The 48,893-nt window shown below is 60.0% G+C and carries 53 protein-coding genes and 1 tRNA gene; 34 read left to right on the top strand and 20 right to left on the bottom strand.

All coding sequences use genetic code 11. The features are described 5' to 3' along the window. Positions 1-83: 83 nt before the first annotated feature. Positions 84-557 carry a peroxiredoxin gene (locus tag ACF8EF_RS01490; protein WP_392460379.1) on the bottom strand — a complete coding sequence of 158 codons (474 nt, stop codon included), beginning with the start codon at positions 555-557 and terminating at the stop codon, positions 84-86. 11 nt (positions 558-568) lie between these two features. Further along, positions 569-1,129 (bottom strand): glycine cleavage system protein R, encoded by a 561-nt coding sequence (locus ACF8EF_RS01485; protein WP_003254741.1) that lies wholly within the window; start codon positions 1,127-1,129, stop codon positions 569-571. 259 nt (positions 1,130-1,388) lie between these two features. On the opposite strand from ACF8EF_RS01485, the gene dapA reads away from it, so the two are divergent. The 20 genes from dapA (at position 1,389) to ACF8EF_RS01385 (ending at position 14,702) form a co-directional block, all read left to right on the top strand. After that, positions 1,389-2,276, top strand: coding sequence for a 4-hydroxy-tetrahydrodipicolinate synthase (gene dapA, locus ACF8EF_RS01480; protein WP_176685091.1), 888 nt, complete (start codon positions 1,389-1,391; stop codon positions 2,274-2,276). A 15-nt stretch (positions 2,277-2,291) separates the two neighbouring features. Beyond that, on the top strand, positions 2,292-3,413 hold the full coding sequence (bamC, locus tag ACF8EF_RS01475; RefSeq protein ID WP_392460378.1) for an outer membrane protein assembly factor BamC: 1,122 nt from the start codon (positions 2,292-2,294) through the stop codon (positions 3,411-3,413). Further along, positions 3,414-4,172, top strand: coding sequence for an MBL fold metallo-hydrolase (locus tag ACF8EF_RS01470; protein ID WP_176685089.1), 759 nt, complete (start codon positions 3,414-3,416; stop codon positions 4,170-4,172). Between the two features lie 30 nt (positions 4,173-4,202). After that, positions 4,203-4,913, top strand: a complete 711-nt coding sequence (gene purC, locus ACF8EF_RS01465; protein ID WP_003254733.1) for a phosphoribosylaminoimidazolesuccinocarboxamide synthase — start codon at positions 4,203-4,205, stop codon at positions 4,911-4,913. A 91-nt stretch (positions 4,914-5,004) separates the two neighbouring features. Continuing rightward, a tRNA-Ser gene (locus ACF8EF_RS01460) sits at positions 5,005-5,094 on the top strand. A 163-nt stretch (positions 5,095-5,257) separates the two neighbouring features. Continuing rightward, positions 5,258-6,262: a tyrosine-type recombinase/integrase gene (locus ACF8EF_RS01455; protein ID WP_392528987.1), complete on the top strand. Its 1,005-nt coding sequence runs from the start codon at positions 5,258-5,260 to the stop codon at positions 6,260-6,262. Continuing rightward, positions 6,259-6,804: a hypothetical protein gene (locus ACF8EF_RS01450; protein WP_392528985.1), complete on the top strand. Its 546-nt coding sequence runs from the start codon at positions 6,259-6,261 to the stop codon at positions 6,802-6,804. The genes ACF8EF_RS01455 and ACF8EF_RS01450 overlap by 4 nt, the downstream gene beginning before the upstream one ends. A gap of 72 nt (positions 6,805-6,876) precedes the next feature. Beyond that, positions 6,877-7,074, top strand: coding sequence for a hypothetical protein (locus ACF8EF_RS01445; protein ID WP_392528983.1), 198 nt, complete (start codon positions 6,877-6,879; stop codon positions 7,072-7,074). A gap of 64 nt (positions 7,075-7,138) precedes the next feature. Beyond that, positions 7,139-7,318 carry a hypothetical protein gene (locus tag ACF8EF_RS01440; protein ID WP_392528981.1) on the top strand — a complete coding sequence of 60 codons (180 nt, stop codon included), beginning with the start codon at positions 7,139-7,141 and terminating at the stop codon, positions 7,316-7,318. Between the two features lie 116 nt (positions 7,319-7,434). Then, positions 7,435-9,711: a hypothetical protein gene (locus tag ACF8EF_RS01435; protein WP_392528979.1), complete on the top strand. Its 2,277-nt coding sequence runs from the start codon at positions 7,435-7,437 to the stop codon at positions 9,709-9,711. 265 nt (positions 9,712-9,976) lie between these two features. After that, positions 9,977-10,267 (top strand): hypothetical protein, encoded by a 291-nt coding sequence (locus ACF8EF_RS01430; protein WP_392528977.1) that lies wholly within the window; start codon positions 9,977-9,979, stop codon positions 10,265-10,267. 309 nt (positions 10,268-10,576) lie between these two features. Further along, the gene (locus ACF8EF_RS01425) at positions 10,577-11,092 is read left to right on the top strand and encodes a hypothetical protein (protein ID WP_392528975.1); all 516 of its coding nucleotides are present in this window, start codon (positions 10,577-10,579) and stop codon (positions 11,090-11,092) included. Positions 11,093-11,171: 79 nt separating this feature from the next. Then, positions 11,172-11,651, top strand: coding sequence for a hypothetical protein (locus ACF8EF_RS01420; protein WP_392528973.1), 480 nt, complete (start codon positions 11,172-11,174; stop codon positions 11,649-11,651). Position 11,652: 1 nt separating this feature from the next. After that, positions 11,653-12,102, top strand: a complete 450-nt coding sequence (locus ACF8EF_RS01415; protein ID WP_392528971.1) for a hypothetical protein — start codon at positions 11,653-11,655, stop codon at positions 12,100-12,102. 1 nt (position 12,103) lies between these two features. Continuing rightward, positions 12,104-12,343 carry a hypothetical protein gene (locus ACF8EF_RS01410; RefSeq protein ID WP_392528970.1) on the top strand — a complete coding sequence of 80 codons (240 nt, stop codon included), beginning with the start codon at positions 12,104-12,106 and terminating at the stop codon, positions 12,341-12,343. Further along, on the top strand, positions 12,336-13,268 hold the full coding sequence (locus tag ACF8EF_RS01405) for a hypothetical protein (protein ID WP_392528968.1): 933 nt from the start codon (positions 12,336-12,338) through the stop codon (positions 13,266-13,268). Before ACF8EF_RS01410 ends, ACF8EF_RS01405 begins: the two co-directional genes overlap by 8 nt. Positions 13,269-13,365: 97 nt before the next feature. Continuing rightward, positions 13,366-13,677, top strand: coding sequence for a hypothetical protein (locus tag ACF8EF_RS01400; protein WP_392528966.1), 312 nt, complete (start codon positions 13,366-13,368; stop codon positions 13,675-13,677). A gap of 14 nt (positions 13,678-13,691) precedes the next feature. Continuing rightward, positions 13,692-14,120 carry a hypothetical protein gene (locus ACF8EF_RS01395; protein WP_392528964.1) on the top strand — a complete coding sequence of 143 codons (429 nt, stop codon included), beginning with the start codon at positions 13,692-13,694 and terminating at the stop codon, positions 14,118-14,120. Further along, the gene (locus ACF8EF_RS01390; protein WP_392528962.1) at positions 14,117-14,311 is read left to right on the top strand and encodes a hypothetical protein; all 195 of its coding nucleotides are present in this window, start codon (positions 14,117-14,119) and stop codon (positions 14,309-14,311) included. The genes ACF8EF_RS01395 and ACF8EF_RS01390 overlap by 4 nt, the downstream gene beginning before the upstream one ends. Position 14,312: 1 nt before the next feature. Next, entirely contained in the window at positions 14,313-14,702 is a 390-nt protein-coding gene (locus ACF8EF_RS01385; RefSeq protein ID WP_392528960.1) for a hypothetical protein, read from the top strand. A gap of 342 nt (positions 14,703-15,044) precedes the next feature. Here ACF8EF_RS01385 and ACF8EF_RS01380 read toward each other — a convergent pair whose 3' ends face one another. Together ACF8EF_RS01380 and ACF8EF_RS01375 are read right to left on the bottom strand one after the other, a co-directional pair. Beyond that, complete coding sequence (locus ACF8EF_RS01380; RefSeq protein WP_392528958.1) at positions 15,045-15,638, bottom strand: hypothetical protein; 594 nt, start codon at positions 15,636-15,638, stop codon at positions 15,045-15,047. Positions 15,639-15,723: 85 nt separating this feature from the next. Further along, positions 15,724-16,065: a hypothetical protein gene (locus tag ACF8EF_RS01375; RefSeq protein ID WP_392528957.1), complete on the bottom strand. Its 342-nt coding sequence runs from the start codon at positions 16,063-16,065 to the stop codon at positions 15,724-15,726. Between the two features lie 372 nt (positions 16,066-16,437). On the opposite strand from ACF8EF_RS01375, the gene ACF8EF_RS01370 reads away from it, so the two are divergent. Next, complete coding sequence (locus ACF8EF_RS01370) at positions 16,438-17,271, top strand: DUF2971 domain-containing protein (protein ID WP_392528955.1); 834 nt, start codon at positions 16,438-16,440, stop codon at positions 17,269-17,271. Positions 17,272-17,589: 318 nt separating this feature from the next. On the opposite strand, the gene ACF8EF_RS01365 is transcribed toward ACF8EF_RS01370, so the two are convergent. From ACF8EF_RS01365 to ACF8EF_RS01350, 4 genes are all read right to left on the bottom strand, one after another. Further along, positions 17,590-17,940, bottom strand: a complete 351-nt coding sequence (locus tag ACF8EF_RS01365; protein ID WP_176685088.1) for an addiction module antidote protein — start codon at positions 17,938-17,940, stop codon at positions 17,590-17,592. Further along, a complete protein-coding gene (locus tag ACF8EF_RS01360) occupies positions 17,937-18,242 on the bottom strand; it encodes a type II toxin-antitoxin system RelE/ParE family toxin (protein ID WP_041168334.1) in 306 nt (101 codons plus the stop codon). The genes ACF8EF_RS01365 and ACF8EF_RS01360 overlap by 4 nt, the downstream gene beginning before the upstream one ends. 351 nt (positions 18,243-18,593) lie before the next feature. Then, positions 18,594-18,866: a DUF3077 domain-containing protein gene (locus ACF8EF_RS01355; RefSeq protein ID WP_021783348.1), complete on the bottom strand. Its 273-nt coding sequence runs from the start codon at positions 18,864-18,866 to the stop codon at positions 18,594-18,596. A 136-nt stretch (positions 18,867-19,002) separates the two neighbouring features. Beyond that, the gene (locus ACF8EF_RS01350; RefSeq protein ID WP_392460377.1) at positions 19,003-19,260 is read right to left on the bottom strand and encodes a hypothetical protein; all 258 of its coding nucleotides are present in this window, start codon (positions 19,258-19,260) and stop codon (positions 19,003-19,005) included. A gap of 646 nt (positions 19,261-19,906) precedes the next feature. Between ACF8EF_RS01350 and ACF8EF_RS01345 the strand changes: the two genes are divergently transcribed. Genes ACF8EF_RS01345 through ACF8EF_RS01335 form a run of 3 tightly spaced genes read left to right on the top strand, consistent with a single transcriptional unit; the run spans position 19,907 to position 23,875 of the window. Continuing rightward, a complete protein-coding gene (locus tag ACF8EF_RS01345) occupies positions 19,907-20,767 on the top strand; it encodes an SH3 domain-containing protein (RefSeq protein WP_176685087.1) in 861 nt (286 codons plus the stop codon). 8 nt (positions 20,768-20,775) lie between these two features. Next, positions 20,776-22,656 (top strand): hypothetical protein, encoded by a 1,881-nt coding sequence (locus tag ACF8EF_RS01340; protein ID WP_392528953.1) that lies wholly within the window; start codon positions 20,776-20,778, stop codon positions 22,654-22,656. Positions 22,657-22,666: 10 nt separating this feature from the next. Continuing rightward, positions 22,667-23,875 carry a hypothetical protein gene (locus ACF8EF_RS01335; RefSeq protein WP_392460375.1) on the top strand — a complete coding sequence of 403 codons (1,209 nt, stop codon included), beginning with the start codon at positions 22,667-22,669 and terminating at the stop codon, positions 23,873-23,875. A gap of 99 nt (positions 23,876-23,974) precedes the next feature. Here ACF8EF_RS01335 and tal read toward each other — a convergent pair whose 3' ends face one another. Both tal and ACF8EF_RS01325 read right to left on the bottom strand, forming a co-directional pair. Continuing rightward, positions 23,975-24,934 carry a transaldolase gene (tal, locus tag ACF8EF_RS01330; RefSeq protein ID WP_176685084.1) on the bottom strand — a complete coding sequence of 320 codons (960 nt, stop codon included), beginning with the start codon at positions 24,932-24,934 and terminating at the stop codon, positions 23,975-23,977. A gap of 25 nt (positions 24,935-24,959) precedes the next feature. Then, a complete protein-coding gene (locus ACF8EF_RS01325) occupies positions 24,960-26,558 on the bottom strand; it encodes an FGGY-family carbohydrate kinase (RefSeq protein WP_392460374.1) in 1,599 nt (532 codons plus the stop codon). 243 nt (positions 26,559-26,801) lie between these two features. On the opposite strand from ACF8EF_RS01325, the gene ACF8EF_RS01320 reads away from it, so the two are divergent. From ACF8EF_RS01320 to mqo, 5 genes are all read left to right on the top strand, one after another. Then, positions 26,802-27,800, top strand: coding sequence for a LacI family DNA-binding transcriptional regulator (locus ACF8EF_RS01320; RefSeq protein WP_176685082.1), 999 nt, complete (start codon positions 26,802-26,804; stop codon positions 27,798-27,800). A 160-nt stretch (positions 27,801-27,960) separates the two neighbouring features. Next, positions 27,961-28,689: an SDR family oxidoreductase gene (locus ACF8EF_RS01315; RefSeq protein ID WP_392460373.1), complete on the top strand. Its 729-nt coding sequence runs from the start codon at positions 27,961-27,963 to the stop codon at positions 28,687-28,689. A 334-nt stretch (positions 28,690-29,023) separates the two neighbouring features. Then, positions 29,024-29,212, top strand: a complete 189-nt coding sequence (locus tag ACF8EF_RS01310) for a hypothetical protein (RefSeq protein ID WP_176685080.1) — start codon at positions 29,024-29,026, stop codon at positions 29,210-29,212. Between the two features lie 178 nt (positions 29,213-29,390). Then, positions 29,391-29,582 carry a YhfL family protein gene (locus ACF8EF_RS01305; protein ID WP_003254720.1) on the top strand — a complete coding sequence of 64 codons (192 nt, stop codon included), beginning with the start codon at positions 29,391-29,393 and terminating at the stop codon, positions 29,580-29,582. 327 nt (positions 29,583-29,909) lie between these two features. After that, positions 29,910-31,547 (top strand): malate dehydrogenase (quinone), encoded by a 1,638-nt coding sequence (gene mqo / locus ACF8EF_RS01300; protein WP_176685079.1) that lies wholly within the window; start codon positions 29,910-29,912, stop codon positions 31,545-31,547. 129 nt (positions 31,548-31,676) lie between these two features. On the opposite strand, the gene ACF8EF_RS01295 is transcribed toward mqo, so the two are convergent. Then, positions 31,677-32,012, bottom strand: coding sequence for an ArsR/SmtB family transcription factor (locus ACF8EF_RS01295; RefSeq protein WP_392460371.1), 336 nt, complete (start codon positions 32,010-32,012; stop codon positions 31,677-31,679). 49 nt (positions 32,013-32,061) lie between these two features. Between ACF8EF_RS01295 and xenA the strand changes: the two genes are divergently transcribed. Continuing rightward, positions 32,062-33,153, top strand: a complete 1,092-nt coding sequence (gene xenA / locus ACF8EF_RS01290) for a xenobiotic reductase XenA (protein WP_392460370.1) — start codon at positions 32,062-32,064, stop codon at positions 33,151-33,153. A gap of 123 nt (positions 33,154-33,276) precedes the next feature. Here xenA and ACF8EF_RS01285 read toward each other — a convergent pair whose 3' ends face one another. The 5 genes from ACF8EF_RS01285 to ACF8EF_RS01265 all read right to left on the bottom strand — a co-directional run bounded on the left by ACF8EF_RS01285 (position 33,277) and on the right by ACF8EF_RS01265 (position 39,810). Further along, complete coding sequence (locus tag ACF8EF_RS01285; protein ID WP_392460369.1) at positions 33,277-34,524, bottom strand: NAD(P)/FAD-dependent oxidoreductase; 1,248 nt, start codon at positions 34,522-34,524, stop codon at positions 33,277-33,279. 2 nt (positions 34,525-34,526) lie between these two features. After that, positions 34,527-36,104, bottom strand: a complete 1,578-nt coding sequence (locus ACF8EF_RS01280) for an aldehyde dehydrogenase (NADP(+)) (protein WP_392460368.1) — start codon at positions 36,102-36,104, stop codon at positions 34,527-34,529. Positions 36,105-36,256: 152 nt separating this feature from the next. Beyond that, positions 36,257-37,204, bottom strand: a complete 948-nt coding sequence (locus tag ACF8EF_RS01275) for a dihydrodipicolinate synthase family protein (protein WP_176685076.1) — start codon at positions 37,202-37,204, stop codon at positions 36,257-36,259. Between the two features lie 42 nt (positions 37,205-37,246). After that, positions 37,247-38,173 (bottom strand): 4-hydroxyproline epimerase, encoded by a 927-nt coding sequence (locus ACF8EF_RS01270; protein WP_209967556.1) that lies wholly within the window; start codon positions 38,171-38,173, stop codon positions 37,247-37,249. Positions 38,174-38,196: 23 nt separating this feature from the next. Continuing rightward, positions 38,197-39,810: an APC family permease gene (locus ACF8EF_RS01265; protein WP_176685074.1), complete on the bottom strand. Its 1,614-nt coding sequence runs from the start codon at positions 39,808-39,810 to the stop codon at positions 38,197-38,199. A gap of 377 nt (positions 39,811-40,187) precedes the next feature. Between ACF8EF_RS01265 and ACF8EF_RS01260 the strand changes: the two genes are divergently transcribed. Beyond that, positions 40,188-40,964 (top strand): helix-turn-helix domain-containing protein, encoded by a 777-nt coding sequence (locus ACF8EF_RS01260; RefSeq protein ID WP_392460367.1) that lies wholly within the window; start codon positions 40,188-40,190, stop codon positions 40,962-40,964. Here ACF8EF_RS01260 and ACF8EF_RS01255 read toward each other — a convergent pair. Continuing rightward, positions 40,952-41,839, bottom strand: coding sequence for a LysR family transcriptional regulator (locus ACF8EF_RS01255; RefSeq protein ID WP_176685826.1), 888 nt, complete (start codon positions 41,837-41,839; stop codon positions 40,952-40,954). The two genes, ACF8EF_RS01260 and ACF8EF_RS01255, sit on opposite strands and share 13 nt — an antisense overlap. A gap of 141 nt (positions 41,840-41,980) precedes the next feature. Between ACF8EF_RS01255 and moaB the strand changes: the two genes are divergently transcribed. Beyond that, on the top strand, positions 41,981-42,499 hold the full coding sequence (gene moaB, locus ACF8EF_RS01250; protein WP_102885781.1) for a molybdenum cofactor biosynthesis protein B: 519 nt from the start codon (positions 41,981-41,983) through the stop codon (positions 42,497-42,499). A 46-nt stretch (positions 42,500-42,545) separates the two neighbouring features. Here moaB and ACF8EF_RS01245 read toward each other — a convergent pair whose 3' ends face one another. Continuing rightward, positions 42,546-43,445, bottom strand: coding sequence for a bestrophin family protein (locus tag ACF8EF_RS01245; protein WP_176685822.1), 900 nt, complete (start codon positions 43,443-43,445; stop codon positions 42,546-42,548). Positions 43,446-43,465: 20 nt separating this feature from the next. Further along, a complete protein-coding gene (gene moaA, locus ACF8EF_RS01240) occupies positions 43,466-44,470 on the bottom strand; it encodes a GTP 3',8-cyclase MoaA (RefSeq protein ID WP_392460366.1) in 1,005 nt (334 codons plus the stop codon). A 224-nt stretch (positions 44,471-44,694) separates the two neighbouring features. Here moaA and ACF8EF_RS01235 point away from each other — a divergent pair, with 224 nt between their 5' ends. Then, on the top strand, positions 44,695-47,025 hold the full coding sequence (locus ACF8EF_RS01235) for an FdhF/YdeP family oxidoreductase (protein WP_176685824.1): 2,331 nt from the start codon (positions 44,695-44,697) through the stop codon (positions 47,023-47,025). Positions 47,026-47,134: 109 nt separating this feature from the next. Here the strand turns inward: ACF8EF_RS01235 and ACF8EF_RS01230 are convergent, their stop codons facing one another. Continuing rightward, the gene (locus ACF8EF_RS01230) at positions 47,135-47,596 is read right to left on the bottom strand and encodes an Lrp/AsnC family transcriptional regulator (protein WP_003254691.1); all 462 of its coding nucleotides are present in this window, start codon (positions 47,594-47,596) and stop codon (positions 47,135-47,137) included. A gap of 92 nt (positions 47,597-47,688) precedes the next feature. Between ACF8EF_RS01230 and ACF8EF_RS01225 the strand changes: the two genes are divergently transcribed. Beyond that, the gene (locus tag ACF8EF_RS01225; protein WP_392460365.1) at positions 47,689-48,870 is read left to right on the top strand and encodes a trans-sulfuration enzyme family protein; all 1,182 of its coding nucleotides are present in this window, start codon (positions 47,689-47,691) and stop codon (positions 48,868-48,870) included. The last annotated feature ends 23 nt before the right edge of the window (positions 48,871-48,893 follow it).

Raw genomic sequence — 48,893 nt, 5'->3', positions numbered from 1 at the left:
AGTGCTTAGAAAACAGTGGGTTGCATTTTGTTTGATGAGAGCGGGCGTGCCCGCGAAGGGCTGCAAGGCAGCCCCATTCAATTTCAAGCCTTGTTCAAGGCTTGGGCGGCCGCCAATACGGCATCCACATGCCCGGGCACTTTCACGCCACGCCATTCCTGGCGCAGCACCCCGTCCTTGTCGATCAGGAAAGTGCTGCGGTCAACGCCCATGTATTCCTTGCCATACAGCTTCTTCAGCTTGATCACGTCGAACAGCTGGCACAGGGCCTCGTCCTTGTCGCTGATCAGTTCGAACGGGAAGCCTTGCTTGGCCTTGAAGTTCTCGTGGGACTTGATGCCATCGCGCGATACACCGAATACCACGGTGTTGGCTGCGGTGAAGGCATCGTGCTGGTCGCGGAAGCCTTGGCCCTCGGTGGTGCAGCCTGGTGTGCTGTCCTTGGGGTAGAAGTACACCACCACCTGCTGGCCCTTGAGTTCGGCAAGGCTGACGGTTTGCCCGCTGGTGGCCTGGGCCTGGAAGTCGGCAACAGGTTGGTCGAGTGCTACAGCCATGATCGGTTTCCTTACATTGGGTTCTGTGGACGCCATGGCTCGATCAGTGCGTCGAGGTTCAGGGCATCGGCAAAGTCCAGGAACTGGTCGCGTAGCCAGCTGATCTGCGTGCCGGCCGGCAGAATCACGGTGAACTGGGCGTTGAGCATGCTGCTACCGGTTTGCGGCGCCAGGTAGGTGTCGCAGGTCATGGCTTCCAGCTCGACGCGGTGGTCGAGGAAGAACTGGCACAGCTCGTTGATGATGTCGGGGCGGTAGGCAGCGCTGACGTAGGCCACATACGGAAGGGCCTGCGGGCGCACTTCCTGGTCGGCGCTGCGGACCACGTCGAGGGTCAGGCCGTGCTTCTTGCCCAGGCCTGGCAGGGTGGATTCGAGACGTGCCAGGGCGTCCCAGCTGCCGCCCACCTGCAGCACCAGGGCGCTGGTCTCGCCGTGGCGGCTCAGGCGCGAGGTGACCACCGCGCAGCGGTTTTCAAAGGCAGCGCGGCTGAGGACGTTGGCCAGCTCCATGGGGTTCGGGCCCAGGGCACTGATGACAAGGAATTGTTCGCGGACGGTGGGGGTGGACATGCAGCATTCCTAAAGCGATGAGCGGTCGGCACAGGACGGGCAAAAGCCTCCTGTCGGCAGGGCCCGGGGCTCGCATGCGAGGTCTTGGACGCTGGCGGGGAGCAAGGTCGACGGCCCGGCGGGCCGCGCTGCACCGATCAAAGGGCCAAGGGTAGCGAAATAAGCCGCCGAGGGGAATGCTCCACCCGCCTGCTTCGCTTGTGCAAGGTCGATGCCCCCAGTACCATTACCGCTCTCTTTTTCCGGCAGGAGCAGTTACATGATTGCGGGCAGTATGGTGGCATTGGTCACACCCATGGATGCACAAGGGCGTCTTGATTGGGCTAGCCTCGACAAACTTGTAGACTTCCACCTGGAAAACGGCACCCATGCGATCGTCGCTGTCGGCACCACCGGTGAGTCCGCCACGCTGGATGTCGAAGAACACATCCTTGTCATCAAGCATGTGGTCGAGCGCGTCAAGCACAGCAAGAAGCCGATTCCGGTCATCGCCGGCACCGGTGCCAACTCCACCGCCGAAGCCGTGCACCTGACCCAGAACGCCAAGAACGCTGGCGCCGACGCCTGCCTGCTGGTAGTGCCGTACTACAACAAGCCGACGCAAGAAGGCCTGTACCAGCACTTCAAGCACATTGCCGAAGCCGTCGACATCCCGCAGATCCTCTACAACGTTCCCGGCCGCACGTCCTGCGACATGCAGGCCGAGACCGTGATCCGCCTGTCGACCGTGCCGAACATCATCGGCATCAAGGAAGCCACGGGCGACCTGGCCCGCGCCAAGGCCATCCTCGATGGCGTCAGCAAGGACTTCATCGTCATGTCCGGCGACGATCCGACTGCCGTCGAGCTGATCCTGATGGGGGGCAAGGGCAACATCTCCGTCACTGCCAACGTCGCTCCGCGCGAAATGGCCGACCTGTGCGAGGCCGCCCTTGAGGGCAATGCCGAGAAGGCCCGCGCAATCAACGAAAAACTCATGCCGCTGCACAAAGACCTGTTCTGCGAGTCCAACCCGATCCCGGTGAAATGGGCGCTCGTCGAAATGGGCCTGATGCAAAAAGGTATTCGCCTGCCCCTGACCTGGCTGAGCGAAGGCTGCCACGAAAAAGTCCGTACTGCCTTGCGCCAGTCCGGCGTACTGGTTTAAGAGGAAGTACACCGCATGAAGCGACTGGCTGGTCTTTCCGCCCTTGCCCTGATTATCTCCAGCACCAGCGGGTGTGGCTGGCTGTGGGGCGAGGATGGCTATTTCCGCGACCGCGGCAGTGACTACCTGCAGGCCCACCCGACCGCGCCGATGCAACTGCCGCCGGACGCCAGCAACGTCAAGCGCCTTGACCCGCTGCTGCCGATTCCGCGTAACGTCGCTGACGATAACGTCGCGGGTGAGTTCGAAGTGCCGCGCCCGCAACCGCTGACCGGCGGTGCCGCCCAGCTCACCGACTACAGCCTGCAGCGCAGTGGCAGCAGCCGTTGGGTACTGGCCCAGCATTCGCCAGCCGAAGTGTGGCCGGTAGCCCGGCAGTTCTTCGAGGACAACGGCTTCCGCATTGCTGAAGAGCGTCCGCAGACAGGTGAGTTCAATACCACCTGGCAGCGTTTCGATGAGCTGTCGGCATCGCTTGGCCAGCGTCTGGCCAGCACTGCCAGCAGCGGTGACAGCGAGGTGCGTGTGCGTGTGCGCATGGAGCCTGGCGTGCAGCGCAACACCTCCGAAGTGTATGTGGTCAGCGTCGAGCGCCCGGCGGGCAGCACTGCCGATCCTGTGTTCCCGTCCACCTCCAGCAATACCGGCACCGATGCCCTGCTGGTCGATGAAATGCTTGCCAGCATGAACCGCAGCGCCGAGAAGGGTGGTTCGGTGTCGCTGCTGGCCGCGCGCGATTTCGACGCCCCAAGCCGCGTCAGTCTGAGCGAAGACGGCAGCGGCAACCCGGTGCTGTACCTGGGCTCTGACCTGGACCGCGCCTGGTCTGGCGTAGGCCGTGCCCTGGAGCAGGGTGGCGAATGGCGTGTTGAAGACATCAACCGCAGCCTGGGCCTGTACTACATCAACCTGTCCGAGAAGCCTGACGACAAGCAGAACCAGCCTGGCTTCTTCAGCCGCCTGTTCGGCAGCGAGCCGACCAAGGAAGAGCGTGAAGCCCGTGCCGAGCGTTACCAGGTTCGCCTGAGCAAGGTGGGTGAGACCGTGCAGGTCACGGTCGAGAAGAACATCAACACCGTGGCTCCGGCCGATGTCGCCCGCCGCGTGCTGAGCGCCATTCAGGACCACCTGGGCTAAGTGCGCTTCGCGGTACTCGGAAGCGGCAGCCAAGGGAACGGCACGCTGATCGCCAGTGGTGACACGTTCATCCTGGTCGATTGCGGTTTTTCCCTGCGCGAAACCGAGCGGCGCCTGGCGCTGCTCGGTGTGTCGGCGGCCCAGCTCAGTGCGGTATTGGTCACCCACGAACATGCCGACCACGTGCATGGGGTCGGCTTGCTGTCACGGCGCTACAATGTACCGGTCTACCTCAGCCAAGGGACCTTGCGCGGCATGCGCAAGCCGGTCGAGGTGGCCGGTTTTCTCGCTTGTGGCCAAAGCCTGCGCATCGGGAGCCTGGAAGTGACCGCAGCGCGGGTCGAGCACGATGCTTACGAGCCATTGCAGTACGTGGTGAGCGATGGTCAGCGGCGTTTTGGCATGCTTACTGACCTGGGCTCGTACGACGCGCTGCTGTTGGAGCGTTACCAGGGCCTGGATGCACTGCTGATCGAGGCCAACCACTGCCGCGACCTGCTGGCGCGCGGTCACTATCCGGCCTTCTTGAAGCGGCGGGTGGGTGGCATGCAAGGGCATTTGAACAACCACCAGGCCGCGCGCCTGGTGCAAGAGTTGGGCTGGAACAACCTGCAACACCTGGTGCTGGCCCACCTCAGCAGCAAGAACAACCTGCCACACTTGGCCCGCCAGTGCTTCGTCGACACCCTTGGGTGCGACCCGGACTGGCTCCAGGTGGCGAATCAGGAACACGGGCTCGACTGGCGCGAAATCGCCTAGCCCAACACCTCAAGCAAGCGGAGCCCAATCATGGAAAAACGCGAAGAACTTTACCGCGGCAAGGCCAAATCGGTTTACAAGACCGACGACGCCGACCGCTTGATCCTGCTGTTCCGTAACGACACGTCGGCGTTCGACGGCAAGCGTATCGAACAACTCGACCGCAAAGGCATGGTGAACAACAAGTTCAACGCCTTCATCATGCAGAAACTGGAAGAAGCCGGCGTGCCGACCCAGTTCGACAAGCTGCTGGGCGACAACGAGTGCCTGGTGAAGAAGCTGGACATGATTCCGGTCGAGTGCGTGGTGCGCAACTACGCTGCCGGCAGCCTGGTCAAGCGCCTGGGCGTGGAGGAGGGCATCAAGCTGGAGCCGTCCACCTTCGAGCTGTTCCTGAAGAACGACGAGAAGGGCGACCCCTTCATCAACGAATCTCACGTTGTCGCGTTCGGCTGGGGCACCGCCGAGCAACTGGTGGAAATGAAGAAGCTGTCGTTGAAGGTCAACGAAGTGCTGAGCAAGCTGTTCGATGACGCCGGCCTGCTGCTGGTCGACTTCAAGCTGGAGTTCGGCGTATTCCACGGCCAGATCGTGCTGGGCGACGAGTTCAGCCCGGACGGCTGCCGCCTGTGGGACAAAGAAACCCGCAAGAAGATGGACAAGGACCGCTTCCGCCAGGGCCTGGGCGACGTGATCGAAGCCTACGAAGAAGTTGCCAAGCGCCTGGGCGTGCCGCTGTAAGCGGCGCGTTCACGCAAGCGCCTGATACCACGCGGTTTTTTTGAAAAAAAGATTTGCGTTTTAAAAGAACGCTGGTATGATGCGCGGCATTGGAGAGATGCCGGAGTGGTCGAACGGGACGGATTCGAAATCCGTTGTACTGGCAACAGTACCTAGGGTTCAAATCCCTATCTCTCCGCCATACGAGTGAAAAAAAGCCCTGTAAATCAATGATTTACGGGGCTTTTAGCTTGGTGCGAAATTATGCAGCAATGGCAGCATAGCGTGTGCAGGGTACGGGATAGGGTACGTCTTTTCCGTATCGCTCGATCAACCAGGGTCCGACGATCCTTGGGAGAGCAGCCATGCACATCACCTACGTCAAGCTCGAACGCAAATCGGGCACCCGTTACAAGGCCATCATCCGCGATGGCGACCGGGTAATCGCCACCAAAACCTGCAAGCTCAAGACTGATGCCGCTACCTGGGCAAAGGCACTTCTTCGTGACGAGGAACGCCTCGTAGCCCTCGGCAACCCCCATGCTCGTATCACCCTGGCCGACTTGGCCGACCTCTACTTGAAAGAGTGGAAAGGCCGTGACCATGCCCTTGCAGGCAGGATCAAGGCCCTGGTCGCCACTGCTGGCACTCGCCGCCTCGTCGATATCACCGAAGCCTACATTCGCAACGACCTCGACGCCTACGCTCCAGACCATTGCCCTGCCACGATCAATCGGCGCAAGGCGTGCTGGTCGGCATTGCTCCAATACGCAGTGAAGAAGGACTTCGTCAAGGACAACCCGGCACGGCGCACGCCTACGCGCACCGAGGATAACGCCCGCGTGCGCTGGCTCAGTGATGATGAGCGCAAGCGCCTGCTGGTTGCCTGCGATACCTCTGCCTTTCCACTGCTGAAGCCGCTGGTGATCCTGGCCATGACCACGGGTGCGCGCCTGGGCGAACTGCTGTCCTTGCGCTGGGAGCAGATCGACTTCACCCGGCGCACGGCGATCATCGCCCGCACCAAGAACGGCGACCCACGTACCCTGGTGTTTCCGTTGCCAGCTATCAGCGAACTGATGAAGCATCGCCAGCCTGTGGGTCTGGTCTTCCCCAGTGGTGAAGGATTCCGGACATACTGGGATACCGCGCTGAAGGAAGCCAAGCTGGAGGGTCTGCACTTCCATGACCTGCGCCATGACGCTGCATCGCAACTGGTCATGAGCGGCGCCACCCTGCATGAGGTAGCGGAGATTCTCGGGCATCGCAGCCTGGAATCGACCAAGCGTTACGCGCACCTGTCCGTCGATCACAAGCAGGGTGTGGCCGACCGGGTGATGAACAGCGTGTTCGGGAGGCTGGAAAAATGATCGACCTTCGTGAACTGGCACAGGAGTGGGACGTGGACCCCGAGCCGTTGATCGCGGCTGTCGAAGCCGCCATGCAGGGTAGGCGCTACTGGGCAGGGCAAAAGCCCCTGATCGACAGCGCCGAACCCGCCTTGTGCAATCGCAAGCTACAGCAGGCACGCAAGGCCATTGCCGCGCTGCCGTTACGGGCACGGGCACACCTGCATTGGCGTCTGGCCGAAAGCATCACCTGCGGCTTCGCGGGCGCTTATGACCTCACTCCCGAGCAGGTCCACTACCTGATGAAGGACATGGATCTTATGGACAGGATCCTCGACGCCCTGAGCGAGCCGCTCGAACCTGAAGAGCCTGATCGGGAGCTTCAGTGGCTGGTCCAGGCGTGGCAGCGCGCAGGCGGTCAGATTCATGAGGGTGATCGCTACGATGAATACCTGATCGAGTTCCTGATTCTTACCTACCAGTACCTGGGCGACGAGAAGCCGACCCATGATGCGATTCGCCGTCGTCTGGATCGGCTTCCGGCGCTCACCCCTCGAAACTGAGGGGTGAGCGCCGGGTAGAGAAGTCGGCACAGGCAAAATGGAATCTCCAAACAACGCTTGGAGGCTCCACAGATGACAACTGTAAATATCGTATCTCGTAAGCAACTTCTCGAAGCCGTGCCCGGTCTGGAGCCGAAAACTCTCGCCTATGTTTTACGCAATCGGCACGCCAATGGCCTGTTCGCATCCGGCGCCGTGTTGCGTCCAGGCAACGCATTCCTTTTCGACCTCGACGTGTTTGTGACTTGGCTGCGTTCGCGCAAGGCTTAATTCTGCACCGGAAAATTTATTGGTTGGGACGAACCATCTAATTTCGTGATTGGAGAAAAGTAAAATGGCTACTTTTATTGGTACTGAAAAAGCAGGCTTCATCAATGTTGAGAACATCATTTCTGTATACCCGCTCCTTGATGACGACGGGAATGAATTAGCAATGTGCGCAGAAACGGTCGATGGTAAGGATCACATTTTAAATAGCGAAGAATGGAAGAAGTATTTAGAAGTACAGGAATAAAAAATCTCACAAGAAAAGAGGTTTCTTGTGAGATTTGAAGGGGACGCCTAGTAGCAGCGAACCATTAGGAGTCGAGGTAAGTATACCCCTGACTCTTTTGGAGTAAAGGGGTATGTATGAACGATCTATCGGAAATCCCACAGACCAGTACGGCCGTTCGCGTTTCATGCGGCGCAAGCAAATTCGATAACTGCCCACTGCAATTGGAGGTCGCTAGCTTTGACGAACTCGCTGACGCCATTTTAGTTGGTCGCGGCACGGTCAAGGGTAAGACTTTCATCTGCGCTCCAATGGCCGAAGGCTTCAATAATAACCAAGTTAAGTACCCCGGCAAAAAGACCTGGCGCGCCAAGCACTTGGCATTGCCCCGTTGGTTCGCCCCCTTCGACTTGGATGGCTTCGACAGCGTGGATACCTATCTCCAGGTGCTGGCTTTTCTGGAGCGCTACCAGGGCTTTGCCTATACCACGGCCAGCCACACCCCCGAGGCACCGCGCTGCCGCGTGGTGCTGATGCAGACCCGTGCGACCGACCGGGAAGAAGGGATCGCGGTTTGTACGGCCGTCCAGGCAGGTATAGAGCGCGCCCTTGGCGTCGGCAGGGTGACGTTCGACCAGAAGGTTTACCCCGGCGAACAACCTCTCTATACCCCCCTAGAAGGTGCAGAGACGTTTCGTTTCACCGGCGCGCCCGTGAACGTAGAAGCCATGCTGATGCAGGCACCACCCGACAAAAAGAAAGCAACAAGCAAAACCAAGCTGGAGCAGGTGCAGAGCGACGATAGAATCCTGCAAGCCATGATGACGCTTGGCATGGTGCGCAGTACCGAGGATGGCGAGCGGTACATGATCGAATGTCCGTTCGCCCATGAGCACAGCATGGATGGTGGCGATAAAGAAACCATGTATTGCCTGGCCAACACCCACGGCCACGCGCAGGCGAACTTCAGTTGTTTCCACGCTCATTGCGCCCAGCGCGCTCAAACGGAATTCGCCGTAGCCGTACTGGCGCGCTATTCGAAGGCCACGGGCAAGCCAGCAGATTGGGGTGTGTCATCCGCTGTCACGGTGCCCGTCGCCGAAATGAAAGACACCGGTATCGACTGGCTGCTCAAAAACGCACCGCCACCAGTCAAGGCTTACACAGACTGGTACATGAAAAATGCTTTGATGGTGCATCCCGTTTTCGCCCTGTTTAGCTGCCTGCTGTTTGCCCAGGCACTGGTCGGTGCCTCGGTAGCGCTGAAACGTGGTACACGGCCCAATTTATGGATGCTCATGCTGGCCGATTCGGAAGCGGGCAAGAGCGATATTTTAAATATGCCCGTCAAGGCCATCGAGCAACTGATCCAACTTAAATTCGCACCGGCGGTGCCGATGTTCGAACGCAGTTACGAATCGCACGCCGGTTTGTGGTGGCAATTCGTGGAGACGCCCACACAGATATTGGCCGATGAAGAACTTGGGCAAACCTTGGCGGCGATAGTCAACGCCAGGCCAGGCAGTGAAGGGCACAAATTAAGGAGGACCTGGATTGACCTGTACAACAAGGCCGACGTGGAGAATATAGCGCCCGCGCGTTACTCGAAACGGCAAAAGGGCGCCAATGAAATGCCCATCCTGCACCATCCATGCCTCTCGATTGTCGGCACCGGTGTGCTCGAAGTGGTGGCATCGTTGAGCGCTTCGACTTCGAGCGAGGGGTTAACCAATCGGTTTTTACTGGCCTGCCTGAAGTACACCGCCGACGTTGGCAATATCGACGACGAACCCGGCCCGCTGCCCGATGCACTGACCGCGCAGGTCGAAAAACTGTATGCGATGGCCCCGAAAAACCCCATGGAACAGGTGCTCAACGATAGCCAGGTAAAACCAGTGGGGCAGACGTACATGAAGCCACGGGTGCTGAAAACGTACGCTGATTTCAATAGCGACTGGTGCGCTGAAATGAAATATGGCCGTGAGCGCGCCCGTGATCTGCTGGATATCTGGGGGCGCTACGCGGAAAAGGTGCTCAAGGTCGCCATGCTGATGTGTGTGATGGACAGCGGCGACACGTTGACCAAGGCCAATTTTGAATGGGCCAGGCGGTTTGTTCGCTGGTCGAACGAAAAGGCTGCTGTGGAGTACACCGCCGGGGGTGGTGGCGCAGCAAACGAACTGGATGCCATGGCCAAAGGCTTTATGCACGCCTTCGGTAGGGCTCCCGTGGTCAAGGATACCGGCGCTGTGCTCAGCAGCGACATTGGGAAATACGCCGGGAATAAATGGCGGATGAACAAGGACAGTTTCGCCCGTGAACGCGTGATCAAGACACTCATTTTCGATGGTCTGATCGAAGAAGTGCCCATGGCGAACAGCAAGGGTACGAGCTATCGGAAACTGCTGCAATGAAGCATGAAGCAGTACCTCCCGCAACGAGTTGCTTCACTCGAAACTGGCGTACTAGAGCGGCTGAATGGGCAATGAAGCAATGAGGCACTGTTTTGAAAAAAAGGGGTATTCCATAGGTGCAGAGCCAGAAAAAAATTAATCTCTCTATTTATTGCTTCATTGCTTCATTAGTAATGTAAAGGCTCTATTACGGCGTTTTCGAGTGAAGCAACGGGTTTGCTTCGGATCACTTCATTTGCTTCATTCATTTTGAGGGTTGGTGAAAATGAAAGAAATTCTGCTGGTGCGGCAAAGCCAAGTATTGACGGTGCTCAACCCGACCGATGCCGAAAGGATGCTGGCGACCGATTACTTGCGGGTGATGCCGAGGCTTAAGCCCCGTGGCAATGCCAAGCGTATGCGGCTTATGCGGCGGGCACGCTTGGCCGCTGGCTGGCTGTCGGTGAAATTCTGGTTGTCACCTGATGAGGCGGCGTTGGTGAAGGCCGCTAAGCGCCATGGTGAAACATATGCACAGTTGTTGGTGCGCCTGATAAATGAGCGGGGTTTGTTATAACGAAAGTTGTGGTGGCGAGGACACAATAGAAAAGCTCCAGGCATCGGACGGCTGAATCGCTGCCGTGTGTGCGTAGTGCGAGGTCCGGCGGCGACTAGATAGTTCGCATCGGAAAACCATAAACGGATACCGAATCCGGTTGCGATGCCCGTGTAGCCTGGTCTGGACGTCCAAAAGGTACGTTTTTTGGGTACGGCAGGGTACGGATCTGGCATCTGACTGCGCATGGGGCGCACAGACCGAGACCCTGTGTGAAGCATCGTCTGATAGGTGGATCGTCGCTCTGACGCGATCCTAGGAGGTCATGATGTGGAAAATGAGAGCTTCAACGAAGGTGGTGACGCTGTTGGACTGGGAGCGGTGCGAGCCAAGCCGCGACATGCCCTGGAAACCGCGTGGCTCGAACGTCTACAACAGCTTCCGTCAGGCTGTGCGAGGTATCAGGCTGTGAAGTTCCTCGACACTACAGCGGGCAGCACGGCAGCCACCGACACCGCTGTGAAACTGTACATGCCACCTGCTGAAGCTTCCCGCGTGCTGGCCTACCTTGATCGTCTCCAGGCACTTGAGGCCGCCCAACCTGACCCGGCACACGCCCGTGCTGCTCGCACCGAGCGCATCGAGGCGCTGATCCTCGAAGCGCTGGGCAATGCAACGCTGCACGCCGAAGTGATGGAAGCCCCCAATCGTAAGCGCGTCAGTACAGTGATCGACCATCTGGTGGAGTTCGGAACCCGCTACCGAATCAAGAAGCCGCCATGCAGGGAAACGGTCTGTAAGATCTTGATGAAGTATGGATATTTGTCGAGTGTGGCCACAATCTAACTTTGTCCGGTAGTTCACCTATTGATCCTCGCAGCATCAAGCGCACACTTCGACTAAACCCAAACCGGAGTATGCACAGATGTCGAAGTCTGATGTTTCACCAGAAGTAGCCGCCGAAACAGCCAAGAAGATCAAACCACTGGCGCCTGATCGCTTGTCTTTTGAAGACTACCGCATTGTCCGCCACTGCGCCGTCGTTGATCGTGACACCGACCCGCAGGCATTGACCGAGTCTTCGTTCTGGATATCCGTAGCACATAGACTGCATGCTCTCGACCATGTAACGGTCGTGTGGGATGACCGCAGCGCCATGGCTACAGTCATGATCATGGAGGCAAGTCAATCGTTCACGTCTGCCGTGATGCTGGACTATAAAAAGCTGCCGGGAATTATTAGCGATGGATCGGAAGCATTAATCAATTTTGAGGTGTTCTACTCACAAATGGATGGCTACTGCGCACGGCGCATAAGCGATTCAGTATTACTCGTCCAAGGCGCTACCAGCAAAGAAAAGTGCATCGAGCAACTGAAAGCGCACGCGGCATTTAAGGCTTCCTGATATGGATACCCAAGATACCCTGCGCGCCATGCAGCGGCTGGCCCGAGAAGTCCAGGCGATCCGCCGACCGCTGGATCAACTTATCGGTCTCGCCCATCGCGGTGAAACAGTCGATAAGGCCGCTATTTCCAATATCTTGCGCAGGGAATCGACGCAACGAGAACTGGCGCTGAACTGGGAAACGCTACTTTATCGCCATACTACTGGTCAGTATGTCTTAATTTGCACCGCACTGCCGGACAACGAACAGGATGCTCAAGTCCTTACCTCGCGCCGATTGATAAACAGCCGCGAGGCATGCGCCTTCTGTGGGTTGGTCGAGAACTCTTTCGCCCCCATCGAACTGACAGTCGCTCTTAGTCCTGTGGGCATCCCCATCCAAAGCGAGCGTGTCCACCCACGCTGCTCTTTATCTTGGCAGCGACTCAAACTCATTGCTGAGGGCAAATAAGATGAACGCTGACGATCTGCTTGAAGCGATCAAGGCCAGCTTGCTGGACCTTAAAAGCGCGATGCCAGTGGGCGAACTCTTCTTCACCCTCGGTATGGATGGTTCGTCCCTGGCCGCCGAGGTTGAAGTTTCCAGAACGTTGCGCAGCAATAGTTTCCGTCAGCGGCTGCGCGAATCCGGGATTGATTTTTATCTGTACCGTGATGGAAAGATAGAGTTTGCTGAGGTGAGCCATGCCTAACGACATTGATTTTTTCAGCCCTGGCGACCTTCAGCCCTACAGCCAGCCCCTGGCACCGGCACCGGTGCCTGACTTCGGTGGCAACACCGAAGTAGACCTGCTGCACGAGTCCACGAATAACTATACCGGCGGCGGGCAAATGGCCTTCGGCCAACCCTTGCCGCCCGGTGTAACGCTTAATCAGGTCACGGCTGCCTCCCAGCAGCTGGGCGCCCTCTTTCAGTCGGACTTCCTGCGTCTTGGCCACAACATCAGCCACCCGCAAAAAGCCGTTAAGTGGTTTCTCGATGCCGTTACCAACCCGCCCGCCAAACAGGCACCACGGCACCGCTATAACCTGTACGAGCACGTTAACGACCCGCTCTTCCAAGCCTTTGCAAACTATGCACATGACCATGGCTTCAGCCAGAAGTTCGTCACCGACGCCTGTTGGTGGGTGTCCGAAGCCGGTCGCAAGTTAAGTCAACAAAATACCAGTTCCCAAACGCCAAGGATGGCACCCCAAACATCTGATCCGACAGCTCAATTAACTGACGCCCAGTACGATCAATTAATAAGTCATAATGAAAGAGTTAAGGCTCATACAATAAATAGGTTGGCGGCCAAGTATGGCGACCATGGCTACCAACAGGTCATCGCACTTGCTCAGGCACAGCTGGAGCGTCTACCTGTGGCGGACAGAAAATACTTCGACGCTTGGACCGGTGACTTCCCGTGGACTCACATGCTGTCATCTTTCGAAGCTATTGACGGCCTCTATGCCATGGCCGTAGGTGCAAACTCGATAAAAGGCTCTGGTGTTGCGCAGGAAATCGCTGCCTACGAGGCCATGCTGAGAAAACCGAACGAACGGGCCAAGTACATGCGTGACCCACAGATGCAGGCTCGTTTTCGTGAGCTACTTAGACTTCGCGATGGTGGCTGATATGCAACCAAAAAAGATCAAGTGCATTGACAGCCAAGTTGATAAGGGCGAAATGGCTCAAACGCCAGAAACGTAAATCTCAAGAGGGTAAATAAAAATGGCCTATTCATCTACCAATCCAGCCCGTGTCGCCGCTGCATTTGGGCTCACAGATGCCAAACAAGTATTCTGCTATGAGTCCACGCATGCACATGCTGCCATCGAATCGACAGCGGGATTTTTTATCGGCTGTGGCTTCGGTTCACCATCGGCATCTTGTGTCGGCATGAAGGTTGGTGACTTGCTGGTGAATGTAAATCAAAGTGTGTCCGGCACCTCGGCTATTACTTGGCACCGAGTCACGTCGCTGACTACTTCCACAGGTTTTAACAGCCCGATCACGCCCATCTTGTCGGTCGCAAGTAGCTGAGGTAGGAGAGCGCTATGAACGCCAAACTGCAACTGCTGCAACGAAAGATGGATCGACAGGCCCCAGCACCAGCACCCGAAGTTCACGGCATCGGCGCAGCCATCGAGCAGCTGATAGCCGACGAAGTCGAACGCCGGGTCGGCGAGGCTGTGGAACGCAAGCCGCCCGCGCATGTGCAGCGCTTGCTCGACCAGCAATTCAAGCGGCAGGAAACCTACACCAGCTTCGAGCAGATTCCGCCGACACCCAAGACACGGGCGCCCAAGGCCGTCGAAACCCAGCTGATGCGCAACGAGCTGGGTCAGGTCAACCGTATCACCGTGGGCACCATGGAGTTCTTCGTCCAGCGCAACGAGCTTGGTCAGGTTGTGCGCATGGTGCCAGCAGACACCGCGCCACTACCTCCTGCCGTGCCACCAGCCAAAGCCAACAAGGGGACATGACTATGGCCGTCGTGACGTTCGCCCCCGGTGAAGATCCCGTCGCCACAGCCCGCGCCGTCATGTCGGCCCTGTCGCTCTGGCTCTCCGAGCAACCGCGACCCGAACAGGCGCCACCTGCCAGGGCGCATTGCATATACTACGATGAAGGCAAGCTGCGTACACTGACCGTTGTGGTGGCCGAGGGTGACTGACATGACCGCTCGCACACCCACCGGCAAGCCCCGTGGACGCCCCAAGGGTTGTGCCAAGACTGGCGGTAGGACGATCGGTAGCCTCGACCGCCAGCAGCGTACCCTCATCACCTCAGAGGTCGCGGGGGATATCCTCGAAGTCTACCGGCGCCTTGGTGGCGTCGATTTTCTTGAGCGCTGGAGCCGTGATAACGAAACGGCCTTCGTTAACAGCTGTCTCAGTCGCCTGATGCCGCCCGCGCCGAAGGACGACCCGGACGTTGTAAAGAACACGCAAATCAATGTCGGCCACTTATCCGATATCGAGATCGCGATGCGGATTGCTTTCGCCTTGAACAAAGGCTTGATCGCGAAGCGGCAACTCGAAGAGCGCCGGGAGGATCTCCTATGATCGGCGACGGCTACCAACAGCTAACAGATCCGGGTTTCACGTTCGACCCGAATGATCCCCGCGACTATGCCACTCAGTATTATGCGTGGCAGTTGACCAAGGACACATTGATCTGTGATATCACGACCTACCCTGGCTCGCCCGGCGAACAAGGCACCGAGCGACCGACCCCTGTGGTGCGCACCAAGCGTGGGCGACTATCGCGGTAGTCCCGCCGAACAACCGGGAGGTTCGGTGCCACGCCCGGCGCCGCGCCCGCAGGCGTGACTTGCTGTGAGGCTTATGGAAAGCCAACGCGGCCCCGGTGAGCTAAGCGAATAATTTGACACGATTATTAATTTACTACTTCAAGTACATCCTTAACTTTCCTAAGTCCACACTGAGTAAGAAAGTAAAAGTTGCTACGCCTCCCACTGCTCGCAGACTTTCGGATTCGGCTTGTGCATATGACGAGGATAATATAGGGTCCATTTTTTTCACATAGCTATGAACTTGGCGCAGATCAACACCTGAAGGGTCGACTACCTTTATATTATGGGCAAGCGTATCTCTGAGCGTCTTTATCTGTTTCAATGGGGCAATAGTGTTTCTATAATATTTGGCGTCAAACTCATAAGGGCAGGTTTTTTCCAGTTCGGATATGAAGTCCTTGTACACCTGTATTTTCTGGCCGAACATGCATGAACTAATAGACGGATAGAAATTTATGAGGAGTAGTTCTAGCTTGTGCTCAATCAATAGAAAGCAAGAGAACAGATGACCTAGAGTTTCTGCAGTTTCTCTAGTGCGGCTACGCCCCCACTCGTTACCTTCAACAACTAGTAGCTTTAGTTTTTCTGTATTTTCTTCTGGGGTGCCGGGCAAGGAATAAACTATGTCTTCATACTTTTTTTCTTTGCGCTTGGAAAATAGGTTTTTTAAGAATGAAAGCAGCATTATGCCCTCGATAGGTAATTGCTTTTTAATCTGGCAGGTTGCGGTATTCTGTGATTTCTCTATGGGCCGACAATTTCGTGAGGATTTATAGCTCACGTATACTGCCATCAGGAAAAAGGTACATGCCGTCCATCAGATAGGCAGGTTCACCTTCACCGGGGCTTAGCTCCGAATACAATTTGATTTCATCATCGGCCATTTTACCTGTATGGTTCTTGTATTTTTCATGTGCGCCAACATCGTAACCAAGAATCTCCAGGTCATCGCTAGAGATCGAGCCCAATGAAGCCTTTAATGCTTCTATGTCATAAATCCAAATCAATCCGTTTTTTTTATAATAGACACCTTTGTAAGCGCTCTCGTCAGGTGTTTCCTCATAACCAAGTGCTAAGGCCAGTTCGACGCTTTTTTGATAATTAATTTTCATTTATTCCATCCATTGGTAGTGATCCATAGCAGCATATAGCTGCCCATGCCGCGTTTTTGCCGTGCTGGTAAGCCAACGCTACCGATTTGCCATCACCTTGTCCACCAACTGCTAGGAGAGGACGCCTAGCGTCGCCGATCACCTGTTCCGCCCCAGCCTTACCCCAACGGACTTCGGCCGGCAATGTCAATCTGCATCGCTCCTTTGGCGAGCGGCTGCATACGCTAAGTCGGATGAATAAGGTTCCCGCTAAACCAGCGGTAGAGCAGTTGTTAAACGAGCGGGTAGCTCGATTTTTGACTCTGTGCTGTTATAGCGGTATAAGGCGTCATTGCTAATTGAGTCTTCATGGGCTTATAGGATCGAAAAATCATGGATGTGGAAGAAACGGCAACGTATTACAAGTACCGTTCATGCTCACAAAGAACCTGGGAGATTTTATGTAATCGTGAGCTTTATTTTTCTCTCCCTAAAGACCTAAACGACCCGCTGGACGTTTCAGTCGATGTTACGGCCGAGTACGAGCGCGCGAAAAATCACATATATAAAACAGACAAGCACCCGGAAGGTCGAAAATCGTTTCTTATAACAGTGCTGGATAGCATAAGAAAAGTGACGAGGGATACAGGGGAGGAGCTCTCGTTAAGTCAAGCGCTCTATAGATTTATGCAGGGCAGGGGGATTCTTTCCCTTTCTAAAACTTCTCGCGACGCACTTCTATGGTCTCACTATGCAGATGGCCATCGTGGAATATGCCTCGGCTTTAATGCGGAAATTCTAAAGATTGATGGCGCCAGCGGCTCTGGGGATATTCAGTATTTGCCAAGTCCCCCCTATATGGAGAAGTTCTTAGAGTTGACTGAGGAGTTTGGTGAGTTTTGCCGCCCTTGGGATGGCGTGAATTTTTCTGATGAACAAGGTACAAGCTTTTACAATAGACAAGTAGATGCAATTCTTCAAATTGGGCTCTATACCAAATCTGAAAGTTGGAAGTATGAGAAAGAATTCAGAATCACTTCAGAGCCAGGTAATCATGCTTTCTCACCATCCGCACTAGTAGAGGTTATTTTGGGGGCGAAGACCTCAGAGGCCGACGAAAAGAAAATAAAAGATTTTCTTTCGGCTGATCATTATTCCCATGTGAGGCTAAAAAGGGCTTTCAATATTCCAGGTACGTTCAGTTTTGGTTCGCGTCTACTGGTCTAGCCGAGCAAAATCAAATGGAGTCCGCTCTTCCACGAGGTACGTTACGAGGTACGTAAAGCAACACAACACAGTACATTGCAGCTCTACGCAACGACTGCTAGCCTTCGAGATAGCACGCTTTGCGTTGCGTTGTGTTGCGTACCGGAGACCCCAGGGGCAGGATTCGAAATCCGTTGTACTGGCAACAGTACCTAGGGTTCAAATCCCTATCTCTCCGCCATACAAGATCAAGCCCCTGGAAGCGAAAGCTTCCGGGGGCTTTTTCGTTATGGAAGGCAAAGATTTACAGCCAGCATGCTAATTGCCCGAGCGGTTAAATCAAGAGCCCGGAAGCTTCTCGAGCGGCCTGACCGTGAGCTCTACACCTAAGGCAACCATCAGTTTTTGAATAGTAGCGAATCGGGTCTTTTCTCCGCCCTTCAGCGTTTTATAAAGAGACTCTCGATTGACCCCTGCGTCTTGCGCAAACTGATTCACGCCCTTGGCTTTTGCCACTTCACCCAATGCATGCATCAGGGTTTGAGCGTCATTAGCCTTCATTGCCTCTGCCAGAAATGCCGCGATGGTTTCCGGGCTGTCGAGAAACCGGGAGGCCTCGAAGCGTTTTGTTTTGCTCAAATCCAGATCAAGGATTGGCATGTCTTGCGGCGAAATTTTTTTGCTCATCATTTTTTACCTCTTAAAGCATCAAAAATTTCCTTTGCTCGTTTGATGGCTCTGCGTTGATCTGTTTTATCGCTACCGTAGAGCATCAGGTAGCGGATTGCGCCCGTTCGAACGAAGTAGATTCGATATCCGGGGCCTACAAATACGCGCATCTCACTGATACCCTCGCCAACGGATTCGATATCACCGAAGCAATCGTTTTCTGCTCGGGCAATCCTCAAGGAAACAGCACCTCTGCCAATTGGATCTTTTAGGCCATCTAGCCAATCGTCAAATTCAGACGTTGTGTCTATCTGATTCGGCATGCATTGAATGTAGCCTACTGGCTACTCCTTGTCGATGAGTGAGCGGCCGAGTGGGCCTGCGGCTCTATAAACGGAGTGGGTTGCCCATTACGCAACGGGTGTATACGCCTGCAGCGATGTTCGCCTCCCATCGTCGGCGCTTGGTTTGGTCGCGACGTGATGAGGCTAGGGCGCGAGCGGAGCGCTGGCAACGGATAGCGCGGGTTTGCTGAGCGTTTGGGAAATGGACTACATGGCGGTAGAGAATGTCGCACTCCAGCTGTCAGCGTGGGGGCTCGCTTAGGTGCGCTTGCGACATGATGCAATCGGTAAAGCCCCGGGATATTTTGCGTTTCCAGGGCTTCCTCGTACTTACTTTTTCATCATCCCCAACTCAGCATCATCCAGCAGCGCCTTGGCCATTGCGCTCAGGTAATGCGAGGCCCAGATCAGTTTCTGGTCGCCGTCCATCAGGCCGGTGATGATCAGGTCGCGCACGTAACCCATCAGTTCGGAAGCCTGTTCGCGGGCGTCCTGGCAGGGGATGCCGGGTTCGATGCGGAACAGCGGGTGGGTGTTGTTTTCGCCTTGGTAGAAGCAGGTCTTGCCGACTGTGGTGGGTTCTGGTGTGTTGTCGGTGGGCATTGTTTTGTTTCCCTGGATTCTGGGTTGCCTGGGCTGGCCTCTTCGCGGGCTCGCCCGCTCCCACAGGTACTGTGCAGTGCGTGACGGCTGTGATGACCCTGTGGGAGCGGGCGTGCCCGCGAAGAGGCCTGACCTGCTAATGCAAGGTGTAAGGCTCTGTGGGTAAATGCGGCCGCATCTGCAACTGCATCAACGCCGACTCGACCAGCCCCTGTACCGCTTCCATTTCATGGATCACGGCCCGCATCACGATCGAGCTGTGGGCGGTAGGTTTGAGTTGCACGGATTGGCGGGCCACGGACAGGGCGCAGAGTACGTACTCTGAGGACTGGACCAGGGTGTCTTGCAGGAACTGGGTGGTATCGAGGGGTGGATCAGGGACCATCTTGCGCATAAACATCTCCAGGATCATTGGAGCTGCCGCGAGCTTGCTGTCAAACAAGAGGGTGGCAGCTGTACATGGGTTGACAGACCGAGGATCCCGGAGTAACTCGGCGCACACGAAGGTGCCCCACGTACAGCCGCCATAAACAGTGCACGTGTGCGGGAAATCGTCGGCCTGTCAAAGCCGGCCGTTGATTTTGCAACGACGAGCCGAGACTAGAGCGCGACCGAATCCGTCGCAACCGTTTGAGCGGGTTGGCAGTATGTTTGGGAAACGCCCTACAAGGAAGGGGATAATTCTGAGTACAAGTTGTAGGACGGATTTCTACTAATCAATCAGACAGGCTTCCTGCAACATTTTGTCTTGAACTGCCAATGGCACCTTGGGCTACAATGCGGCCCTCTGATACGCCACTCACGCCCAGGCCACACGCCGTAATGATTACGCGCGCTGGGCGATGAACTCTTCCTGACATGGATTCGTTGGATGCTTTGCGCCGTACTGGTCTCCCTCTGCGCCCCTCGCTGGACGGCTGAATTGTCGTCTGCGGCCAGTGCTGCACACTTTCTGAAAACCCCGCACAAACTCGAATGCTGCCGCCAACCATTGGCTGCGGTACGCGGCTGTGCGCCCCACCGAAAATGGAGTGCTCCACTTGCGTAAGAAATTCGTCGCGTCCCTTCTGGCGGTCGCCATCGCCTCTACCACGGCCTGTGCACAGCTCGGGATCAGCAAAGAGCAAGCGGGCACCGTGATCGGTGGCCTGGCCGGTGTGGCCATCGGCTCGACCATGGGCAGTGGTAACGGCAAGATCGCCGCAGCCCTGATCGCAGGTGGCATCGGTGCCTACATGGGCAACCGTATCGGCCACATGCTGGACGAGAAGGACCAGCAGGCCCTGGCGCTGCGCACCCAGGAGGTGCTGAGCCAGCAGCAGACCACCGCCAGCGCCCAGCCGGTGACCTGGAAGTCCGACCATTCGGGCGCCACCGCGCAGATCGTGCCGGGCAAGGAGTACACCAAGACCAAGCAGGTTGAGGTCAAGCGCGCGCCGAAGATCCAGGCGGTGCCGTCGATGAAGCTGATCAACGAGCCGTATGTGACCACCAGCGACAACCTCAATGTGCGCGCCGCGCCCAATCAGACTGGCGAGAAGGTCGGCAGCCTGAAGAACCACACCGAATTCACTGCCGTGGGCTCCACCGGTGACTGGATCCTGGTCGGGCGCAAGGGCGTGACTGTGGGCTACGTGCACAAGAACTACGTCGAGCCCAAGGCGCAAGCGGTCGCCAAGCGCGTAACGCCAGCCGTCAACCTGGACGAGCTGGACGTTGCCGCCAGCAAGGAAACCCAAGGCTTCGACCTGGACTCGGTGCAGTCGCTGCCGACCCAGACAGTTGCCGCCGAAGCGGCCTGCCGCCCGGTCACCGTCAGCCTGAAATCGCAAAGCGGCAAGACTGAGCAAGAGCAGAACACCTTCTGCAAACAAGCCAATGGCACCTGGGAACTGATCTGAGGAACTCCATGAAAAAGCACGCGCTCGCGCTGGCAGTGATCGGCGCTTGTGGTCTGGTACCGCAGGCGTTCGCCCACGAGCTGGCCTTTTCCAAGAAAGACAACATCAAGGTCGAAGTGCCTGGGGATGCCACCGCCTGGTGCAAGCCCCAGGTCGACCTGACCATTACCCGCCCGGCCTGGGATAACCAGGAACTGCTGTCGGGCCTGCTGACCAAGCTGCCGTTCGTGTTCGCCAAGGACTGCTCGACCGCCAAGGTGAGCTGGAAGGCGGTCGATGCCAAGGGCAACCTGTACGCCAGCGGCTCGGGCAATGCCAGCAACCTGGGGCTGGTCACCCTGGCGGCCGCGCCTGCTGCAGTTGCCCCTGCGCCGGTTGCAGCACCTGCGCCAGTGCCGGCACCTGTGCAGCCAGAAGCACCGGTTGCTGCTGCAGCGGCTTCAGCCCCTGCTGCTGAGCCAGCCCCGGCGGTAGTTGAAGCCGCACCCGCGAAAGCAGAAGCTGCCCCGGCTCCCGCGCCTGCCCCAGCCGTAGCTGCAGAACCGGCCCCTGCGCCGGCCGCCGAAGCCCCGGCACCAGCCCCTGTTGTGCCGCCTGTCCCGGCACCTGCCACAGCAGTAGCAGCAGCCCCCACCTCGGACTTCGGCCGCTCGGTGGTCCTGGAAAACCGCAACCTGATGCAGGTAACGGACGGCGCCGGCTGCAAATGGGTGCTCAGCAAGTCGATCATTGGCGACGGCGACACCCTGTCGTTCGGCACCACCCCGGCCATGCCGTGCCCGGCCTCCGGCTTTGGCGAAGGCAGCTTCGAAAAAATCAGCTGGAAGGCTGTGGGCACCTACCGGGGTGATAACTGGAACCGCGTCTACGCGCACCCGAGCGGCCTGATCTTCATCAGGAACCTCGAGCCTGCGGTGAAGAACAAGGCAGTTTCCTACCTCACCGCGCAAGCTGACCAAGCCGCGTTCCTGGTGGGCGAAATCCCCGGCCGGCAGATGAAGGTGTACCTGACCTTCAGCCGTTCCAGCTACGGCGTACTGCGCCCGTTCGGCAGCGACCCGTACTACGTGGTGGTCACCCCGGACGAGTCGTTTGCCCTGGACGCGGCCAAGTACAAGGAAGCTGCGCTGGAGATCTTCGACCTGATCAAGACCACCTCGCCGACCACCACGGATGTGGCCACCCTGTTCATCGTCAAGGACCTGTCGGCGATCTCGAACAACATCTGGGGCAATGACGCGCAGAAAATTACCCGCAACCGCATCGGCATCAACCGTCAGGGCCTGTTCTTCGATGTGCGCGAGGGTACGAACTGGGCGGTTCAGCGTGAGCAGCGGCGGGTGCGTGAAGAGCGTCAGCGCCAACAGGAACTGGCCCGTGTGCATACCCGTGTACTGGAGCGTTACCAGCAGCTGCAGGACGGCATGAGCGACTTCAAGGGGCGTGAAACCGAGGCCCTGGCACAAATGGCCGGCATCAAGGTGCGCTTCGCTTCGCCGTTGGAGCAGCAAAACCCTGCGACCTCGGCCAGCGTGGTGCCGATGATGGTGCACGTTACCGGCACGCAGGGCGACTTCTACACCATCGACTTCCCGAGCAAGGGCCGTCTGGTTGCGGACGAGGAATACAGCGAAGGCTGGTACGTGACCCAGGTGGCCAACGCCACGCCGTACTACCCGCTGGACGATGGCCGTGCCGTGCCTACCTACCGGGCCTACAGCGTGGGTGAGCCCGAGGCTTGCAAGCAGGACCACTGTGCTGACCGCGTGTCGTTCGGTGCCGTACTGGCCAAGGAATTCCCCAACGCCGGTATCGATTTCAGCTGGACCCCCGAGGTCTCCCAAAAGTACGTGAACGACTGGAACAACGCTTCCGCGATGGTCCAGTGAGGCAAACACCATGATCAAACAGATGAACAAGAAGCAGCTGCTGATTGGCGGTGTGGCCGCGGCGGTGCTGGTGCTCGGCGGTGGTTATGCAATGGTCTCCAGCTCCGGCAAGAAGGCTGCGCTGGCCTACTACGACGACTTCAAGGAGCGTTACTTCCTTGAGGATGTACTCTCTGAGGGTGACATTTCCTACTCGGCGTTCTCGGGCAACCTGACCGTCGCCGAGCCTGAGATTCGTGTAACTGCGGCGCAGACCAACGGTGCCCAACAGTTCATGCGCGGCCTGTCAGGCTTGATGGAGTCGGTCCGCGGCAGTTCGACGGAAGAAGGCCTGGCGGGTTGGGCCAAGTACCAGCTCAACGTCAGCCGCAATGTTGCTGGCATATACCTGAAAGCCGATGCGTTGAAGCTGTCTCACGACGGTGACAGCAAGGACGGTACCATTCACATCCAGCTGCTCGGCATGCAGATGGCCAACCCCTTCGTTGCCAGCAAGGGCGCCGAAGTGGTTCTGGTGGCTGATGTCAGCGACGAGATCCAGCCGCGTGCAGAGCTGACCGCCAATGGCCGGGCCACTGAGTCGGGGTTCGCCTGGGGGGCCAACATGGCGGTCCGCCAGCCGGTGACTGGCGCGTTTCTGGTCAGCAGTACGGGCGATTTTGGCACCACGGTTGACCTGGACTTCACCATCAAGCGCTCCAGTGACGGTGAAGGCTCGATGGCGTTTGTCGTGACCCACCGTAACGATGGCTCCAAGGTAGGTGAGATCGTGCGCAAGGCCGACTTCCAGTCGCTGCCGGAGCTGGACGATGTCGAAACCCAGCTCAAGAGTGCGCTCAGTGCCATGCTGATCGGGGCATACAGCCCTTACACCGGCCAGTCGGTATTGGCCGAAACAGTGAGTGGTTTTGCGCGCAAGGCAAAGGTCGAGAACTACTCGGTGAGCTACAGCGGCTTCAAACCGCTGAAAGAGGCTTTCAGCGATTACCAGCAGCAAGTCCCCAAGGCGAAGTTCGCAGCTTTCTGCCAGGAGGTTGGGCTGTCATCGTGGAGCAGTGATTTTGGCTCCAAGGGCAAGAACCACAGTGACTCGGAATGTGCCATCGGGCAGAAGTTGGTCGAGGAAGGCAAGTTCGAAGAGCAGTACACCTTCAAGGAAGGCAAGAGCCTGTTTGCGGCGTTGTTCGTGAGCAAGGCGTATCAGCTGGAAACCAATTGACGGTTGATGGCTGATGAGCAAAGCCCTCGGCGACCATACATTGCCGAGGGCATAGCCCCGCTGTCAGGTTGGCTCAGGCAACTGGGTGAGCATCCGTCCTCATCCCCCGAAACGTTGCCCAACAAGTGCCTCCAGCGCCCGCTGATCGTGGGTGAAGCCGCGTATCCCTTCAGCCAGCTTTTCGGTCGCCATCGCATCCTCATTCATTTGCCAGCGAAAATCAGCCTCGCTCAGTGGTGCTGGCGGCGTCTCGCATTCTGCGTTTTCGACGAGGGCAACCGGTAGACTACCCTCGGTGGCAGCCAGCTCCTCAAGCAGTGCCGGGCTGATCGTCAGCCGATCGCATCCTGCCAGCGCAACGATTTCACCCACGTTGCGAAAGCTCGCCGCCATCACCGATGTGGCGTAACCGTGGCGGCGCATGAAGTGCTGACAGGCCATGACCAACCCGACCCCCGGCTCCTGTGCTGGCACGAACGTTGTTTCAGGCAGGGCCTGGCGATGCCAATCCAGTACCCGGCCCACGAATGGCGAAATCAGGAACACCCCGGCTTCCGCACACGCGCGGGCCTGGGCCAGGCTGAAGATCAGCGTCAGATTGCACTGAATACCCTCGCGCTCCAGTTCAGCCGCCGCGCGGATACCTTCCCAGGTTGCCGCCAGCTTTATCAGGATGCGGTCGCGTGAGACGCCGGCGGCCTCATACAGTGCGGTCAACCGCCGGGCTTTCATCATGCTTGCCTGTGTGTCGAACGACAGCCTTGCATCTACCTCACTCGATACCCGGCCTGGGACGTACTGCATCAAGCTGCAGCCCAAGGCTACCACCAGGCGGTCACAGACATATTCGATCGCCTCCGGCGTGGGCAAGCCGGAGGCGACGGCAGTGGTGCACAGGTCTTCGAGCAAGGTGTCGTACTGGCCCGACTTCATGGCCTTGAGCACCAATGAAGGGTTAGTGGTGGCATCCTGCGGCGCGAAACGGCGTACCGCCTGGACATCGCCGGTGTCGGCGACCACTGTGCTGTGCTGCTTCAGATGGCTAAGCCATGTGGACATATTGGCATCTCTCTTGTGATTGATCTCAGTCGGCAAGTGGCTGGGCGGTGCGTGACAGGGTGGCAGGCGCAGGTGCTGGCTGCTGCCTTGCCAGGTCGGCCAGGCGATGCATGATCGGTTTCAATGCGTCATAGGAAGCGCAGTAATGGGCAAACATCTGGTCATACAAGGCTGTGTTCGCAGGGTCTGGTCGGGCCCGCAGGCGCAGGGTGCGCCACTGGCGGATGACCTCGACATTTTCGACCGCGCCTATTGCCATGGCTGCGAGGACGGCGCCGCCTAAAGGTGCCTCTACTTGCTCTTCGATGGTGAACACGTCATGCCCGGTAACATCGGCGATGATTTGCATCCACAGGTCCGATGCCGTGCCACCGCCTACCACGATCAGTTGCGGGTCAAGGTTGCACCCCGCATCACCGCCTTGTTGCATGTTGTGGCGCAAGGCAAAGGCCAGGCCTTCGAGTACCGCGCGGTACAGATGGGCCTTGTGATGGAACAGCGACAGGCCTACATAGGCACCCGAAGCCCTGGCGTCCCAGATGGGGGTGCGCTCGCCCATGAGGTACGGCAAGAACATCAGGCCTTCTGCACCTGCGGGAGTCTTGGCAGCCTCCCGTTCGATCAACTGGTGCACCTCGACGCCGGGTGCCAGGGCCGCCGCCTGCTTTTTCTCGGTACAGAACTGCTCACGGAACCAGCTGATTGCAGCGCCTGCAGTAATTGCGCCGCCAAAGCTGTAGGTGGTGGTGGCGGTTTCGTGCACATAAGGCATGTTGATCAGGCCAGGGCTTGCATCGCTGTGCTGTTTGATAAAGCCCCAGCACATGCTGGTGCCCAGCATCGCCACATGGTTGCCCGGGGCAACCACCCCGGCTGCCAGTGTTGCCATCGCCGCATCGACACCGCCAGCGACCACCGCCGTGCCAGGCAGCAGCCCCAACCGCTGCGCTGCCGCCGGAAGCAGGTGGCCGATGATTTGCCCGGGCGCCACCAGGCGTTGTGGCATGAGCGCGGGGTCGATGCCCAGTGCTTCCATCATGTCAGGCGACCAGTCGCGTGCCGCCAGGTCATAAATGCCGCCGATATTGCCTGCAGAACTGTGGTCCACCGCCAGTTCTCCGGTCAGATGGTATTGCACATAGCTGTTGGGAGGCAGCAAGTAGCGGGTCCTGCTCCAGACCTCTGGCAGGTTGCGCTTGATCCAGAGCATCTTCGTGTAGCCGTAATAGCTGTCAACGCCGTTGCCGGTGATGCGCGCCAGTTGCTCGACGTCCAGGTGCCTGCGCACCCATTCGGCCTCGGCGATAGCCCGCCGGTCCATCCAGATCAGGCAGGGGTGCAGAGGCTCGATATCAGCGTCTACCGGGATGCCCGAGCCACCGTAGAGGCTGCTGATGCAAATGGCCTTGACCCGGGCTGCCGGCACCTGGCTTCGGCGGACGCTGGCGGCCACCGTGTCGTACACCGCATCCAGCCACACGTGTGGCCATTGCTGTGCCCACAACGGGCGGGGCTGCTCCACCTGATAGCTGGCTGATGCCTGTGCCTGCACTTCCCCCTGCGTTGACATCAGCAGTGCCTTGGTACTCTGCGTGCCGATGTCGACACCGATCACGTAATCCATACGTACACCCTTGTTGTTGGTCTGTTGGGTTTTGGTGCTCGTCAGCATTGCAAAAGCAGATCAGCCGGATCTTGTGCAATGACAGGCTGATCAAGTGTTGGGCAGTGCAATGTTAACGTTTACATTCATGAAGCTAACACAGCATCTTTTCTCCTACAATCTGCTGCGATTTGTCGGTTGGCCCCGAATCGGCGAAAATCCGGTCATCAACGTACCCGCGCCTTCGCCACCTTCCGAGCGTTCATGACCAGACCAGTCAAAGCCACCATCACCGACATCGCCAAGCGTGTGAACATGACCACCGTCACGGTCTCGCGTGCGCTCAACCAACCGGAGAAGGTCAAGAAGGAGACGTTAGAGCAGATACTGAAAGTGGCTCGCGAGCTCAACTACGTGCCGAATGCCTTTGCCCGCAACCTCAAGAACCGTGAAAGCCGGTTGGTCGGCCTGGTGACGGCGAGCCTGGAGAACCCGTTTTACGGTGAAATCATCAAGGCGATCACGCGCGAGGCGAAGAAGCGCGACTACACCTTGATGTTGTTCGATACCGATGGCTCCGAAGAGCTGGAGGCGCGGGCGATCGATACGCTGCTCAGCTATCAGGTGGCGGGGCTGATCCTGTCGGCTATCAGCGATGATGATACCTACCAGCCAAGCTACCTGCCCAAGCTGCTGATGTCGTCGATCCCGGTGGTGCAGATCGACCGTCAGCTGACTGGCGCCCCATTCGCCGGCGTGTACCTGGACAACGAGCAAAGTGGTTACCAGGGCGCTCGGGCGCTGCTTGCACAGGGCTTGCGCCGGCTGCTGGTAGTGGCCGGGCCGCAACGCTCCAACATCTCCTTGTCGCGCCTTGCCGGGATCCGTCGGGCACTGGAACAGTGGCCAGAACCGACCGTTCTGGAGGTTGTGCACGGCGACTTCGTCCAGGCGCCGGCCCGGGACGCGGTGCGCAACTACCTGCAGAGCGGCAAGTGGCCCGATGTCATTTTCGGCCTGAACGCGCTGATGACCCTGGGCGCGCTGCAGGCAATGCGCGAATTGGGCCTGAGCCGCGACGACATTGCGCTGTTCAGCATTGACCAGGTGCGCTATGCCGAAATCTACGGCCAACCTATCCCTTGCATCAGCCATAGCAGCGTGAAACTGGGGATTGGAGCAATCAACATGTTGCTGGACCAGATAGATGACCCTTCGCTGTCACCACAGAATCAGATAATCGAAGGCCAGTTGCTGCTCTGACCCCGCAGGCCAGACCTGCCTACATATTTCGATGCAAATGTAGACGTTGACATATCTATGTACCCTGGCATCAGATATGGCGGCACGCATGTGATGCTGCATGTAAACGTCTACATAATAATGACAACAGCGCCCTTGAGCGGGCGCGGGGAGATGCCTGATGGGAATGCACCTGCAGGGTAAAGTGGCGGCCGTGACCGGTGCTGCATCCGGAATAGGCCTGGCAACCGCCACTGCGATGGTGGCAGCAGGGGCCAGGGTGGTTATGGTTGACCGTGACGAGCAATTACTCGCCAGGGCCTGTGAGCAGTTGGGTGAGGCTGCCATGCCGTTGGTGATCGATCTGCTCGTCCCTGACAGCTGCGCGACCCTGATGCCGGGCATCCTGGCAGTTGCCGGCCAGCTCGATATCCTGCATGCCAATGCTGGCTGCTATGTGGGCGGGGAGTTCGTTGAAAACGACATGGCAGCCATCGACCGCATGCTGAATCTCAATATCAATGCCGTGGTCAGGAACGTGCATGATGTGCTGCCGCACATGATCGATCGCGGCCAGGGTGACATTGTGGTGACCGGTTCGGTGGCGGGCCATTTCCCGGTGCCCTGGGAACCGGTGTACTCGGCCTCCAAGTGGGCGGTCAACGGCTTTGTGCAGACTGTGCGGCGGCAGGTAAAGCACCATGGTATCCGCGTGGGGGCGGTTTCGCCTGGCCCGGTCAGCAGCGCCCTGCTGGCCGATTGGCCGGAAGAAAACCTGCGCAAGGCCAAGGAGAGCGGCAGCCTGATCGAGCCCGACGACATCGCGGATGCGGTGATGTATATGCTCACCCGCCCGCGCAACGTGACCATTCGGGACATGATCGTTCTGCCGTCAGCATTTGATATGTAAGCAAGTTGAGCCTCATCGTGACTCAAGGTCGCTCATGCAGGGGGAGTGCGCCCGCCTGGAAGTGTGCTGGGTGACCTTGAGTCGGTATGAAGGTTCGGAAGTAAAAAGTGCGCAGATCCGCCGGTGAATGTGCCTACATCTGCAATTGCAAGAAGGCTGTCTCGACATGGTTCTGCGCCGCACGAGCAGGACGCCGAGCATTCGTTGATAGAACACTGCGAAGTTGCCACAGCGCTAAATCGTCGGCTGCCAAAAATGGCCGCTAGAAAAGCGGGTTGGCATCCAAGCCCGGTGCGTGAAAAATTCTCGGTGTTGTCACGAAGGGATGCGTGAAATGAAGTTCGAACGAACTTTCCTGTACACCGGCAAAAAATGGCTGGCGCTGGTATCGGCGGGCGGGGCATTCGGCGTCTTTGCCAGCGAAGATGGAGGGTCAGGGTTGAAAATGGTAACTCTGTCAATTATTGCACTGGGTGTCGGGATTGGGCTGTTCATAGGGCGGCGCTTTGAAGGGGGCTGGTGATAGGCGCCATATTCATGGCCTTCGTTTCGCACTCTAAAGGGCCCTACGCAGCTGGGCTTTTTGTTGCTCGCCTGCAACGAGTCATTGCACTTTGTGACTTGGATCCATTGCCTGGGTTCTGTATCATTCGGCCGCCATCAGACGATGGTCGAAGATGATTCATTTAAAGGACTGAGTAATGAAAAAGCTGTTCAAGGCCACCGTAGCCGTTGCTGTCGTATCGGGTGTTGCCCTGCTGTCGGGTTGCACTGGCCAAGTTTACAACCAACCGAAAAACTGCACCTACGACTACCTGTTCCACCCTTCGGTTTCCATCTCCAAGATCATCGGTGGCTGCGGCCCGATCGATAAACTGCCTCAGCAGCAGTAATCTTGGCGGTACCCTGATCGCGACGCGTGCGGCGTGATCCAAGGCCCCCGGTCATGTACATGGTCGGGGGTTTTTGTTTTTAGCGTGACATTCTGCCGCTGGGGCAACCGGTCGCCTTGACGCCCCGGCCTGCAATTTGTTTGTGCTGGCATTTCAGATACAATCGGAAAAACGATTCAGCCTTGTCGGTCAATTCGACCAAAGGCCGAGTCGTTTTCTGGTTCTCTGGCTGCTGAACAATGATCAACAACAAGCCTGCGCTGAAGAACACGCTTTACCGGGGCCAGCCACAGGCCCTCACTCTGTTCTCCTGACTGGAAATGATCAATGTTCAAGAAAGCTGGCAAGACCTTGCTGGGTCTGGCGGTCGCTGCAAGCGTCATGCAAGCGCACGCTGCAGAAACCAAGAAAGTAGACGTGCTGCTGGTCGGCGGCGGCATCATGAGTTCGACCCTGGCCGTGTGGCTGCACGAGCTGGAGCCAAGCTGGTCGATGGAAATGGTCGAGCGCCTGGATGGCGTGGCCGAAGAAAGCTCCAACGGCTGGAACAACGCCGGTACCGGCCACTCCGCGTTGGCCGAGCTGAACTACACCCCGGAAGACAAAGACGGCAACGTCAACATCTCCAAGGCCATCGAAATCAACGAAGCCTTCCAGATTTCCCGCCAGTTCTGGTCGTGGCAGGTACGCCAGGGCGTACTGAAGAACCCGCACTCGTTCATCAACACCACCCCGCACATGAGCTTCGTGTGGGGCGATGACAACATCAAGTTCCTCAAGAAACGTTACGACGCACTGCAGACCAGCCCGCTGTTCCGCCCGATGCAGTACTCCGAGGACCACGCGCAGATCGCCAAGTGGGTCCCGCTGATGATGGAAGGCCGCGACCCGAAGCAGAAGCTGGCCGTGACCTGGACGCCAATCGGTACCGACGTCAACTTTGGTGAGATCACCCGCCAGTTCGTTGGCCACCTGCAGACCCAGAAAGGCTTCGACCTGAAGCTGTCCAGCGAAGTGCAGGACATCACCCGCAACAAGGACGGCTCCTGGCACGTCGAATACAAGAACCTGAAGGACGGCACCGAGTCGGCCACCGACGCCAAGTTCCTGTTCATCGGTGCCGGCGGCGGCGCGCTGAAGCTGCTGCAGAAGTCGGGTATTCCGGAAGCCAAGGAATACGCAGGCTTCCCGGTGGGCGGTTCGTTCCTGGTGACCGAGAACCCGACCGTGGCCATGCAGCACATGGCCAAGGCCTATGGTATCGCCTCGACCGGTGCGCCACCCATGTCGGTCCCGCACCTGGACACCCGTGTGCTGGATGGCAAGCGCGTGATCCTGTTTGGCCCGTTCGCCACCTTCTCGACCAAGTTCCTGAAGAACGGCTCGTACCTGGACCTGCTGAGCAGCACCACCACCCACAACGTGTGGCCGATGACCAAAGTCGGTATCGACCAGTACCCTCTGGTCGAGTATCTCGCTGGCCAGCTGATGCTGTCTGACGATGACCGTTTCGAGGCCCTGCGCGCCTACTTCCCGAACGCCAAGAAAGAAGAATGGCGCCTGTGGCAGGCCGGCCAGCGCGTGCAAATCATCAAACGTGATGCCGAGAAGGGCGGCGTGCTGAAGCTGGGCACTGAAGTGGTGGCGTCCGAAGACCGCACCATCGCTGGCCTGCTGGGTGCCTCGCCGGGTGCATCGACTGCTGCGCCGATCATGCTGCACGTGCTGGAAACGGTGTTCAAGGAGAAGGTCGCTACCCCAGAGTGGCAGGCCAAGATCAAGGAAATCGTGCCCAGCTACGGCACCAAGCTGAACGATTCGGCAGCGGCCACCCAGAAAGAGTGGAACTACACCGCTGAAGTGCTGCAGCTGGGGAAACCGCCGGTGATCGACGCCAGCGTTGAGTTCGGTGGCGCGGCGAGCGACCCGGTTGAGAGCAAGCCCGAGAACGACATGGCGCTGTAATCGGCCATTGTTGTGAAACTAGCCACGGGGGAGACCTCGTGGCTTTTTTTGCCAAGCACAGCGCAACCCTCGGGCTTATCGCCATCCCTGGTAGGAGCGGGTTCACCCGCGAAGAGGCCTGCACAGGTATCACTGCTGGCGCAGTATGCACTCCAGCAATCCCGGGAACCGCATATCCAGCATCTCGCTGCGCAGCGAATTCATATGGGTAGTCCCCACATTGCGGGTTTGCACCAGCCCTGCATCACGCAACACACGGAAGTGGTGGGACATGCTCGACTTCGGCCGGCCTCCGTCCAGCTCGCCACAGCTGGCCTCGGCCACGCCGGCCAGGTGACGGACGATTTCCAGGCGCACGGGGTCGCTGAGCGCATAGAGCAGGCGTTCAAGGATAAGGTCTTCGGGGTTGGGATGTTTATAGGCTCGCATGGTTGACATGATAACGGGGGTTTCATTAATTGCCATAGTTCGATTATGATCGAACAACAGTAATCAAATGAGCCCGGAGTTTCCCATGTCCGCACTGTTCGAACCCTACACCCTCAAAGACGTCACCCTGCGTAACCGCATTGCCATTCCGCCGATGTGCCAGTACATGGCCGAAGACGGCATGATCAACGACTGGCACCACGTACACCTGGCCGGCCTGGCCCGTGGTGGTGCCGGCTTGCTGGTGGTCGAAGCCACTGCTGTGGCGCCGGAAGGGCGTATCACGCCCGGTTGTGCTGGTATCTGGAGCGACGCCCACGCTCAGGCGTTCGTACCGGTGGTGCAGGCCATCAAGGCTGCCGGTTCCGTGCCGGGCATCCAGATCGCCCACGCCGGGCGCAAGGCCAGCGCCAACCGCCCGTGGGAGGGTGACGACCACATTGTCGCCGACGATGCACGTGGCTGGGAGACCATTGCCCCGTCTGCCATTGCCTTTGGCGCGCACCTGCCGAAGGTGCCACGGGAAATGACGCTGGACGATATCGCCCGGGTCAAGCAGGACTTCGTCGATGCCGCCCGCCGTGCGCGTGATGCCGGCTTCGAGTGGATAGAACTGCATTTCGCCCATGGCTACCTGGGCCAGAGCTTCTTCTCCGAGCACTCCAACAAGCGCACCGATGCCTATGGCGGCAGCTTCGACAACCGCAGCCGCTTCCTGCTGGAAACACTGGCCGCCGTGCGCGAAGTGTGGCCGGAGAATCTGCCGCTGACCGCGCGCTTTGGTGTGTTGGAGTACGATGGCCGCGATGAGCAGACCCTGGAAGAGTCGATCGAACTGGCCCGCCGCTTCAAGGCCGGTGGGCTCGACCTGCTGAGCGTGAGTGTCGGCTTCACCATTCCCGACACCAACATCCCCTGGGGGCCAGCGTTCATGGGGCCGATTGCCGAGCGCGTGCGCCGCGAAGCGAAGCTGCCCGTGACGTCGGCGTGGGGCTTTGGTACGCCGCAGTTGGCGGAGGCCGCATTGCAGGCCAACCAGCTGGATCTGGTTTCGGTAGGGCGCGCGCACCTGGCCGACCCGCACTGGGCTTACTTTGCGGCCAAGGAACTGGGGGTGGAAAAAGCGTCCTGGACCTTGCCGGCACCGTATGCGCACTGGCTCGAGCGTTACCGCTGAGGCTTGGAGGGGCTGCTTTGCAGCCCATTCGCGGGCAAGCCCGTCCCCACAGAGACACCACAGGTGTCAGATGCTGCACCCTCTCTGTGGGAGCGGGCTTGCCCGCGAAGAGGCCGGTAAAGGCTAAAACCGATCCAGTCGGTATGCACTCATCTCAGGCCCACCAGCCTGCTCAGCCAACCGCCCCACCCATTCCGCCGTCACCGCCGCCTGGGTCAACCCCAGGTGCTGATGCCCGAACGCCAACAGCACCCGCCCATCGCACACCCGGTCGATCACGGGCAATGAGTCCGGCAACGAAGGCCTGAACCCCATCCACGGTGTTGCCCCTTCGACGCTCAAGTCGTGACGGAACAACCCCTTGCTCAACCGGTGCAACTGCCAAGCCCGCTGCATGCTCGGCGGTGCCTGAAGCCCGGCAAACTCCACAGTGCCAGCCAGGCGCAAGCCTTCGGCCATGGGCGTCATGATGAACTTGCGCTCAAGCGAGGTGACGGCAAACGGCAGGCGTTGGTGCTCACCTGGCAACATCAGGTGGTAGCCGCGTTCTGTATCCAGCGGCACCCGCTTGCCTGTCAGCGCGGCGGTCAGTTTCGCAGAGTGCGCACCACAGCTGACAAGTACCTGGCGGGCATTGAGCATGCCTTGGTCGCTGGCAAGGCTCACGCCGGCACTGTGTAGCTGCCCGCCATCGACCTGCGCCTGGACAACGCGTACCCCGCTGGCCTTGGCCGCTTCGAACAATTCGCACACCACCCGATAAGGGTCGATGAAGTGCCCGGTGCGTGGAAAGAACAGTCCGCCCAACAGTGACGGACTGAGCTGCGGCGCCGCTTCGCGCACGGTTTCGGCGGACCAGAAGTCCACCGGCACCGCCTGCTGTTGCATGCGTGTGCGCAACGCCTCCAGCGCCTGGCGTGACTCAGGCTTCTCGAACACCAGCAACGAACCATCCTCTTGAAACAATTCGCTGCGTCCGATCGAGCTCAACAGCCGGTGCCAGGCGCCCAGGCTGCCTTCGTTCAATGTGCGGATGCCAGCCACGCTGCGCTGGAACGGCGCCGGGCGCAGGTTGAGCAGCAGCCGCGTGAACCACGGCATGGCCTTGGGCAGGTATTTCCAGTCCAGGCGCAGCGGGCCCATCGGATCGAGCAGCATGCGCGGCAGGCGCTTGAGGATCGACAGGTCGGCAATCGGGAACACTTGCTCGGTTGCCAGGTGCCCGGCATTGCCGAAGGACGCGCCGAGGCCGGGCGCCTGGCGGTCGACCAGCGTTACCCGATGGCCCTGGCGGGCCAGTTGCAGGGCACAGGCGACGCCGACAATGCCGGCGCCCACCACGGCGATATCGGTTTCAGCGGTTTCGACCATGCTCAGTCTTCCCGTTTACCATCAAGCAGGCGCCGCAGCTGCAGCGGGTTGCCGTGTTTCAATGCCTGCGGCAGCAGCGCATCGGGGACGTCCTGATAGCAAACCGGGCGCAGGAATCGCAGGATCGCCGCCGTACCCACCGAGGTGGTGCGTGCATCGGAAGTGGCCGGGAACGGCCCGCCGTGGACCATGGCATCGCACACCTCGACGCCGGTCGGCCAGCCATTGACCAGAATACGCCCGGCCTTGCGCTCAAGGGTGGGGAGCAGGGCGCGAGCGCTGTCGATGTCGGCCTCGTCCAGTTGCAGGGTGGCGGTCAGCTGACCTTCCAGCTGTTCGGCTACCTGGCGGACCTGCTCATCGTCGGTGCAGGCAACGACCAGCGACGCTGCACCGAACACTTCAGCCTGCAACGCCGGGTCGGCGAGAAACGCTTCGGCCTGGGTTACGAACAACTGTGCCTGGCACTGGTTGGGGCCCTGACCGGTTTGGCCACTGGCGATGGCCTGGGCACAGGGGTTGTCTGCCAGGGCTGCGATACCGGCCTGGTAGGCACTGAAAATGCCGGGGGTGAGCATGGTTTGGGCGGAGGCCTGCTGCACGTACCCGGCGGCTGCAGTGATGAACCGCTGCAATGCCGGCCCCTGCCGGGCGATTACCAGACCGGGGTTGGTGCAGAACTGGCCAGCGCCCTGAGTCAGCGAGGCGACGAAACCTTGTGCCAGTGCTTCGGCACGGGCTTGCAGGGCGGCGTCGAACAGGAACACTGGGTTGATCGAACTCATCTCGGCATACACCGGGATGGGCTCCGGGCGCGCCTGGGCGGCTTGGCACAACGCCATGCCACCGCTGCGCGAGCCGGTGAAACCAACGGCCTTGATACGTGGGTCGCTGACCAGGGCAATGCCCACTTCGCGGCCGGAGCCATAAAGCAGCGAGAACACACCCTCCGGTAAGCCGCACTGCTTCACTGCTTGAGCCACTGCCTGGCCGACCAGCTCACTGGTGCCGGGGTGGGCACTGTGTGCCTTGACCACCACGGGGCAGCCAGCGGCCAGTGCCGACGCGGTGTCACCACCGGCCACCGAGAAGGCCAGCGGGAAATTGCTGGCGCCGAACACGGCGACTGGCCCCAGGGCCACCTGGCGCTGGCGCAAATCAGCGCGGGGGAGGGGCTGGCGCTCAGGCAGGGCGCTGTCGACCCGCACGTCCAGCCATTCGCCGGCCCGCACCACACGGGCAAAGGTGCGTAGCTGGGTGCAGGTACGACCACGCTCGCCCTGAATGCGCGCCATGGGCAGTCCGGTTTCGGCCACGGCGCGGTCGATCAGGGCATCGCCTAGGGCCTCGATCTGTATGGCGATGGCTTCAAGGAACTCTGCTCGTTGTTCGAGCGAAGTTTCGCGGTAGGTATCGAATGCCGCCCAGGCCAGCGCGCAGGCCTGGGCCACGTGTTCGCCTGTGCCGCCGAGGTAGGTCGGTTCCAGAGCCTGACCGGTGGTTGGGTCGATGGCACGGATGGCTTCGCGGCTGCCGGTTACCGGCCTCTGGCCGATCAGCAGGTTGCCAGTGAGGGTCATGGAGCCTCCTTGGAAATCTAATGCAGATGCATGGGGGGGATTGCGCCCCCTGTAGGAGCGGGTTCACCCGCGAACACCGGCGAAGCCGGTGCCATGCACCGGGTCGCCTGATTCGCGGGCACGCCCGCTCCCACAGGTAGAGCAGTGGCTGCTCAGGCGATGTTCTGCTCAGCCGACCAGCTGGCGTACCAGCTGCGGAACAGCGCGTACTGCTGTTCGGCATAGTTGCGCTGAGCGTCGGTCAGGACGTCGGTCTCGTTGAAGTGCAGGCTGTACTCGGTGTCGCCGTTCAGCACCATCAAGTGCTTGTAATACAGCACCAGGTCGCAGCCCTCATCGAACGACGACAGCACCGCCAGCGCCGCTTCCAGCTCGCGCGCCAGGCGGCGGGCACGGGCGTCGCCTTTGGCGGCCTGTTTGCTCAGGCTCACCAGTTGCAGCACTTCGCGCGGTAGCGCATTGCCGATACCGGTGATGGCGCCGGTGGCGTTGCAGTTGACGAAGCCATGCACCACCTGGGTGTCGACGCCGACCATCAGGGTGACATCGTCATCCTTGGAGGTAATGTGTTCGGCGGCGTAGCGCAGGTCGGCGCCACCGCCGAACTCCTTGAAGCCGATCAGGTTGGGGAACTCGCTGCGCAGTTCGAAGAACAGGTCGGCGCGGGTGGCAAAGCCGTAGTAAGGGCTGTTGTAGATCACCGCCGGCAGTTTCGGTGCGGCAGCGAGGATGGCCGAGAAATGGTGCTTCTGGGCGATCAGCGAAGCACCGCGGCTGAGCACGCGGGGGATGACCATCAGGCCGGCGGCGCCAACCTTGGCGGCGTGTGCAGCATGCGAAACCGCCTCACGGGTGTTCACCGCGCCGGTGCCGACGATGGTCGGGATGCCGGCCGCCACCAGGCGCGCCACGCCTTCCTGGCGCTCGGCCTCGGTCAGCAGCGGCCAATCACCCATCGAACCGCAGTACACCACCGCGCTCATGCCGGCCTCGATCAGCTCGCGGCCCTTGCGCACCAAGGCGTCGAAGTCCGGTTTGCGCTCGGCGGTGCACGGGGTCATCAGGGCGGGCATGGTGCCGGTGAAGATGTTGTCATTCATTGTTGTCACTCCTGGCAAAGTTCAGTCGGGAAAAGACCGGGGTCAGATGCCCCAGGCGAACGGGTCTTGTTCGTCGATCAGCAGGGTGCTGTCGGCGGTCATATAGGCGCGGCCGGTGATGAACGGGCGAATGCGTTCGCCGTCGCGCACGTAGCGGCCATGGAACTGGCTGCCGGTGATGCTGGCCTGCACCCAGGTCTGGCCTTCGGCTAGCTTGCCGTCGGCAGCCAGGCAGGCCAGCTTGGCGCTGGTGCCTGTGCCGCATGGGGAGCGGTCGTAGGCCTTGCCGGGGCACATCACGAAGTTGCGGCTGTCGGCTTTGGAGTCGTCGGCGAACAGCTCGATGTGGTCGATGGGCGCGCCGTTTTCGCCGGTGACGCCCTGGGCTTCCAGGGCCTTGAGCATGGCCCAGGTGTACTCGGTCAGCACTTCGCGGTTATCCAGCTCGATCCTCTGGCCGTGTTCGGACACAAGGAAAAACCAGTTGCCGCCCCAGGCGATGTCGCCGCGCACCACGCCATGGCCGGGCACGTCCACCGCCACATGCTGGCGGTAGCGGTAGGAGGGCACGTTGGCGACGGTGATGGCGCCATCTTCATGCAAGGTGGCGCTGACCTGGCCGACCGGGGTGTCGATCTTGTGCACACCCGGCGTGATCAGGCCCAGATGCTGTAGCGAGGCGACCAGGCCGATGGTGCCGTGGCCGCACATGTTCAGGTAACCGGCGTTGTTGAAGAAGATCACCCCGCAGGTGGCATCGGCCGACACTGGCGGGCAGTACAGTGCGCCAACCAGCACATCGTTGCCGCGTGGCTCCAGCAGGCAGGCGCGGCGCCACCGGTCGTGCAGTTCGCGCAGTTCGTCGCGCTGTTCGGCCATGCTGCGGCCGTGCAGTTGCGGAAAGCCCTTCATCACCAGGCGGGTCGGTTCGCCGCCAGTGTGGGAGTCGATGACGTGAATCTGTTTCATGGGCTTGTCCCTTGCGTAAAAGATCAGGAAGCGACGGCAACAGGGCGGCCGTTAGAGGTTTCAGCGCAGGCTTCGCTTTCGTCGTCGCCTTCCAGGCGTACCAGGTGGGCAGGCACGCCTGTAGCGGCGCCCCAGTAGTAGATGCCCAGCGCGCAGGCGGCCACGACCACGGTGTCGAGCGGGTGGCCGATTACCCCCAGGCCGCCGAAGCTGCCCAGCCACGACAGCAGGATGGTCACCGCATAGAACCCGATCAGCCACGCCGACGAGCGAACTTGCTGGGCCAGCGAAAGGTGTTGGGTGGGTACGAAACGGCTGCACAGCAGGTACAGCACGAACATCACGATCTGCAGGGCCAGCAGCCACGACACGGTTTTCCAGCCAGACCAGTACACGATCAGGGCAGCGATGATGAACGACAGCGGGCCGAGCACGGCCATGCCCTTGACCCGGAACGGACGCGGCATGTGTGGTGCATTGCGGCGCAGGGCGGCGACGCTGACCGGGGCCACGGCGTAGCTCAGCACCAGGGCAGCGGACACCACGTTGATCAGCGCTTCCCACGATGGGAACGGCAGGGTCCAGAACACCGACAGGCCAAATGTCAGCCACAGGGCCGGGCGCGGGATGCCGGACTCTGCATCGATGCGGGTGAAGTACTTGAAGAAGGTGCCGGTCTGCGCCCAGCCATAGATCACGCGCGGGGTGGCGTTCATGTAGATGTTGCCGCAGCCGCTTGGCGAGATCACTGCGTCGGCCACCACCAGGTAGGCGAGCCAGCCCACACCCAGGGCCAGGGCGATGTCACGGTAGGGCAGTGCCAGCTCCTTGGTCACGCTGGCCCAGCCGTTGGCCAGCATTTCGGTCGGCACGCTGCCAAGGAAAGCCAGTTGCAGCAGCGCGTAGATGGCGGTGGACAGCAGTACCGACAAGATCAGTGCAATGGGGATGGTGCGTTGTGGGTTCTTCACCTCGCTGGCCACCGAAATGATCGGCGTCAGGCCCAGGTAGGCGAAGATGATGCCACCGGCGGATACCGCCATTTCCACCCCGGACAGACCGAACGGGGCAAAGCCCTGGACCTCGAAGTTTTCCGGTTTGAAGAAGGTGAACAGTACGCCGATCACCAGCAGCGGCACGATGAACTTGAACACGCTGACCAGGTTGTTGGCCTTGGCGAAGGTTTTCACGCTGCGGTAGTTGAGGAAGAAGAACAGCCCCAGCAAGGCGAACTGCACCAGCCAGCCGAGCACGGTCGGGTCGCTGGAGCCGGCCTTGGTCAGCCCGGGAAACCAGGCGGCGGCGTATTGGCGTGAGGCGACTACTTCGATGGCGATCAGGCTGGAAAAGGCGATCAGGGTGATGAAGCCCATCAGGTAGCCCAACAGCGGGCCGTGCGAGTACACCGGGTAGCGCACCACGCCACCGGCGCGGGGCAAGGCGGCGCCCAGCTCGCAGTAGACGATGCCCAGCAACAGTACGGCGAACCCGCCCAGGAACCAGGAGAGGATGCCGGCCGGGCCGGCGATGGCCGAGACATGGCTGGCGGCAAACAGCCAACCGGAGCCGAAGATGGCGCCTAGGCCGATGAAGGTGAGGTCCAGCAGTGATAACTGTTTTTTGAATTTGCCTGACATGGGTTCGCCTTTTTGTTGGTTATTGGATAGGCAGGTCTGATGTCACGAGATGCGGCTTTTGGGGCCGCGCTCTTGTAGGACTTGGGCGGCTTGCGTGGGGCATAGAGTGAACTGGTCGGGGCGGCGGTTCTTGATGGTTTTCTGCAGAGGGGATGACGAAATCGGCACAGTTGCAGAAAAAAAGTGGTAAGGCGCAAAGCGGGGGGATAGGCTCAAAGCCATACCGGATAAGGGTTTGAGAGATGCAGTGCTAGTGTCGGCCCTTTCGCGGGTGAACCCGCTCCTACAGGTACGGCGCAGAATTCGAAATCTGTGGGGGCCCTGTAGGAGCGGGTTCACCCGCGAAGAGGCCGGCCCAGCCAGCAGAGAACCGACAGATGACCGACGCCGCAACCCTCTACCAGTCCCTGGACCAGCACCGCCCCGCCACCCTTGAGGCCCTGCTCGCCGGTGTATCGCTGTTGCTGCCGATGCTCGACGCCATCCCCAACGCCGCGATCTTCATCAAGGATTCTGCCGCCCGCTATGCGTTGGCCAACAACACACTGGTCCAGCGCTGTGGCCTCAAGCGCCTGCAACCGCTGCTGGGCAAGACCAGCGCCGAGGTGTTTCCGGCACAGTTTGGCCCCGGTTATACCGAGCAGGATCGACGTGTTCTCAAGGAAGGCCTGGTGCTGGAGGACCAGTTGGAGCTGCACCTCTACGGCAGCCGTGAGCCCGGCTGGTGCCTGACCCACAAGCGCCCGCTGTACAACCCTGCTGGCGAAATCATCGGCCTGGTCGGCATCTCGGTCGACTTGCAGTCAGCCGCTGACAGCCACCCCGCCTATCAGCGCCTGGCTGCGGTGGACGAGCACATCCGCCGGCATTTTCATCAGCCGATCAGCATGGGCGAGCTGACCCGCATCGCTGGTATCTCCGTGGCTCAGTTGGAGCGCTACTGCAAGCGCGTGTTCCACCTCACGCCCCGGCAGATGATCCACAAGGCACGCCTGGAGCACGCCCACCGACTGCTGCATTCGGAGCTGCCGATCACTGAAGTGGCGATGCGCTGCGGCTACACCGATCACAGCGCCTTCAGCCGCCAGTTCAAGCAACTGACCGGCTTCACGCCGCGCCAGTACCGCCAGGCTACCGCCAATCAGGTGGCCTGAAACAGCCCACGGGCCTCGGCAAAGCATTGCTCGGCAATCGCCGAGCGCGGCTCGCTACGGCGCAGCAGCAGCCCGACCGGGCTAAGGATGGCGGCGTCGGCCACCGGCAGGATTCGCAGGTGCTCGCTGAGGTCTTCCAGGCCGCAGTCCAATGGCATGATCGCGCAGCATATGCCGGTGTTGATGGCCTGGATAAGCTGGAAGCTCGAGTCGCTCTCAAGCACCGCATTGGGTTCAAGACCACGGCTACGGAAGCTCAGGTCCAGCGACTGGCGGTAGTGCATGCCTTTGCTCAGCAGCCCCAGCGGAATGTCGCCGAGCTCGTCCCAGCGCAGTCGGTCGCTGGCGAACTGGAAGTGCCGCGTGTCGTGCAGCAGGCCCATGGTGGTGGTGCCGAGTTCGATCACTTCGAAGAAGCTGGTATTGACCTGGTCCAGGTAGCAGATACCCAGGTCGAGCTGGTTGCGGCTCAGGCCGTCGAGGACCTGTTCCGAACTCAGCGAGCTAAGCTGAAAGTGCAGTTCGGGGTATTTTTCGCGCAGGGGCAGCAGCAGGTGCATGGGATTGAAGCTGGCCAGCGGCACCGTGCCCAGGCGCAGGCTGCCGACCACTTGGCCACGGCAACTTGCAGCCTCGGCCTGCAGGCCGTCGTGGGCCGCGAGCAGGGTGCGGGCCCAGGCCAGGATGCGCTCGCCGGCCTCGGTGAAGCCTTCGAAGCGCTGGCCACGCTTGACCAGCACCAGGTCCAGCTCATCCTCCAGGTTGCGCAGGCGCATGGACAGCGTCGGCTGGGTGATATGGCACAGCGCCGCCGCCTGGCCGAAGTGGCGGGTCTGGTCGAGTGCGATGAGGAACTTGAGCTGCTTGATGTCCATGGAAGTGCCTGGCGTCTGATTGTGCAGACCATAACCCACGTCTGCGATAGATGTCATTGATCGGCCGGTACGCCATATCGATTGGACGCACCTGGGGCTATGCCTCTAGCGTGGTGAAAATGCCCTTCAAGGAGCTTCATTGTGCGCGTCCAACTTGATGCGGTCTTCGTACCGCTGAACATCGCCGTGCTGACTGTCAGCGACACCCGTACCTACGACAACGATACTTCCGGCGAGCTGTTGGCCAACCGCTCGGTCGAGGTCGGTCACCGGCTGGTGGCGCGAGCGCTGCTCAAGGACGACCTGTACAAGATCCGCGCTCAGGTGGCCAGCTGGATTGCTGATGAACAGGTGCAGGTGGTGCTGATCACCGGCGGTACCGGCTTTACCGGGCGCGACAGCACACCCGAAGCGGTCGAGTGCCTGCTGGACAAGCGTATCGATGGGTTTGGCGAGTTGTTCCGGGCATTGTCGATTCTCGATATTGGCAGCTCGACCGTGCAGAGCCGGGCGTTGGCCGGGTTGTCCAACCGCACGTTGGTGTGTTGCCTGCCGGGCTCGACCGGAGCCTGCCGCACCGCCTGGGAAGGGATTCTGGCCGAGCAGCTGGATGCACGGCACCGGCCATGCAACTTCGTCAAACACCTGTTGCCGATGTAGGAGCGGGTTTACCCGCGAAGAGGCCAGAACAGGCAACCACCCACGGTCAGCTCAACACATACCCCACCGGCAACAAGGCGGGAGGCAGTTGCTGTTCCCCCAATCCGGCCAGCACATCGCGCTCCACCGTCCGCACCATGGCATCGGTCGGCAGATCGTTCTCATCGCGCCCGAACGGGTCTTCCAGCTCGTTGCCGATCGCATCCAGCCCGAAGAACGTGTACCCCACGATGGTGGTGAACAGCGGTGCAAGCCAGCCCAGCGGCTCGGCCAGGGCAAACGGCAGCAGCAGGCAGAAAATGTAGATGGTACGGTGCAGCAGCAGCGTGTAGGGGAACGGCAAAGGCGTGCCCTTGATCCGCTCGCAGGTGGCCTGCACTTCGGTCAGGCCCACCAGACGTTGTTCCAGCAGGTTGTAGCGCCATTCGCTGATCTGTTGCTGCGCGGCCAACCGTGAACAGTGTCCACCGATTTCACGCAGGATGCCGTCGCACACATTGTGCGGGCTGATCGCATCGGCCTGGGCCAGCCACGGTCTGGCAGCTGCCCGTTCGTCCTCGTTACGCAGCCGGGCATTGAGTGCATGAGCGAAACCACACAAGTTGCGCAGCAGTTCGGTGCGCAGTGTTTCGTCGGCAATCGCCACGCTTTCCCGCACGAACGAGCGGGTTTCGATAATCAGTTTGCCCCAGGCCTTGCGCCCCTCCCACCAACGGTCATAGCACGCGTTGTTGCGAAAGCTCATGAAGATCGACAACGACAGGCCCAGCAAGGTGAACGGCGTGGCGCTGACCGGGTAGAAATACGCCGGGTAATGCCGCTCGACCAGCACGATCAGCGCGGCTAGCAGTGTCACCATCAGGCAACGCAGGGCAATGCGTTTGACGATCGACCCCTTGAGGGTGAACAACACGCGCAACACATCGGTGGAGGGGGGGACGATCATGGAAATCCAGAGACGGCTGCTCAGCCGCCGGTCATGTTCATGAAGCGCAGGATCTGCACATCGCCACCGACTTCGAAATGATGGCGATAGGGCTTGAGGTGCAGCGAGTCGCGAATGGCCTTTTCCAGGCGTTCGGGGTTGCCAGGGTGGGCGCGCAGCACGTGCTTGAGGTCTACCGAGTGTTCGTTGCCCAGGCACAGCAGCAGGCGGCCTTCGACGGTAAGGCGCACGCGGTTGCAGGTGGCGCAGAAGTTGTGGCTGTGCGGTGAAATGAAGCCGACCCGCGTATTCGCGGCTTCGGCCAGGCGCCAGTAACGGGCCGGCCCCATGGACGATTCGGTCGATTCGATCAGCGTGAACTGCTCGGCCAGGCGTGCCCGTACTTCATCGCTGGAGCAGAACGATTCGCCACGTTCATGCTCGCTTATCACCCCCAGCGGCATTTCCTCGATGAAGGTGATGTCCAGCTCGCGTTCGATGGCAAAGCGCACCAGATCGACCAGTTCATGGTCGTTGCGGCTTTTGAGGACCACGCAGTTGAGCTTGGTGCGTTTGAAACCCGCCTGGCGTGCGGCGTCGATACCGGCGATTACCTGGGCAAGGTCGCCGGTGCGGGTCAGTTGCTTGAAACGGTCGGCATCCAGGCTATCCAGGCTGATATTCAGACGTGTCACCCCGGCGTCGAACAGCGGCTGAGCCAGGCGCCCGAGTTGCGAGCCGTTGCTGGTCAGGCACAGCTCGCGCAGGCCGGGCAGGGCGGCGATGCGCCCGCACAGGTCGACGATGCCCTGGCGTACCAGTGGCTCGCCACCCGTCAGGCGGATCTTGCGGGTGCCCAGAGCGACGAAGCGTTCGGCCACCTGGAACAGTTCTTCGAGGCTGAGGATTTGCTGGCGCGGCAGAAACTGCATGTCTTCGGCCATGCAGTACACGCAACGGAAGTCACAACGGTCGGTGACCGACATCCGCAGGTAGTCGATTTTCCGGTTGAAGCCGTCGATCAGGGCCCGGCTGTTCTGTTCCACGTTCGCACTCGAATGGGTTGGGACATGACTCCAAGCTATAACCTGGCCGCAGGGCCGTCAAATTGCTTTGCCTGACCGGTTGATCGATGGCCTCTATCGCTTGGTATGGCATCTGGCGGCCCGTGATCGAAACCGCTTATCACGCCGTAAGATCTTTCGATTGGACGCGGCCTCCCCACGCTCCATAGGCTGGAAAAAAGCATCGAAGCGTGAGGATTCATCGCATGAGCCAGGACGAACACATCAGGGACTACAAGGGCGCCGCCGCCGGCTGGGGGGCGCTGAAAAGCGTGACCAAGAGCTGGCTGGGCAGCGACAACGCCTTCAAGAACCTGCGGGCCATGCTCAAGACCAACCAGAACGGCGGCTTCGACTGCCCCGGCTGTGCCTGGGGCGAGTCGCCGGAAAGCGACATGGTCAAGTTCTGCGAAAACGGCGCCAAGGCGGTCAACTGGGAAGCCACTGGCCGTTCGGTGGACCCGGCATTCTTCGCCAGGTACAGCGTCAGCGCGCTGAAGGAACAGACCGACTACTGGCTGGAATACCAGGGCCGCCTCACCCACCCGATGCGTTACGACGCCGCCACCGACCACTATGTCGAAACCACCTGGCAGGAGGCCTTCGAGCTGGTCGCCAGGCATCTGCGTGCGCTTGAGTCGCCAGATGAGGCCGAGTTCTACACCTCGGGCCGGGCCAGCAACGAGGCGGCGTTCCTCTACCAGCTGTTCGTGCGCGCTTACGGCACCAACAACTTCCCTGATTGCTCGAACATGTGCCACGAAGCCAGCGGCGCGGGTATGTCGGAAACCCTTGGGGTGGGCAAGGGCACCGTGGTGTTCCACGACCTGGAGCTGGCCGACGCGATCTTCGTCATCGGCCAGAACCCCGGCACCAACCACCCGCGCATGCTCGAACCCCTGCGGGAAGCGGTCAAGCGTGGTGCCCAGGTAGTCTGCTTCAACCCGTTGAAAGAGCGTGGCCTCGAGCGCTTCCAGCACCCGCAGCACCCGTTCGAAATGCTCAGCAACGGCTCCGAGCCGACCTCCAGCGCCTACTTCCGCCCGGCCTTGGGTGGGGACATGGCGGCAATGCGCGGTATTGCCAAGTACTTGTTGCAATGGGAGCGCGAGGCGCAGGCCAAGGGCGAGCCGGCGGTGTTCGACCATGCCTTCATCGCCGAGCACACCAGCGGCGTCGACGATTACCTGGCGGCGGTGGACGCCACGTCCTGGGAGCACATCGTCAAGCAGTCGGGCTTGACCCTGGCCGAGATCGAGCTGGCCGCACGCATGTATCGCAAGGCCGAGCGGGTCATCATGTGCTGGGCCATGGGCGTCACCCAGCATCGCCATTCGGTGCCGACCGTGCAGGAAATCGTCAACCTGCAGCTGCTGCGCGGCAACGTCGGCAAACCCGGCGCAGGCCTGTCGCCGGTGCGTGGCCACAGCAACGTGCAGGGTGACCGTACCATGGGTATCGACGAGAAGCCGTCGGCGGCGCTGCTCGATGCCATCGAAAAACGCTTCCAGTTCAGTGTGCCGCGTACCCATGGGCACAACGCGGTGTTGGCGATCAAAGCCATGGAAGAGGGGCGGGCCAAGGTGTTCATCGGCTTGGGCGGCAACTTTGCCCAAGCCACCCCGGACACCGCGCGCACCCACGCGGCGCTGCAGAATTGCGCGTTGACCGTGCAGATTTCCACCAAGCTCAACCGCTCGCATCTGGTCACCGGCCGCGATGCGCTGATCCTGCCGTGCCTGGGCCGTACCGAAATCGACCTGCAGGCCGAAGGGCCGCAAGGCGTGACCGTGGAGGACACCTTCAGCATGGTGCACATCTCCAACGGCCAGTTGCGCCCGCGCTCGCCGCATATGCGCTCGGAACCCTGGATCATCGCCGGCATGGCCAAGGCTACGCTGGGCAACCAGCCGATAGACTGGGAGTTTGCGGTGGCCGACTACAGCCGTATTCGTCAGATGATCGCAGACGTTATCCCTGGTTTCGCCAGCTTCAATGAGCGCTTGCAGCAGCCGGGCGGTTTCCACCTGGGTAATACCGCCGCCGATCGCAACTTCCGAACGGCCACGGGCAAGGCCCGGTTCATGCCCCACGCGCTGCCCGAGGAGTTGGTCAATGCCAAGGTGCTGGCCCGGGGTGACAAACCCGACCTGATCCTGCAGACCCTGCGCTCGCATGACCAGTACAACACCACCCTGTATGGCCTGGACGACCGCTACCGGGGGGTGTTCGGCCTGCGTGAAGTGGTGTTCGTCAATGAGGCCGACATCCGTCGCCTGGGCTTCGAGCCGGGTGAGCAGGTGGACCTGGTGTCGCTGTGGGAGGATGGCGTGGAGCGGCGGGTGTCGGGCTTCCGCCTGGTGGCGTATGACGTGCCCGAGGGACAGGCGGCGGCGTATTACCCGGAAACCAACCCGTTGGTACCGCTGGAAAGTTATGGCGAGGGCACCTACACCCCGACCTCGAAATTTGTGGCGATCAAGGTTGAGAAAGCCAAGGCGGGGAACCGCATTGCGGCGGTGTTGGCCTCGGATTGATGGGGTGCCTGTGCTGGCCTCTTCGCGGGTGAACCCGCTCCTACGGGACCCCTCAGCGCTTGAGGTTGAGGTGATCCTGCGGGTTTGTCCGCGAAGCATCCAGCACCGGTCAGGCGCGATGCACCGGGTAAGCCGTGGTGTATTTCATTTGCTCCATGGCAAAACTGGAGGTGATGTTCGATAGCCCATCGGTACGGGTAATCAGCTTTTTGTAGAACCGGTCATACGCTGCGATATCGCCCACCACCACCCGCAGCATGTAGTCCCAGTCCCCGGACATGCGGTAGCACTCCATCACTTCCTCGAACCCGGTCACGGTCGCGGCAAACTGCTCCAGCCAGGCGCTGTCGTGGCGCTGGGTCTTGAGCTGGACGAACACGGTAAGCCCCAACCCCAGCCGTTCGGGGTCCAGCAGGGCGACACGGCCGAGGATATAGCCATCTTCCTCCAGGCGCTTGACCCGCTTCCAGCACGGTGTGGTGGACAGGTTGACGGCCTCGGCCAGGTCCTTCAGCGAGATCGAGGCATCACGCTGTAGCAGGGTAAGAATGTGCTGGTCGAAACTGTCCATATCGTGCGCTGGCCGTGCAGAAAAATATTTCACAGATTACCCCAAGGCCAGACGATTTGGGTTGTGCGATAGTTGCAGCTTTCATTCTGCCAATGGGCCTGACCATGTCCGACAAGCCGCGCAATTTCGCCACCCGTACCATTCACGCCGGCGAGCAGTTCAGCGTTGCCGATAACGCCATTTTTCCGGCCATCGTCACCGCCAGTTCGTTCACCAAGCGCAGCCTGGACGATAAACCGGAATATTCCTACAGCCGCGTCGGCAACCCCACCCGGCATGCCTACGAAACCTGTGTCGCTGCCCTGGAAGAAGGCGTGGGCGCTGTGGCCTGCGCCTCGGGGGTCAATGCCACCGCAACCGTGCTTGAGCTGCTGCCCAAGGATGCCCACGTGGTGGTGATGAACGGCGTGTACGGTGGCACATTCCGCATCATGGAAGATTACCGCAGCCGCACCTCGGGGTTGACCACCACCTATGTCGATCTCAACGAACTTGAGGCCGTAGCGGCTGCGATCACGCCGCAAACCCAGCTGATCTGGATCGAGTCGCCGACCAACCCGTTGCTGCACCTGGTCGACATCAAGGCGGTGTGCAGCCTGGCCAGGGCGCGGGGGATTCTTACCTGCATCGACAACACGTTCTGCTCGCCGTGGAATCAGCGCCCGATCACCTTGGGCGTGGACTTGGTGATGCACTCGGCCAGCAAGTACATCGGTGGCCACTCCGACCTCACCGGCGGTGTGGTGGTCGCCGCCAATGACGCGCTGCTGGCACGCCTGCGCCGCATCAGCATGGCGATTGGTGCGGTGCAGGGGCCGTTCGACTGCTACCTGGCCCTGCGCGGCCTGAAGACCCTGGATGTGCGCATGGAGCGCCAGTGCGCCAATGCCCTGAAGGTAGCGCGCTTCCTGGAAGGCCACGCGCAGGTCGAGCAGGTCTATTACCCGGGGCTGGAAAGCCACCCACAGCATGAACTGTGCAAACGCCAGATGCGCAGTGGCGGGGCAGTGGTGGCGATGAAGGTCAAGGGCGACCGCGCCGCGCTCAACCGCCTGGTGGAGGCATTGCAGATTTTTGTGCTGGCAGACTCGCTGGGCGGGGTTGAGAGCATGATCAACCATTCCTGGAGCATGTCGCACTGCTCGCTGAGCCCGGAGCAGAAAGGGGTGATGGGGATCAGCGAGAACCTGCTGCGGTTGTCGGTAGGTATCGAGGACTACCGTGATCTGGTCGAGGACCTGGATGGGGCGTTGAAAGCGCTGGTTGCTGTGTGAGGGCTGCAGGCCCTTTCGCGGGT

The organism is Pseudomonas sp. zjy_15 (assembly GCF_043101865.1).
Lineage (GTDB): Bacteria > Pseudomonadota > Gammaproteobacteria > Pseudomonadales > Pseudomonadaceae > Aquipseudomonas > Aquipseudomonas putida_Y.
Note: the sequence above shows the minus strand (reverse complement) of the source record. Positions and strands in the feature narration are given on the sequence as shown.

Bases quoted from the DNA above. Each gene is read 5' to 3' on its own strand.
- bamC (WP_392460378.1), top strand. From the start codon at position 2,292: ATGAAGCGACTGGCTGGTCTTTCCGCCCTTGCCCTGATTATCTCCAGC.
- ACF8EF_RS01395 (WP_392528964.1), top strand. From the start codon at position 13,692: ATGAACGCCAAACTGCAACTGCTGCAACGAAAGATGGATCGACAGGCC.
- ACF8EF_RS01275 (WP_176685076.1), bottom strand. From the start codon at position 37,204: ATGAATGACAACATCTTCACCGGCACCATGCCCGCCCTGATGACCCCG.
- ACF8EF_RS01280 (WP_392460368.1), bottom strand. From the start codon at position 36,104: ATGACCCTCACTGGCAACCTGCTGATCGGCCAGAGGCCGGTAACCGGC.
- ACF8EF_RS01325 (WP_392460374.1), bottom strand. From the start codon at position 26,558: ATGGATTACGTGATCGGTGTCGACATCGGCACGCAGAGTACCAAGGCA.
- ACF8EF_RS01310 (WP_176685080.1), top strand. From the start codon at position 29,024: ATGAAGTTCGAACGAACTTTCCTGTACACCGGCAAAAAATGGCTGGCG.
- dapA (WP_176685091.1), top strand. From the start codon at position 1,389: ATGATTGCGGGCAGTATGGTGGCATTGGTCACACCCATGGATGCACAA.
- ACF8EF_RS01225 (WP_392460365.1), top strand. From the start codon at position 47,689: ATGGGCCTGACCATGTCCGACAAGCCGCGCAATTTCGCCACCCGTACC.
- ACF8EF_RS01405 (WP_392528968.1), top strand. From the start codon at position 12,336: ATGCCTAACGACATTGATTTTTTCAGCCCTGGCGACCTTCAGCCCTAC.
- ACF8EF_RS01265 (WP_176685074.1), bottom strand. From the start codon at position 39,810: ATGTCAGGCAAATTCAAAAAACAGTTATCACTGCTGGACCTCACCTTC.
- ACF8EF_RS01295 (WP_392460371.1), bottom strand. From the start codon at position 32,012: ATGGCAATTAATGAAACCCCCGTTATCATGTCAACCATGCGAGCCTAT.
- ACF8EF_RS01335 (WP_392460375.1), top strand. From the start codon at position 22,667: ATGATCAAACAGATGAACAAGAAGCAGCTGCTGATTGGCGGTGTGGCC.
- ACF8EF_RS01260 (WP_392460367.1), top strand. From the start codon at position 40,188: ATGACCGACGCCGCAACCCTCTACCAGTCCCTGGACCAGCACCGCCCC.
- ACF8EF_RS01285 (WP_392460369.1), bottom strand. From the start codon at position 34,524: ATGGTCGAAACCGCTGAAACCGATATCGCCGTGGTGGGCGCCGGCATT.
- ACF8EF_RS01420 (WP_392528973.1), top strand. From the start codon at position 11,172: ATGTCGAAGTCTGATGTTTCACCAGAAGTAGCCGCCGAAACAGCCAAG.
- ACF8EF_RS01410 (WP_392528970.1), top strand. From the start codon at position 12,104: ATGAACGCTGACGATCTGCTTGAAGCGATCAAGGCCAGCTTGCTGGAC.
- ACF8EF_RS01315 (WP_392460373.1), top strand. From the start codon at position 27,961: ATGGGAATGCACCTGCAGGGTAAAGTGGCGGCCGTGACCGGTGCTGCA.
- ACF8EF_RS01400 (WP_392528966.1), top strand. From the start codon at position 13,366: ATGGCCTATTCATCTACCAATCCAGCCCGTGTCGCCGCTGCATTTGGG.
- ACF8EF_RS01365 (WP_176685088.1), bottom strand. From the start codon at position 17,940: ATGATGAGCAAAAAAATTTCGCCGCAAGACATGCCAATCCTTGATCTG.
- ACF8EF_RS01385 (WP_392528960.1), top strand. From the start codon at position 14,313: ATGACCGCTCGCACACCCACCGGCAAGCCCCGTGGACGCCCCAAGGGT.
- ACF8EF_RS01360 (WP_041168334.1), bottom strand. From the start codon at position 18,242: ATGCCGAATCAGATAGACACAACGTCTGAATTTGACGATTGGCTAGAT.
- ACF8EF_RS01440 (WP_392528981.1), top strand. From the start codon at position 7,139: ATGGCTACTTTTATTGGTACTGAAAAAGCAGGCTTCATCAATGTTGAG.
- ACF8EF_RS01430 (WP_392528977.1), top strand. From the start codon at position 9,977: ATGAAAGAAATTCTGCTGGTGCGGCAAAGCCAAGTATTGACGGTGCTC.
- ACF8EF_RS01235 (WP_176685824.1), top strand. From the start codon at position 44,695: ATGAGCCAGGACGAACACATCAGGGACTACAAGGGCGCCGCCGCCGGC.
- ACF8EF_RS01355 (WP_021783348.1), bottom strand. From the start codon at position 18,866: ATGCCCACCGACAACACACCAGAACCCACCACAGTCGGCAAGACCTGC.
- ACF8EF_RS01485 (WP_003254741.1), bottom strand. From the start codon at position 1,129: ATGTCCACCCCCACCGTCCGCGAACAATTCCTTGTCATCAGTGCCCTG.
- ACF8EF_RS01340 (WP_392528953.1), top strand. From the start codon at position 20,776: ATGAAAAAGCACGCGCTCGCGCTGGCAGTGATCGGCGCTTGTGGTCTG.
- ACF8EF_RS01320 (WP_176685082.1), top strand. From the start codon at position 26,802: ATGACCAGACCAGTCAAAGCCACCATCACCGACATCGCCAAGCGTGTG.
- ACF8EF_RS01445 (WP_392528983.1), top strand. From the start codon at position 6,877: ATGACAACTGTAAATATCGTATCTCGTAAGCAACTTCTCGAAGCCGTG.
- mqo (WP_176685079.1), top strand. From the start codon at position 29,910: ATGTTCAAGAAAGCTGGCAAGACCTTGCTGGGTCTGGCGGTCGCTGCA.
- ACF8EF_RS01255 (WP_176685826.1), bottom strand. From the start codon at position 41,839: ATGGACATCAAGCAGCTCAAGTTCCTCATCGCACTCGACCAGACCCGC.
- ACF8EF_RS01380 (WP_392528958.1), bottom strand. From the start codon at position 15,638: ATGCTGCTTTCATTCTTAAAAAACCTATTTTCCAAGCGCAAAGAAAAA.
- xenA (WP_392460370.1), top strand. From the start codon at position 32,062: ATGTCCGCACTGTTCGAACCCTACACCCTCAAAGACGTCACCCTGCGT.
- ACF8EF_RS01305 (WP_003254720.1), top strand. From the start codon at position 29,391: ATGAAAAAGCTGTTCAAGGCCACCGTAGCCGTTGCTGTCGTATCGGGT.
- ACF8EF_RS01490 (WP_392460379.1), bottom strand. From the start codon at position 557: ATGGCTGTAGCACTCGACCAACCTGTTGCCGACTTCCAGGCCCAGGCC.
- ACF8EF_RS01415 (WP_392528971.1), top strand. From the start codon at position 11,653: ATGGATACCCAAGATACCCTGCGCGCCATGCAGCGGCTGGCCCGAGAA.
- ACF8EF_RS01230 (WP_003254691.1), bottom strand. From the start codon at position 47,596: ATGGACAGTTTCGACCAGCACATTCTTACCCTGCTACAGCGTGATGCC.
- ACF8EF_RS01390 (WP_392528962.1), top strand. From the start codon at position 14,117: ATGACTATGGCCGTCGTGACGTTCGCCCCCGGTGAAGATCCCGTCGCC.
- ACF8EF_RS01350 (WP_392460377.1), bottom strand. From the start codon at position 19,260: ATGCGCAAGATGGTCCCTGATCCACCCCTCGATACCACCCAGTTCCTG.
- purC (WP_003254733.1), top strand. From the start codon at position 4,203: ATGGAAAAACGCGAAGAACTTTACCGCGGCAAGGCCAAATCGGTTTAC.
- ACF8EF_RS01245 (WP_176685822.1), bottom strand. From the start codon at position 43,445: ATGATCGTCCCCCCCTCCACCGATGTGTTGCGCGTGTTGTTCACCCTC.
- tal (WP_176685084.1), bottom strand. From the start codon at position 24,934: ATGTCCACATGGCTTAGCCATCTGAAGCAGCACAGCACAGTGGTCGCC.
- ACF8EF_RS01270 (WP_209967556.1), bottom strand. From the start codon at position 38,173: ATGAAACAGATTCACGTCATCGACTCCCACACTGGCGGCGAACCGACC.
- ACF8EF_RS01455 (WP_392528987.1), top strand. From the start codon at position 5,258: ATGCACATCACCTACGTCAAGCTCGAACGCAAATCGGGCACCCGTTAC.
- ACF8EF_RS01435 (WP_392528979.1), top strand. From the start codon at position 7,435: ATGAACGATCTATCGGAAATCCCACAGACCAGTACGGCCGTTCGCGTT.
- ACF8EF_RS01370 (WP_392528955.1), top strand. From the start codon at position 16,438: ATGGATGTGGAAGAAACGGCAACGTATTACAAGTACCGTTCATGCTCA.
- ACF8EF_RS01450 (WP_392528985.1), top strand. From the start codon at position 6,259: ATGATCGACCTTCGTGAACTGGCACAGGAGTGGGACGTGGACCCCGAG.
- ACF8EF_RS01375 (WP_392528957.1), bottom strand. From the start codon at position 16,065: ATGAAAATTAATTATCAAAAAAGCGTCGAACTGGCCTTAGCACTTGGT.